General features: G+C 45.0%; 56 protein-coding genes, 4 pseudogenes, 4 riboswitches and 1 other annotated feature (1 of these 65 running past the window's edge). Of the genes and pseudogenes, 36 read left to right on the top strand and 24 right to left on the bottom strand.

Going from position 1 to position 56,806, the window contains the following annotated elements; all coding sequences use genetic code 11:
* Positions 1–307: the 3' portion of an N-acetylmuramoyl-L-alanine amidase gene (locus V756_RS0120815; protein WP_024716368.1), read on the top strand. It extends 587 nt beyond the left edge of the window; 307 of the gene's 894 nt are visible here — the last part of the coding sequence; the start codon falls outside the window, past its left edge; it ends in the stop codon at positions 305–307.
* A 27-nt stretch (positions 308–334) separates the two neighbouring features.
* Here the strand turns inward: V756_RS0120815 and spoIISC are convergent, their stop codons facing one another.
* The 6 genes from spoIISC to steT all read right to left on the bottom strand — a co-directional run bounded on the left by spoIISC (position 335) and on the right by steT (position 4,809).
* A complete protein-coding gene (gene spoIISC / locus V756_RS1000000124035; RefSeq protein ID WP_142675214.1) occupies positions 335–472 on the bottom strand; it encodes a three component toxin-antitoxin-antitoxin system antitoxin SpoIISC in 138 nt (45 codons plus the stop codon).
* 85 nt (positions 473–557) lie between these two features.
* Complete coding sequence (gene spoIISB, locus V756_RS0120810) at positions 558–728, bottom strand: three component toxin-antitoxin-antitoxin system antitoxin SpoIISB (protein ID WP_024716367.1); 171 nt, start codon at positions 726–728, stop codon at positions 558–560.
* A complete protein-coding gene (gene spoIISA, locus V756_RS0120805; protein ID WP_024716366.1) occupies positions 728–1,474 on the bottom strand; it encodes a toxin-antitoxin-antitoxin system toxin SpoIISA in 747 nt (248 codons plus the stop codon). Before spoIISA ends, spoIISB begins: the two co-directional genes overlap by 1 nt.
* A 110-nt stretch (positions 1,475–1,584) precedes the next feature.
* Positions 1,585–2,586 carry an inorganic phosphate transporter gene (locus V756_RS0120800; RefSeq protein ID WP_024716365.1) on the bottom strand — a complete coding sequence of 334 codons (1,002 nt, stop codon included), beginning with the start codon at positions 2,584–2,586 and terminating at the stop codon, positions 1,585–1,587.
* 12 nt (positions 2,587–2,598) lie between these two features.
* Entirely contained in the window at positions 2,599–3,216 is a 618-nt protein-coding gene (locus tag V756_RS0120795; protein WP_024716364.1) for a DUF47 domain-containing protein, read from the bottom strand.
* 276 nt (positions 3,217–3,492) lie between these two features.
* Positions 3,493–4,809: a serine/threonine exchanger gene (gene steT, locus V756_RS0120790; protein ID WP_024716363.1), complete on the bottom strand. Its 1,317-nt coding sequence runs from the start codon at positions 4,807–4,809 to the stop codon at positions 3,493–3,495.
* Positions 4,810–5,197: 388 nt separating this feature from the next.
* Here steT and V756_RS0120785 point away from each other — a divergent pair, with 388 nt between their 5' ends.
* Positions 5,198–6,148, top strand: coding sequence for a ring-cleaving dioxygenase (locus V756_RS0120785; protein ID WP_024716362.1), 951 nt, complete (start codon positions 5,198–5,200; stop codon positions 6,146–6,148).
* 359 nt (positions 6,149–6,507) lie between these two features.
* On the opposite strand, the gene htrA is transcribed toward V756_RS0120785, so the two are convergent.
* On the bottom strand, positions 6,508–7,860 hold the full coding sequence (htrA, locus tag V756_RS0120780) for a serine protease HtrA (protein WP_024716361.1): 1,353 nt from the start codon (positions 7,858–7,860) through the stop codon (positions 6,508–6,510).
* Between the two features lie 167 nt (positions 7,861–8,027).
* Between htrA and proG the strand changes: the two genes are divergently transcribed.
* The 10 genes from proG (at position 8,028) to V756_RS0120730 (ending at position 18,409) form a co-directional block, all read left to right on the top strand.
* Complete coding sequence (gene proG / locus V756_RS0120775) at positions 8,028–8,846, top strand: pyrroline-5-carboxylate reductase ProG (RefSeq protein ID WP_024716360.1); 819 nt, start codon at positions 8,028–8,030, stop codon at positions 8,844–8,846.
* Positions 8,847–8,973: 127 nt separating this feature from the next.
* Positions 8,974–9,798 carry a D-aminopeptidase DppA gene (dppA, locus tag V756_RS0120770; RefSeq protein ID WP_024716359.1) on the top strand — a complete coding sequence of 275 codons (825 nt, stop codon included), beginning with the start codon at positions 8,974–8,976 and terminating at the stop codon, positions 9,796–9,798.
* Between the two features lie 16 nt (positions 9,799–9,814).
* Complete coding sequence (gene dppB / locus V756_RS0120765; RefSeq protein ID WP_024716358.1) at positions 9,815–10,741, top strand: dipeptide ABC transporter permease DppB; 927 nt, start codon at positions 9,815–9,817, stop codon at positions 10,739–10,741.
* Positions 10,742–10,746: 5 nt separating this feature from the next.
* Complete coding sequence (gene dppC, locus V756_RS0120760) at positions 10,747–11,709, top strand: dipeptide ABC transporter permease DppC (protein ID WP_024716357.1); 963 nt, start codon at positions 10,747–10,749, stop codon at positions 11,707–11,709.
* Positions 11,710–11,713: 4 nt separating this feature from the next.
* The gene (locus V756_RS0120755; protein ID WP_024716356.1) at positions 11,714–12,721 is read left to right on the top strand and encodes an ABC transporter ATP-binding protein; all 1,008 of its coding nucleotides are present in this window, start codon (positions 11,714–11,716) and stop codon (positions 12,719–12,721) included.
* 2 nt (positions 12,722–12,723) lie between these two features.
* The gene (dppE, locus tag V756_RS0120750) at positions 12,724–14,373 is read left to right on the top strand and encodes a dipeptide ABC transporter substrate-binding protein DppE (RefSeq protein WP_081719953.1); all 1,650 of its coding nucleotides are present in this window, start codon (positions 12,724–12,726) and stop codon (positions 14,371–14,373) included.
* An 87-nt stretch (positions 14,374–14,460) separates the two neighbouring features.
* Entirely contained in the window at positions 14,461–15,420 is a 960-nt protein-coding gene (locus tag V756_RS0120745) for a S66 peptidase family protein (protein ID WP_024716354.1), read from the top strand.
* A complete protein-coding gene (gene ykfB, locus V756_RS0120740) occupies positions 15,417–16,517 on the top strand; it encodes an L-Ala-D/L-Glu epimerase (RefSeq protein ID WP_024716353.1) in 1,101 nt (366 codons plus the stop codon). The genes V756_RS0120745 and ykfB overlap by 4 nt, the downstream gene beginning before the upstream one ends.
* Complete coding sequence (gene eepC, locus V756_RS0120735) at positions 16,514–17,407, top strand: gamma-D-glutamyl-L-lysine dipeptidyl-peptidase (protein ID WP_024716352.1); 894 nt, start codon at positions 16,514–16,516, stop codon at positions 17,405–17,407. Before ykfB ends, eepC begins: the two co-directional genes overlap by 4 nt.
* A 12-nt stretch (positions 17,408–17,419) precedes the next feature.
* Positions 17,420–18,409, top strand: coding sequence for an ABC transporter ATP-binding protein (locus tag V756_RS0120730; protein WP_024716351.1), 990 nt, complete (start codon positions 17,420–17,422; stop codon positions 18,407–18,409).
* A gap of 35 nt (positions 18,410–18,444) precedes the next feature.
* Here V756_RS0120730 and pgl read toward each other — a convergent pair whose 3' ends face one another.
* Together pgl and V756_RS0120720 are read right to left on the bottom strand one after the other, a co-directional pair.
* Positions 18,445–19,494: a 6-phosphogluconolactonase gene (pgl, locus tag V756_RS0120725; RefSeq protein WP_024716350.1), complete on the bottom strand. Its 1,050-nt coding sequence runs from the start codon at positions 19,492–19,494 to the stop codon at positions 18,445–18,447.
* An 88-nt stretch (positions 19,495–19,582) separates the two neighbouring features.
* Entirely contained in the window at positions 19,583–20,443 is an 861-nt protein-coding gene (locus V756_RS0120720; protein ID WP_024716349.1) for a dimethylarginine dimethylaminohydrolase family protein, read from the bottom strand.
* Between the two features lie 187 nt (positions 20,444–20,630).
* Between V756_RS0120720 and V756_RS0120715 the strand changes: the two genes are divergently transcribed.
* A complete protein-coding gene (locus V756_RS0120715; protein ID WP_024716348.1) occupies positions 20,631–21,149 on the top strand; it encodes an acyl-CoA thioesterase in 519 nt (172 codons plus the stop codon).
* Positions 21,150–21,395: 246 nt separating this feature from the next.
* Entirely contained in the window at positions 21,396–22,595 is a 1,200-nt protein-coding gene (hmpA, locus tag V756_RS0120710; protein WP_024716347.1) for an NO-inducible flavohemoprotein, read from the top strand.
* A 63-nt stretch (positions 22,596–22,658) separates the two neighbouring features.
* Here hmpA and V756_RS01000000122930 read toward each other — a convergent pair.
* Positions 22,659–22,861, bottom strand: a pseudogene (locus tag V756_RS01000000122930) (hypothetical protein); the annotation flags it as partial.
* 150 nt (positions 22,862–23,011) lie between these two features.
* Here V756_RS01000000122930 and V756_RS0120700 point away from each other — a divergent pair.
* From V756_RS0120700 to V756_RS01000000122925, 9 genes and pseudogenes are all read left to right on the top strand, one after another.
* The gene (locus V756_RS0120700) at positions 23,012–23,743 is read left to right on the top strand and encodes a DUF421 domain-containing protein (RefSeq protein WP_024716346.1); all 732 of its coding nucleotides are present in this window, start codon (positions 23,012–23,014) and stop codon (positions 23,741–23,743) included.
* A 90-nt stretch (positions 23,744–23,833) separates the two neighbouring features.
* Complete coding sequence (locus V756_RS0120695; RefSeq protein ID WP_024716345.1) at positions 23,834–24,361, top strand: DinB family protein; 528 nt, start codon at positions 23,834–23,836, stop codon at positions 24,359–24,361.
* A complete protein-coding gene (locus tag V756_RS0120690) occupies positions 24,351–24,866 on the top strand; it encodes a GNAT family N-acetyltransferase (protein WP_024716344.1) in 516 nt (171 codons plus the stop codon). Before V756_RS0120695 ends, V756_RS0120690 begins: the two co-directional genes overlap by 11 nt.
* A gap of 33 nt (positions 24,867–24,899) precedes the next feature.
* Positions 24,900–25,012: riboswitch (guanidine-I (ykkC/yxkD leader) on the top strand.
* Positions 25,013–25,088: 76 nt separating this feature from the next.
* Positions 25,089–25,427: a multidrug efflux SMR transporter subunit YkkC gene (gene ykkC / locus V756_RS0120685; protein ID WP_024716343.1), complete on the top strand. Its 339-nt coding sequence runs from the start codon at positions 25,089–25,091 to the stop codon at positions 25,425–25,427.
* Positions 25,427–25,744, top strand: coding sequence for a multidrug efflux SMR transporter subunit YkkD (ykkD, locus tag V756_RS0120680; RefSeq protein WP_024716342.1), 318 nt, complete (start codon positions 25,427–25,429; stop codon positions 25,742–25,744). The genes ykkC and ykkD overlap by 1 nt, the downstream gene beginning before the upstream one ends.
* A gap of 70 nt (positions 25,745–25,814) precedes the next feature.
* Entirely contained in the window at positions 25,815–26,717 is a 903-nt protein-coding gene (purU, locus tag V756_RS0120675; RefSeq protein ID WP_024716341.1) for a formyltetrahydrofolate deformylase, read from the top strand.
* Between the two features lie 87 nt (positions 26,718–26,804).
* Positions 26,805–27,014 (top strand) — a binding site (T-box leader).
* A 52-nt stretch (positions 27,015–27,066) separates the two neighbouring features.
* Positions 27,067–28,164, top strand: coding sequence for a glutamate 5-kinase (gene proB / locus V756_RS0120670; RefSeq protein ID WP_024716340.1), 1,098 nt, complete (start codon positions 27,067–27,069; stop codon positions 28,162–28,164).
* 11 nt (positions 28,165–28,175) lie between these two features.
* Positions 28,176–29,423, top strand: a complete 1,248-nt coding sequence (proA, locus tag V756_RS0120665) for a glutamate-5-semialdehyde dehydrogenase (protein ID WP_024716339.1) — start codon at positions 28,176–28,178, stop codon at positions 29,421–29,423.
* 95 nt (positions 29,424–29,518) lie between these two features.
* Positions 29,519–29,986 (top strand): annotated as a pseudogene (locus V756_RS01000000122925) (organic hydroperoxide resistance protein).
* Here V756_RS01000000122925 and ohrR read toward each other — a convergent pair.
* Positions 29,974–30,407 (bottom strand): annotated as a pseudogene (gene ohrR, locus V756_RS01000000122920) (organic hydroperoxide resistance transcriptional regulator OhrR). The pseudogenes V756_RS01000000122925 and ohrR overlap by 13 nt on opposite strands.
* Positions 30,408–30,549: 142 nt before the next feature.
* On the opposite strand from ohrR, the gene ohrB reads away from it, so the two are divergent.
* Positions 30,550–30,960 carry an organic hydroperoxide resistance protein OhrB gene (gene ohrB, locus V756_RS0120645; RefSeq protein ID WP_024716336.1) on the top strand — a complete coding sequence of 137 codons (411 nt, stop codon included), beginning with the start codon at positions 30,550–30,552 and terminating at the stop codon, positions 30,958–30,960.
* A 125-nt stretch (positions 30,961–31,085) separates the two neighbouring features.
* Complete coding sequence (locus tag V756_RS0120640; protein WP_024716335.1) at positions 31,086–32,192, top strand: glycosyltransferase family 2 protein; 1,107 nt, start codon at positions 31,086–31,088, stop codon at positions 32,190–32,192.
* Between the two features lie 5 nt (positions 32,193–32,197).
* Here the strand turns inward: V756_RS0120640 and guaD are convergent, their stop codons facing one another.
* Positions 32,198–32,668, bottom strand: coding sequence for a guanine deaminase (guaD, locus tag V756_RS0120635; protein WP_024716334.1), 471 nt, complete (start codon positions 32,666–32,668; stop codon positions 32,198–32,200).
* Positions 32,669–32,802: 134 nt separating this feature from the next.
* Between guaD and V756_RS0120630 the strand changes: the two genes are divergently transcribed.
* Positions 32,803–33,429 (top strand): histidine phosphatase family protein, encoded by a 627-nt coding sequence (locus tag V756_RS0120630; RefSeq protein ID WP_024716333.1) that lies wholly within the window; start codon positions 32,803–32,805, stop codon positions 33,427–33,429.
* 40 nt (positions 33,430–33,469) lie between these two features.
* Here the strand turns inward: V756_RS0120630 and metE are convergent, their stop codons facing one another.
* Complete coding sequence (metE, locus tag V756_RS0120625; protein ID WP_024716332.1) at positions 33,470–35,758, bottom strand: 5-methyltetrahydropteroyltriglutamate--homocysteine S-methyltransferase; 2,289 nt, start codon at positions 35,756–35,758, stop codon at positions 33,470–33,472.
* A 127-nt stretch (positions 35,759–35,885) separates the two neighbouring features.
* Positions 35,886–36,041, bottom strand: a riboswitch (SAM riboswitch).
* Positions 36,042–36,172: 131 nt separating this feature from the next.
* Positions 36,173–37,132, bottom strand: coding sequence for a serine protease Isp (isp, locus tag V756_RS0120620; protein ID WP_024716331.1), 960 nt, complete (start codon positions 37,130–37,132; stop codon positions 36,173–36,175).
* 222 nt (positions 37,133–37,354) lie between these two features.
* Here isp and rsbRB point away from each other — a divergent pair, with 222 nt between their 5' ends.
* Entirely contained in the window at positions 37,355–38,188 is an 834-nt protein-coding gene (gene rsbRB, locus V756_RS0120615; RefSeq protein WP_024716330.1) for an RsbT co-antagonist RsbRB, read from the top strand.
* A gap of 34 nt (positions 38,189–38,222) precedes the next feature.
* On the opposite strand, the gene thiX is transcribed toward rsbRB, so the two are convergent.
* Genes thiX through thiU form a run of 4 tightly spaced genes read right to left on the bottom strand, consistent with a single transcriptional unit; the run spans position 38,223 to position 41,786 of the window.
* Positions 38,223–38,987 carry an HMP/thiamine ABC transporter permease ThiX gene (thiX, locus tag V756_RS0120610; RefSeq protein ID WP_024716329.1) on the bottom strand — a complete coding sequence of 255 codons (765 nt, stop codon included), beginning with the start codon at positions 38,985–38,987 and terminating at the stop codon, positions 38,223–38,225.
* Complete coding sequence (locus V756_RS0120605) at positions 38,962–40,596, bottom strand: ABC transporter ATP-binding protein (protein WP_024716328.1); 1,635 nt, start codon at positions 40,594–40,596, stop codon at positions 38,962–38,964. The genes thiX and V756_RS0120605 overlap by 26 nt, the downstream gene beginning before the upstream one ends.
* Positions 40,583–41,182 carry an ECF transporter S component gene (locus tag V756_RS0120600; RefSeq protein ID WP_024716327.1) on the bottom strand — a complete coding sequence of 200 codons (600 nt, stop codon included), beginning with the start codon at positions 41,180–41,182 and terminating at the stop codon, positions 40,583–40,585. The genes V756_RS0120605 and V756_RS0120600 overlap by 14 nt, the downstream gene beginning before the upstream one ends.
* A gap of 1 nt (position 41,183) precedes the next feature.
* On the bottom strand, positions 41,184–41,786 hold the full coding sequence (thiU, locus tag V756_RS0120595) for an HMP/thiamine ABC transporter substrate-binding protein ThiU (protein WP_024716326.1): 603 nt from the start codon (positions 41,784–41,786) through the stop codon (positions 41,184–41,186).
* 99 nt (positions 41,787–41,885) lie between these two features.
* Positions 41,886–41,998: riboswitch (TPP riboswitch) on the bottom strand.
* Between the two features lie 298 nt (positions 41,999–42,296).
* Here thiU and V756_RS01000000122915 point away from each other — a divergent pair.
* From V756_RS01000000122915 to mgtE, 3 genes are all read left to right on the top strand, one after another.
* Positions 42,297–42,434, top strand: coding sequence for a transcriptional regulator SplA domain-containing protein (locus tag V756_RS01000000122915; RefSeq protein WP_032682188.1), 138 nt, complete (start codon positions 42,297–42,299; stop codon positions 42,432–42,434).
* Positions 42,435–42,541: 107 nt separating this feature from the next.
* Positions 42,542–42,708: riboswitch (M-box (ykoK) riboswitch) on the top strand.
* A gap of 90 nt (positions 42,709–42,798) precedes the next feature.
* A complete protein-coding gene (locus tag V756_RS1000000124655) occupies positions 42,799–42,921 on the top strand; it encodes a hypothetical protein (protein ID WP_032682186.1) in 123 nt (40 codons plus the stop codon).
* A 17-nt stretch (positions 42,922–42,938) separates the two neighbouring features.
* Positions 42,939–44,294, top strand: coding sequence for a magnesium transporter (gene mgtE, locus V756_RS0120580; RefSeq protein WP_024716325.1), 1,356 nt, complete (start codon positions 42,939–42,941; stop codon positions 44,292–44,294).
* Between the two features lie 42 nt (positions 44,295–44,336).
* Here mgtE and V756_RS0120575 read toward each other — a convergent pair whose 3' ends face one another.
* Positions 44,337–44,669 carry a MerR family transcriptional regulator gene (locus tag V756_RS0120575; RefSeq protein WP_003232541.1) on the bottom strand — a complete coding sequence of 111 codons (333 nt, stop codon included), beginning with the start codon at positions 44,667–44,669 and terminating at the stop codon, positions 44,337–44,339.
* A 193-nt stretch (positions 44,670–44,862) separates the two neighbouring features.
* Here V756_RS0120575 and ykzB point away from each other — a divergent pair, with 193 nt between their 5' ends.
* The 3 genes from ykzB to V756_RS0120555 all read left to right on the top strand — a co-directional run bounded on the left by ykzB (position 44,863) and on the right by V756_RS0120555 (position 45,884).
* Positions 44,863–45,018, top strand: a complete 156-nt coding sequence (ykzB, locus tag V756_RS01000000122905; RefSeq protein WP_003218545.1) for a protein YkzB — start codon at positions 44,863–44,865, stop codon at positions 45,016–45,018.
* A gap of 87 nt (positions 45,019–45,105) precedes the next feature.
* The gene (locus tag V756_RS0120560) at positions 45,106–45,288 is read left to right on the top strand and encodes a hypothetical protein (RefSeq protein ID WP_024716324.1); all 183 of its coding nucleotides are present in this window, start codon (positions 45,106–45,108) and stop codon (positions 45,286–45,288) included.
* Between the two features lie 131 nt (positions 45,289–45,419).
* Positions 45,420–45,884 carry a MarR family winged helix-turn-helix transcriptional regulator gene (locus V756_RS0120555; RefSeq protein ID WP_081719939.1) on the top strand — a complete coding sequence of 155 codons (465 nt, stop codon included), beginning with the start codon at positions 45,420–45,422 and terminating at the stop codon, positions 45,882–45,884.
* A 54-nt stretch (positions 45,885–45,938) separates the two neighbouring features.
* Here V756_RS0120555 and V756_RS01000000122900 read toward each other — a convergent pair.
* Positions 45,939–47,001: pseudogene (locus V756_RS01000000122900) on the bottom strand (MGDG synthase family glycosyltransferase).
* 91 nt (positions 47,002–47,092) lie between these two features.
* Between V756_RS01000000122900 and V756_RS0120545 the strand changes: the two are divergent.
* Complete coding sequence (locus V756_RS0120545; RefSeq protein WP_024716322.1) at positions 47,093–47,641, top strand: YkoP family protein; 549 nt, start codon at positions 47,093–47,095, stop codon at positions 47,639–47,641.
* 28 nt (positions 47,642–47,669) lie between these two features.
* Here V756_RS0120545 and V756_RS0120540 read toward each other — a convergent pair whose 3' ends face one another.
* Positions 47,670–48,482, bottom strand: a complete 813-nt coding sequence (locus tag V756_RS0120540) for a metallophosphoesterase (protein WP_024716321.1) — start codon at positions 48,480–48,482, stop codon at positions 47,670–47,672.
* Positions 48,483–48,677: 195 nt separating this feature from the next.
* Between V756_RS0120540 and V756_RS0120535 the strand changes: the two genes are divergently transcribed.
* Together V756_RS0120535 and V756_RS0120530 are read left to right on the top strand one after the other, a co-directional pair.
* Positions 48,678–50,372, top strand: coding sequence for a DUF6044 family protein (locus V756_RS0120535; protein WP_024716320.1), 1,695 nt, complete (start codon positions 48,678–48,680; stop codon positions 50,370–50,372).
* Between the two features lie 12 nt (positions 50,373–50,384).
* Positions 50,385–51,398 carry a glycosyltransferase family 2 protein gene (locus V756_RS0120530; protein WP_024716319.1) on the top strand — a complete coding sequence of 338 codons (1,014 nt, stop codon included), beginning with the start codon at positions 50,385–50,387 and terminating at the stop codon, positions 51,396–51,398.
* Between the two features lie 24 nt (positions 51,399–51,422).
* On the opposite strand, the gene V756_RS0120525 is transcribed toward V756_RS0120530, so the two are convergent.
* From V756_RS0120525 to V756_RS0120515, 3 genes are all read right to left on the bottom strand, one after another.
* The gene (locus V756_RS0120525; protein WP_024716318.1) at positions 51,423–53,258 is read right to left on the bottom strand and encodes a DNA ligase D; all 1,836 of its coding nucleotides are present in this window, start codon (positions 53,256–53,258) and stop codon (positions 51,423–51,425) included.
* Positions 53,259–53,261: 3 nt separating this feature from the next.
* Positions 53,262–54,146 carry a non-homologous end joining protein Ku gene (gene ku / locus V756_RS0120520; RefSeq protein WP_024716317.1) on the bottom strand — a complete coding sequence of 295 codons (885 nt, stop codon included), beginning with the start codon at positions 54,144–54,146 and terminating at the stop codon, positions 53,262–53,264.
* An 87-nt stretch (positions 54,147–54,233) separates the two neighbouring features.
* On the bottom strand, positions 54,234–56,636 hold the full coding sequence (locus V756_RS0120515) for an EAL domain-containing protein (RefSeq protein ID WP_024716316.1): 2,403 nt from the start codon (positions 56,634–56,636) through the stop codon (positions 54,234–54,236).
* Between the last annotated feature and the right edge of the window lie 170 nt (positions 56,637–56,806).

Below are 56,806 nucleotides of genomic sequence, written 5' to 3'. Positions count from 1 at the left end.
GGTCGGTCAAGTGTTAATTGTAAGTGCTCCATCGTCCGCTGAAGAACCCGAGCTCTATCCGCTCCCTGATGGTATCATTCAATTGACAACACCATATACCTCAGGAGAACATGTTTTTCAGGTGCAACGGGCACTTGCCGCGCTGTATTTTTATCCTGATAAAGGCGCTGTCAACAATGGAATTGACGGCATTTACGGACCGAAAACAGCGGATGCCGTTGCGCGTTTTCAGTCTGTTAACGGTTTAACGGCCGATGGCATTTTCGGGCCCGCGACAAAAGCGAAGATCGCATCGCAATTAAGCTGACCAAAAATCCCGGAGTTTCTCCGGGATTTATTTTTTCTTCTTCAATTTTTTTAAAATCCCTGCACTCCGCTCCCTCACCCGAAGCGAATATCCGGAAAGTCCAAACCTTCCGTAATCAACAAACTTCACACGCCTCACCAATTTTTTCACTTTATCACCTGACAATGTCCTCTGTTTGTTTTAGTATATGTAACCCTCATCGGAAAAGGAATAAGGACAAGAGCGGTTTTCCCTTGTCCTTTTAGTGTGATCATGCTTTTTTTCGTTTATACTCGTCAATCAGCCGTTCGTTTTCTTTGAAGATTCTTGCTGTATGCGGACTGACTTGATAGCTGGCGACACTGGTAGTTGAACGTTTTTTCAGGATTTTAAACGGCTTGGCCGCGCGGGGCCCGCATCCGTTTTGAAACGCGCGATCCATTATCCTTCACCTTCCTCCTCAATTGGCAGCACCAAATCATATATACTCGTTAATGATGTGAAAAGCAAATAATCAAATTCCGTGACAATGCTGTCAGACGTCAGCTTGATGACATAGCTCTGTGTATCGATGGTAAAAGGGATGAGAACCATTTTACCGTATTGGTCGTAATAAACATCCTTTCGGTCAAGCCGTGTTTGCACGTCTGTCGGATCGTCCATGTGCTCGGTTAACCGGTCTTTATCAGCCTGCGTCGAATAGGGACAAAGGGAGGCTGTTAAGTTCATTTTATCGGCATAGGTTTTCAGCAGCTTATCAATACCTTCAGCATATGCATCTATACTTCCATAATAAACATGGATCGGTTCGTTTTTCAATAGGTATTGGTATGTTTTCAGCCGATTGAGGTACATGTGGAGCATTTCGTTGTTTTCTTCGAGAATTTCTCTTGTGTCTGTTTCCAATTCGCTGCCGGCCAGTTTTTTGACGTATGCACTTAAGAAGATGAAAGCATCGATTAAAGCGAAACTGACGGCGACAATGAGGTACCGTTCCCAGTCGGCAAACAGGGACGAGGGCTCATATGTCCAGTATATCATAGCGCCCAGAACAAACAGCAAATACCATGTTTTACGGATGGCGGACATTTTTTCCTTGACCTTCGCTTCGAAACGCCACGTGGCGTAGACGTATAAGCCTAATCCGGCCATGATGCACCAGACCATGATCTGAAAGAATAAAAGCATACATCAATCCCTCACATCTGAATTATGGTTCTGCTTATTGTATTCGAGAGATCCGGCTGGTTTTCCTGTTTCATCAAAAAAACCGCTCCTTTAACAGAAGCGGTGTGACGTTAAAATATCATATTTAAAATAAAGTAGGCGATGGCGCCAAGTGTCGCAGAAATCGGAAGCGTGATGACCCATGTAATAAGCATCCGCTTGGCTGTGCCCCAGTTTACGCCTTTTACCCTGTGTGACGCACCGACGCCTAGGATTGATGAAGAAATGACGTGGGTGGTACTGACCGGCAAATGAATAAATGTGGCGCCGAAAATAATGGCAGCACCGGTTAAGTCAGCGGAAACACCGTTTACCGGACGGATTTTCATGATCTTTCCGCCAACGGTTTTGATGATTTTCCAGCCGCCGATTGATGTTCCGAGACCCATGGCAGTCGCGCAGGCAAATTGCACCCAAGTTGGGATTTCATTAGCAGAAGTATGTAAATTTGCTGTGATGAGAGCCATTGTAATAATACCCATTGCTTTTTGCGCGTCGTTTGTGCCGTGTGTATACGATTGCAGGGCAGCTGTAAGAATCTGCACTCTGCGGAATTGCTTGTTCGTCTTCGCCAAATTGCTGTCTTTGAATATCAGCTTGACGATGGTGTATAAAATATACCCAACGACAAAAGCAAGAATCGGTGAAAGGATCAGTGCTTCAATAATTTTAATGAAGCCTTTATAATTTAACGAAGCAAACCCGGCTGCCGCTACTGCCGCACCGGCAATTGCCCCGATGATGGCATGGGATGAACTGCTTGGGATGCCATAGTACCATGTAATCAGGTTCCAGACAATCGCAGCGATTAACGCAGCTAAAATTACGACTGAACCATTTTCCAGCGTATAAGGATCCACAATGTCTTTCGTAATGGTTTTGGCAACACCTGTGAATGTCATTGCTCCGATAAAGTTCATCGCAGCCGCCATTATGATGGCATGGCGCGGTTTCAGGGCTTTTGTCGATACCGAAGTCGCAATTGCGTTCGCCGTATCATGAAACCCGTTAATGAAATCAAACGCCAGAGCACAAATGACTATTAGTATGGTTAATATTAATAGAATATCCATTTTAACCCCTCGTTACGCGTTTTTCATAATGATGGTTTCAAGATTATTGGCAACACTTTGGCAAGAGTCGGCAATCTCTTCAAGCGTTTCATAGATTTCACGATATTGAATAACTTTAATCGGATCTGTTTCATTTCCGAAAAGATTCTTTAATGATTTTCTGTGCAGGTTGTCACAGTTGTGCTCATACTCTTTAATTTTGATGGCGTGAGGCTGAATGTCCTTTAAGCGGTTTTCTGCCAGCAGCTCAATTGCAATTAAAATTTCTTTCGCACATTCTCTGATGTATCCGCTGAATTTATCGATATGCTCGTCTGATGAAGTAATAGAGAAAATCTCCATCATGGCAGAGAAATGTTCAATTCCGTCAAGCACATCATCCAGGCTGTTTGTCAGCTGAAGGATATCTTCGCGTTCAATAGGAGTGATGAATGCTTTGTTAAGCTCTTTAATCATGACATGAACATGATTGTCACCTTTTGTTTCATATTCCTTTAACGTATCTGCAAATTCTTTAAGTGTCGTTTGGTTAGTGACCTTGAAATTCACAAAATATTCTGCAGTTTCGTCTATGTTCTTTGCAATTTCTGTTAAAAGGAGTGAGAACTTATCTTTTTTTCTTCTTATCATTAAAAACCCTCCATAGTTTGAATGAGACAATGCACACATCAAATTATTATATAGCCTTTTGTCGAAAAAAAACAGGTAAAGTCGAAAAAAACACGGCTTGACTTTTTCGTGAAATCATGTCCCCTTATTTTGACCTACTTCACTTCAAAAAAACGACCCAAGTTTGCAAAAACTTTCTGCTTAACGTAAAAAGTATATCAAAAGTTGTGTTTTTCCTGTCAACTTTTATCTTCTGTTTCACTAAAAAACGGTTCCCTAAACAAGGGAACCGTTTTATCAGCTTGCTTTTCGTTTTTTCATCCAGTAATAAACAGGCAGTCCGGCAAGACCGATGAGGATGGATAATCCGCAGCTCAGTGTATCTGTAATGAGTGTGCTGCCTAACACAAAAAATGAGCCCGCGATGGCCAAAATCGGCATGAATGGGTAAAGCGGAACACTGTAGGCGCGATTTTCTCCCTTTGCTCGCTTGCGGAGGATAAAGACCGCAAAAAAGGCCATCACATAAAAAATGTAGATCATGAAAATCGAGATTTCCGAGAGCTTATCAGGGTTGCTGATCAGCATCATAATCAAAGCCAAGGCAATTTGGAAAGAAATCGCAATCCATGGTGTGCGGAACGTCGGGTGTACGTGTGACAGTTTGTCGGCAAATGGAAGCTGTTTGCGTTCCGCCATCGCAAATGACACACGCGGGAAAGAAAGGACTTTTCCATTTAAGCACCCAAAGATACTGACGATAATGCCGACACTGATCAGCTTTCCGCCGATTGAACCGAACAGCATGGTGGCAGCTGTGCTTGTCGCGTTTTCGCCAAGTGTGACGATTTCGTTCGCAGACAGGACGTGAAGCAATGCAAAGTTAATGAAAATATAGATAGCCGTTACAATTAATAATCCGCCCGTCATTGCACGCGGCAGCAGCTTTTCCGGATTTTTCATTTCTCCGCCTAGAGCGGCCAGAAGAATCCATCCGTCGTATGCAAACAATGTAGCCAAAATGGCTGCGCCGAAGTTCATATCCGAAATGCTTTCGTTCACAGCTGTGAAGATGTGCTGATCGCCTTTCCAAAGGCCAAAGATAATGATGCATGCAATCGGGATCAGCTTACCGATCGTTGTCAGCGTTTGGACAAAGCCGCCGTATTTTGTACCGATCATATTAATGACACATAAAAAGAGAACGGCTATAATGCCGATTACTTTAGAGAGTCCAGATCCCCAGCCGAAAAGATTCGCCATTAACGATCCAAAATATAAACCCAGTGCGCCAATAATGGCCGGACCGTAAATGATAATCTGCACCCAGCCGCATAAAAATCCCCAAAACTCGCCGTACACTTCTTCCAGGTACGTATAAAGCCCGCCGGTTTTTGGAATCTGCGTTCCGATTTCCGCGATTGTCAAACCGCCCGCCAGTGTTAAAATCCCGCCTAACAGCCAGGCGAAGAGCGCTGTCTTTGAATCACCTGAATAAGCAAGCACAGCGCCAGGCTTCATAAAAACCCCTGAACCAATAATCGTTCCGATAACAAGAGTAAGGGCAAACAAGAGGCCTATCTCTTTTTTTAAACCGTTGTCTTCAGTATGCATGTCCTTAACCTCCTATGATGTTGAAGCTTCATGTTGAATCATCTATTTTTTCATATTGTAAACCCTATTTTAGAAAAGTGAAATAAAATAAATTTTCTGATTTTCGATATTTTATTCTTAGATAGCTGATAAAATTGCAAAAACACCTGATTAAATAGGTTATAACCGAATGAAAATATGTATTTCGCACTATAAAGTTCGTATCTGTATATAAGGGCTTTGGCCGGTTTGGAATGCCTTATGAGAAGTCGGTGCAATAACATGCCGTCGGTGAGGCTGATGTGTTGACTTTCTCGTGTGAATAAAATACCTTGTTATTAGAACAATAAATATACAACTATGATATGATATCTCGAAATCGAGATAAAATGACCTGGAGGGACAGCATATGAAAGTCAACGGCATTCACCACGTGTCAGCATTAACGGCCGACGCACAAAAAAACTTAGATTTCTATAAGAAAGTATTAGGGTTAAAGCTCGTCAAAAAATCCGTCAATCAGGATGAACCGACAATGTATCATTTGTTTTACGGAGATGAAGTGGCAAATCCGGGAACAGAGCTGACGTTTTTTGAGATTCCGCGCATTGCGCCGTTTCATGCGGGAACAAACAGTATTTCTTCTATTGGTTTACGTGTTCCAAGCACAGAAGCCCTGCATTATTGGAAAGAACGTTTTGAAGAGCATCAGGTGGCGCATAGCGGCATCACCAAAAGAGCAGGACGCGACATATTGGCATTCCAAGATCATGAAGGACAGCGCCTTGTGCTGACTGCTGATGAGAAAGGTAACGGGTATGGCCTGCCTGTTAAACAAAGCGGCATTCCGGAAGAATTTTCGTTTCGCGGGCTAGGACCGGTTGAACTGACTGTGCCGTACGCTGATTCAACATTACACGTATTGACGAATATTCTTGGATTTACAGAAATAAGCCGTGAATCAGTCGAAGGACAAGGAACCGCCGTTATTTTGGAATCTGGAGAGGGCGGCGCGGCAACAGAAATCCATTTAATAGAAAGAAACGATCTTCCGCGTGAGCGCCAAGGCAAAGGAAGTGTTCACCATGTCGCGTTTCGGGTAAAAGATGAAGAAGAACTTGCCGGGTGGCACCAGATCATCAGCCGGGAAGGCTATAGCAATTCCGGAATCGTTGAGCGCTACTACTTCAAGGCGCTGTATTTCAGAGAGCCGAACGGCATTTTGTTCGAGCTATCAACAGACGGACCGGGCTTTATGGTTGATGAAAATCTTGATGAGCTTGGCCAAACGATTGCTCTTCCGCCGTATCTTGAGCATCGAAGAGCTGAAATTGAAGCAAAACTAAAACCAATTCAATAAATTGCAATTCATTTGCCTTCCGGCGCCGCCGGAAGGCTTATTTTTATTTTGGGTCAGATGCCGATGGGGAGAAAAGGCTTAAAACCGTTGATATATGGTCAGTTGGCATGAAATGACTTCGGCAAAAATATTGTCTTTGTTTATTCATATTTGCTTGTTACACGATTTCAAAGTGAGACAAGAAGGAGTGAAAAACACGTGGAAAAGAAAAAGCGCGAGCTGGATATCGTGCGCTTATCAAACGATCCTTGGCATCTGATTAGAATACCAGATTCCTCCTACAGAAAGTTTCATAGAGCAGTCAGGTCTTTTGTTTCATAAAAAGCCTCAGGCCATTTTGCGGCCTGAGGCTTTATGTCTTACGAGGTTTTCTCTTCTTTTTGATCGAGTTTGATTTTTTTCGTCATTTCTTTGCCGTTTCTGAGAATTTTCACTTCAACGGTATCACCGATCTTTGCATCTTTATATAAGATATTGCGCAGTTCACTGCCTGTATCGGTTTCTTTGCCTTTTAAGCTGATGATAATATCCTCTGATTTCAATCCAGCCTTTTCAGCAGGGGAGCCTGGGGCAACTTCACGGATGTACACGCCTTTATTCAGCTGGCTGCCGAACAGGCCGAGTGTGCCTTCTTGGTAGTTTTGCGGCACTTGCTCTAAATCAAGCATGCTGACACCGATATACGGGCGTTCAATTTGTCCTTTAGACAGCAATTCTTCAGCAATCGGTTTTACGTCGTTGCTTGGAATGGCGAATCCGATGCCTTCAACATTATCTTCACTGATTTTCATGCTGTTAATGCCGACAATTTTGCCGTCTGTATTTAACAATGGGCCACCGCTGTTGCCTGGGTTAATCGCTGCGTCAGTTTGAATCACATTAATGCTTGTTTGGCCGGCTGATGTTGACATTGAAACCGTTCTGTCCACACCGCTTACAATTCCTTGTGTTACTGTGCGGGACAGGTCTTTTCCGAGCGGGTCTCCTATCGCAATGACGGTCTCGCCTGTTCTGAGATCAGATGAATTGCCGAAGCTTGCCACTTTTGTTACGTGGTTATCACTGATTTGAAGGACTGCTAAATCTGTTAACGAGTCACTGCCTACCAGCTTTGCAGTCACCTCAGTGCCGTCGTATAAAGATACCTTCAGTGAAGATGCTCCTTCAACGACGTGGTTATTTGTAATGATGTAAGCCTTGCCGTTCTCTTTTTTGAAAATGACACCCGATCCTGAACCGCTTTCTGCATCTTCGCCGGAATCAGAGCTTGAACCGGATGAGTCAGAGCCGAACAAAGAGCTGTTTGGCTGAGCCTGAAGGTTTGTAATTCCGACAATCGCCGGTGAAAGGTTTTCCACCATATCTGAGATTTTAGAAGAATCCTCGTTCTTGAATGCAGATGAGCTTTTGCCAGACTCAGAGGATGTGCTTTTCGCTGTGACAGATTGCGTTTGCTGCTGGCTGGATGACTGTTTTGCAGTGTCCTGAGCATTATGGTCGCCAAGCGGTGTGAACGTGTAAATGCCAAGGGCGAGACTGCCGCCAATCACTCCGCCAAGCAGCGGTCTGAACCATCCGAACCCTCGTTTCTTCTTCTCCTGGTCATGAATGACATTGCGGGCTGAGTAGGAGGTGCTCTGATCGTTTTCTTTCGCTAAAAAGACCTCATTCTCATTTCCTTCCGTTCTGTTGTCGTCACGATAGTTATCCATCATGTTCACTCCGTTTCTCTATTTTCACTCGTTTCTTATTATGATAGGTTTATGACTTGAGTTTATCATAAACAAAAACTGTGGGATAAAAATGAAAAGATTATGGGAAATTGTGAAAAAACGCGGAAAACGGTACACTTCATATTGTATATGAAAGGACTGAGTCGATGGAACAGATTGGATTGATTGGATATGGCAGCATGGCTGATATGATCGCCAGGCAGCTGTTGAAGCATGAGCAAATAAAAGAGAATGAGCTTTTTATTGAAACAAGAACGAAGGGGGAGCGGCTGCAGGCGCTGATGTCAGATTATCCACATGTATCGGCTGATTCGCTCGAAAACTGGGCGGGAACGTGCCGTTTGATTTTGATATGTGTCCCGCCGCTTCATGTCGTCGAAACGATGCGCCGTCTGCACCCGTACGTGAACAGAAATACCCATATCGTATCCATTGCCGCCGGTGTGCCGCTGCGTCTTCTGGAGGCTGAAACGGAAGCCGGTATATCACGTGTCATTCCCGCCATTACATCCGAAGCCGAAGCAGGCATCTCACTTGTCGTTCACAGTGAAGCACTGACAGCGGATAAAAAAGAACGTCTGAATGAGTTGTTATCGGTTTTCAGCAGTGTCAGAGAAATCAAAGAATCAGATGTAGATGCCGCCAGCAATTTGACGAGCTCGGCACCAGGATTTATAGCTGCCGTTTTTGAAGAACTGGCGCGGTCTGCTGTCAGAAACAGCAGCCTCTCTAAAGAAGAAGCCTTTGATTTCCTGATTCATTCGCTATACGGAACCGGTAAACTCCTGCTCGAAAAGAATATGTCTTTTGAAGAAACGCTGAAACGTGTCGCAACGAAAGGCGGAATTACCGGAGAGGGCGCTGAGGTGATACGTGCCTCTGTGCCGGATGTTTTTGATCAGGTATTTGAAAGAACGCTGAAAAAATATGAGCAGCTTACAAAACAGGCAGAGAAACAGACATGAATCCTTGCAAGAGGATTCTTTTTTATCACTTGAACATTGTGATTTTCCCCAGTTATGTTGCATTTTTCCTCTTTTTTTAATATAATTTGTTGGAATATTCGTAATTTAGTAAAAAAGGAGGAGCGTTATGAAACTGTACATGTCAGTAGATATGGAAGGTATTTCGGGTCTTCCGGATGATACCTTTGTGGATTCCGGCAAGCGCAATTATGAACGCGGACGGCTCATTATGACTGAAGAAGCGAATTACTGTATTGCTGAAGCGTTTAACAGCGGGTGTACCGAGGTGCTGGTCAATGACAGCCATTCGAAGATGAATAATCTGATGGTTGAAAAGCTTCACCCTGAAGCAAACTTGATTTCCGGCGACGTCAAACCATTTTCAATGGTAGAGGGGCTGGATGATACGTTTACAGGCGCTTTGTTTCTTGGGTATCATGCAAGAGCCTCGACTCCGGGTGTGATGTCACACAGCATGATTTTTGGCGTCCGGCATTTTTACATAAACGATCGGCCTGTCGGTGAGCTCGGGTTAAATGCGTACGTTGCCGGTTATTATGATGTCCCCGTCATTATGGTTGCAGGAGATGACCGGGCCGCGAAGGAAGCGGAAGAGCTTATTCCGAACGTTACGACAGCAGCTGTCAAACAAACCGTTTCAAGATCCGCGGTGAAGTGCTTGTCGCCTGTGAAAGCCGGACGGCTGCTGACAGAAAAAACCGCATTTGCCCTGCAAAACAAAGATAAAGTCAAACCGCTTACGCCGCCTGACAGACCGGTTTTGAGCATTGAATTCGCCAATTACGGTCAGGCAGAATGGGCGAACCTGATGCCGGGAACTGAAATAAAGCCGCAAACCACAACCGTTCAATTTCAGGCGAAGGACATGCTTGAAGCCTATCAGGCAATGCTTGTCATGACGGAGCTTGCGATGCGGACATCATTCTGCTAAAGGGGTGTTTTAGGCTTTGGCGCGATACATGATAAAGCGTTTTTGGGCAATGGCAGCTACGATTTTGGTGATTACCACCCTGACTTTTGTTCTCATGAAGGTCATTCCCGGATCTCCTTTTAACGAGGAGAGAGGCACAAATGAAGCCGTTCAAAAAAATCTCGAAGCCTACTACCACTTAGACGATCCTCTCATTTTCCAATACATTTTCTACCTAAAATCCATCATTACATTCGATTTCGGACCTTCAATTAAAAAACCATCGGACAGCGTAAATGATATGCTGGAACGCGGATTTCCCGTTTCCTTTGAGCTGGGAATGACGGCCATTGTCATTGCTGTAATCTCTGGGCTTGTGCTGGGCGTGATTGCCGCGCTCCGCCGCAATGGTTTTTTGGACTACGCCGCGATGAGTCTTGCGGTGCTTGGCATCTCCATCCCGAATTTTATTCTGGCAACATTGCTCATTCAGCAATTTGCCGTCAATCTCAAACTATTTCCCGCTGCCACATGGACGAGCCCGATTCATATGGTGCTTCCGACCGCAGCGCTTGCCGTAGGGCCGATGGCGATCATTGCCAGGCTGACACGTTCAAGCATGGTTGAAGTTCTGACACAGGACTATATCCGCACAGCAAAAGCAAAAGGGCTTTCTCCGTTCAGCATTATTGTAAAACACGCACTCAGAAATGCACTTATGCCCGTGATTACCGTCTTAGGCACACTTGTCGCCAGCATCTTAACAGGAAGCTTTGTCATTGAAAAAATCTTTGCCATTCCCGGAATGGGAAAATATTTTGTTGAAAGCATTAATCAGCGGGACTATCCCGTGATTATGGGAACGACCGTTTTTTACAGCGTCATCTTGATCATCATGCTGTTTTTGGTTGACTTGGCCTACGGTCTTTTAGACCCGCGCATTAAACTGCATAAGAAAGGGTGAAGCGTGTGAATCTCCCTGTCCAAACGGAAGAACGCCAGCCAGAGCAGCACATTCAGGTGCCGGATGAGTGGTTTGTCTCAAATCAAGATAAGAATCGGGAAGCCGATTCGGTCAAGCGGCCGAGTTTGTCATACACACAGGATGCCTGGAGGAGACTGAAGAAAAATAAATTGGCGATGGCCGGACTTTTTATTCTTTTATTTCTTTTTGTCATGGCGGTGATCGGGCCTCTTTTATCTCCCCATAGTGTCGCGCGCCAATCGCTGACCGAACAAAATCTTCCGCCCTCAGCCGATCATTGGTTCGGCACCGATGAGCTCGGCCGGGATGTATTTACCCGAACATGGTACGGAGCGAGGATTTCGTTATTTGTCGGCGTGATGGCAGCGCTGATTGATTTTGTGATCGGTGTCATTTACGGAGGCGTTGCCGGCTATAAAGGCGGCAGAACTGACAGCATCATGATGCGGATTATCGAAGTGCTGTACGGGTTGCCGTACCTGCTTGTTGTCATATTGCTGATGGTGCTGATGGGGCCGGGGCTGGGCACCATTATTGTGGCGCTGACTGTGACTGGATGGGTCGGCATGGCGAGAATTGTAAGAGGACAAGTGCTCCAGATTAAAAATTATGAATATGTACTCGCCTCGAAAACCTTTGGCGCCAAAACCTTTCGCATCATTCGGAAAAATCTGCTGCCGAATACAATGGGAGCGATCATCGTACAAATGACATTAACCGTACCTGCCGCTATATTCGCAGAATCCTTTTTAAGCTTTCTCGGCCTCGGCATACAGGCTCCGTTTGCCAGCTGGGGTGTGATGGCGAATGACGGTCTGCCTGCGATTTTGTCTGGGCATTGGTGGCGCCTGTTTTTTCCGGCCTTTTTCATATCCCTGACCATGTACGCGTTTAATGTGCTTGGAGACGGATTGCAGGATGCGCTCGACCCTAAGCTGAGGAGGTAGCTGTATGGAAAAAGTTCTGTCAGTCAAAAATCTGCACGTGTCTTTTACGACTTATGGCGGGAGGGTTCAGGCGGTCAGAGGGGTGAGCTTTGATTTGTATAAAGGAGAAACCTTTGCGATCGTCGGCGAATCCGGCTGCGGTAAAAGCGTGACCTCCCAAAGCATTATGGGTTTGCTTCCGTCCTATTCGGCCAAGGTGACAGACGGCAGCATTCTATTTAAAGGCAAAGACCTTTGCCGTCTCTCTGACAAAGAAATGAGAAGCATAAGGGGAGCCGACATTTCTATGATTTTTCAAGACCCGATGACGGCGTTAAACCCGACGCTGACTATCGGAGACCAGCTTGGGGAAGCGCTCCTCCGCCATAAAAACATGAGCAAAAAAGCGGTGAGGGAAGAGGTGCTTTCCATGCTGTCATTGGTTGGTATTCCCGATCCCGAAGAACGGCTGAAGCAGTATCCCCACCAATTCAGCGGGGGCATGAGACAGCGGATTGTGATTGCGATGGCGCTGATCTGCGAGCCTGACATCTTAATTGCAGACGAACCGACCACCGCACTTGACGTGACCATTCAGGCACAAATTTTAGAGCTGTTTAAAGAGATTCAGAGAAAAACGAATGTGTCTGTCATTCTGATTACACATGATTTAGGGGTAGTGGCCCAGGTTGCTGACAGAGTCGCCGTCATGTATGCGGGGAAAATTGCGGAGGTTGGTACGAGAAAAGATATTTTTTATCAGCCGCAGCACCCTTATACAAAAGGGCTGCTGAACTCTGTCCCGCGGCTTGATTTGGAAGGCGCGGAGCTGATCCCGATCGACGGAACGCCGCCGGATTTATTTTCACCTCCGCCAGGCTGTCCGTTTGCCGCCCGCTGCCCGAACAGGATGATCGTGTGCGACAGGGTATACCCGGGCCAGGCGATCAGATCTGCCACGCACACTGTCAACTGCTGGCTTCAGGATCAACGGGCCGAGCATGCGGTATTGTCCGGAGATGCGAAGGATTGATCATGAAAAGGGGGAAGATGATGAAACGAGTGAAAAAGCTATGGGGAATGGGCCTTGCATTAGGCCTGTCGTTTGCGTTGATGGGATGTACAGCGAACGAACAAGCCGGAAAAGAAAGCGGTAAGGATAAAGCGAAAACAAGCGGGGAAAAGGTGCTGTATATAAATAACGAAAATGAACCGACCTCGTTCGATCCGCCAATCGGTTTTAATAATGTGTCGTGGCAGCCGTTAAATAACATCATGGAGGGGCTGACGCGTCTTGGCAAAGATCATAAGCCTGAACCGGCCATGGCTGAGAAGTGGTCTGTATCAAAAGATAAAAAGACCTACACATTTACGATACGGGAAAATGCGAAATGGACAAACGGAGATCCGGTAACAGCCGGAGACTTTGAATACGCGTGGAAAAGGATGCTTGATCCGAAAAAGGGCGCTTCATCGGCGTTTCTCGGCTATTTTATTGAAGGCGGCGAAGCGTATAACAGCGGCAAAGGGAAAAAAGACGATGTGAAGGTGACGGCAAAGGATGATCGAACCCTTGAAGTAACGCTTGAAGCGCCACAAAAATATTTTCTCAGCGTTGTATCCAATCCGGCGTATTTTCCGGTAAACGAAAAAATCGATAAAGAAAATCCAAAGTGGTTTGCTGAGGCGGATACATTTGTCGGGAACGGTCCGTTTAAGCTGACGGAATGGAAACATGATGACAGCATCACAATGGAGAAAAACGACACGTATTGGGATAAAGATACCGTGAGACTAGATAAGGTGAAATGGGCGATGGTCAGTGATCGAAATACAGATTACCAGATGTTTCAGTCTGGGGAGCTGGATACCGCTTACGTCCCTGCAGAGTTAAGCGATCAGCTGATGGATCAGGATAACGTCAATATTGTTGACCAGGCGGGTCTCTATTTTTATAGATTTAATGTCAATATGGAGCCGTTTCAAAATGAAAATATCAGAAAAGCCTTTGCGATGGCTGTGGATCAAGAGGAAATTGTAAAGTACGTCACGAAAAATAACGAAAAACCGGCGCGCGCCTTTGTATCGCCTGGGTTTACGCAGCCTGACGGCAAAGATTTCCGTGAAGCGGGCGGAGACCTGATCACGCCTAGCGAAAGCAAAGCGAAGCAGCTGCTTGAAAAGGGCATGAAGGAAGAAAACTATCATAAGCTTCCTGTGATCACGCTTACTTACAGCACAAAGCCGGAGCATAAAAAGATTGCCGAGGCGATCCAGCAAAAATTGAAAAATACCCTTGGAGTCGACGTGAAGCTGGCCAATATGGAATGGAACGTGTTTTTAGAGGACCAAAAAGCACTGAAATTCCAATTCTCTCAAAGCTCATTTTTGCCCGATTATGCGGACCCTATCAGTTTTCTGGAAGCCTTTCAAACGGGAAATTCGATGAACCGCACAGGCTGGGCCAATAAAGAATACGATCAGCTGATCAAACAGGCGAAACATGAAGCTGATGAAAAAACGCGTTTCTCTCTTATGCATCAAGCAGAAAAGCTGCTGGTCAATGAAGCGCCGATCATCCCGGTTTATTTCTATAATCAGGTCAACCTGCAAAACGAACATGTAAAAGAAATTGTCAGGCATCCCGTCGGCTATATCGATTTAAAATGGGCAGATAAAAACTGATGCCGGCGACTGAGAGAATACTGCTTCTTTATGCGAAGGAGCGGTATTTTTTCTCTTTCTTGCACGTATACGTAAGGTGCAGAGCAAATGAAAGGAGTGATTCAGTTGAATCACAAGCCGAAAGCATTGAAAAAGGGTGACACAGTTGGCGTGATCGCGCCCGCAAGCCCCCCTGATCCAAAAAAGCTGGAAACCGCGCTTTTATTTTTAGAAGAACTCGGTCTTCAGGTAAAACTGGGCAAGGCGCTGAAAAACCAGCACGGCTATTTAGCCGGACAGGATGATGAGCGGCTGGCTGATCTCCATGAGATGTTCGGAGACGAGGAGGTAAAAGCGGTGCTGTGCGCGTGCGGGGGTTTTGGGACAGGACGTATCGCCTCCAGCATTGATTTCAGTTTGATCCGCGAACATCCGAAAATCTTCTGGGGATACAGCGATATTACATTTTTACATACTGCCATCCATCAAAACACTGGCCTTGTCACCTTCCATGGCCCGATGCTCAGTACAGATATTGGCCTTGATGACGTACACCCTATGACAAAAGCATCGTATGAGCAGCTCTTCCAAGAAACAGCATTCACTTATACAGAAGAGCTCTCTGAGCTGACCGTGCTTGTTCCCGGAAAAGCGGAAGGGGCGCTTGTCGGGGGAAATCTCTCGTTACTGACATCTACGCTGGGCACGCCGTTTGAAATTGATACGAGAGGAAAGCTTCTGTTTATTGAAGATATTGACGAGGAGCCGTATCAAATCGATCGGATGCTGAATCAGCTGAAAATGGCGGGAAAACTGACAGACGCCGCCGGAATTCTTGTTTGTGATTTTCATAACTGCATCCCTGTGAAGAGGGAGAAATCCCTCTCGCTTGAGCAGGTGCTCAAAGACTATATTGTATCGGCGGGCAGGCCTGCTCTGAGAGGATTTAAAATCGGCCACTGTTCACCAAGTATCGCCATTCCGGTCGGTGCGCGGGCTGTTATGAACACGGCAGAAAAATCAGTCGTCATCGAGGCGGGCGTTTCAGAAGGGGCCCTGAAGACATGAAAATGACTCGAATCGAAACGAACCGAATCGCAGTTCCTCTGACAAAGCCGTTTAAAACCGCGCTTCGCACTGTGTATTCGGCTGAATCGGTCATTGTAAGGGTCACTTATGACAGCGGCGCAATCGGGTGGGGAGAAGCACCTCCGACAGTAGTCATCACAGGAGACAGCATGGACAGCATTGAAAGCGCCATCCACAATGTTCTGAAGCCGGCACTGCTTGGAAAAAGCCTGTCAGGCTGTGAAGCCCTTCTGCACGACATCCAGCATCTCCTTACTGGAAACCAGAGCGCGAAGGCAGCTGTGGAAATGGCGGTATACGACGGGTTTGCGCAAATGTGCGGCCTGCCGCTTTATCAAATGCTGGGCGGATACCGCGATACGCTTGAAACGGATTATACCGTCAGTGTCAACTCGCCTGAAGAGATGGCGGCGGATGCGGAGGCTTATCTCAATCAAGGGTTTCAAACGCTGAAAATAAAGGTTGGAAAAGATGATATCGCAACAGATATCGCCCGTATTCAGGAAATCAGAAAACGAGTCGGCCGAGCCGTGAAATTGCGTTTGGACGCCAATCAGGGCTGGACGCCGAAGGAAGCGATAACAGCCATTCGGAAAATGGAGGATGCAGGTTTTGGCATTGAGCTTGTCGAGCAGCCTGTCCATAAAGATGATCTCGCCGGGCTTAAAAAGGTGACGGATGCGACAGACACGCCGATTATGGCCGATGAAAGTGTTTTTACGCCGCGGCAGGCGTTCGACGTTCTTCAAACCAGGAGCGCTGACTTGATCAATATTAAATTGATGAAAGCTGGCGGCATCAGCGGAGCAGAGAAAATCAACGCCATGGCTGAGGCGTGCGGGGTGGAGTGCATGGTCGGCAGCATGATCGAAACGAAGCTGGGCATTACGGCCGCGGCGCATTTCGCGGCAAGCAAAAGAAACATTACACGCTTTGATTTTGACGCGCCGCTGATGCTGAAAACAGATGTCATCAAAGGCGGCATCACATACAGCGGCAGCACGATTGCGATGCCTGACAGACCAGGCCTCGGAATCATCGGTGCCGCACTTTTGAAAGGGGAAATAGAGCAATGATGCACACTGTCATATCAGCAGTGGCCAACATCTGGACGGCGCCTGATTCACCGCGCCCATTAGATCAAGCGATGCTCCGTCCGACCGTATCGATCAGAGATTGGCTGGAGCGCATGACGTATCATGAACGGCTTGGATTATGTACAGACAATGTCATTCAAACTCAGGTTCTCTTTGGCGAAAAGGTGCTGGTGACGGGAGAACAGGACGAATGGGTGTCTGTAGTTGTGCCAAGTCAGCCATCCCGAAAGGATCCACGCGGATATCCGGGCTGGATGAAAAAGAACCAGCTGAAAAAAACAAGTCCCATCCCTATACAAAACAACGATGTCATGATCAGCAAACCTGCTGCCTTTTTGTACAATAGTCAGGGAGAAAAGGAGATCGAATTGAGCTTTTTGACGACCCTCCCCTTCATGGCAGAAGAAAACGGATATGTTAAGGTTTCAACCGTTTTTGGAGAAAGGTTTGTGAAGCGGACTGATGCAGTGCCTGTCCGCGAACAGAAAGGAACCTCCGAAGACATCATTCAAACCGGAGCATTTTTTCTCGGGCTTCCCTACCTATGGGGAGGGATCAGCGGGTTTGGATTTGATTGCTCCGGGTTTATGTACAGTATATTTAAGGCCAATGGATACAGCATTCCCCGTGATGCGGGAGATCAGGCAAAGGCGGGGGAGAAGGTCCCGCTTGATAATATGAAAGCCGGCGATCTGCTGTTTTTTGCTTATGAGGAAGGAAAAGGAGCGGTCCATCACGTCGGTCTGTACGTCGGCGACGGAAAAATGCTTCATTCTCCAAAGACGGGAAAATCAATCGAAATCCTTACATTAAAAGAGACAATTTATGAAAAAGAACTATGCGCGGTTCGCCGCTGTTTTTCAGAATAAGGAGGGAGAGAAATGACGCCACTGCCTTTGTTAGAGGTCAGCCAGCTGAAAATGCATTTTGACGCAGGAAAAAAGCGGACAGTCAAAGCCGTCGACGGGGTCACCTTTCAGATTCATGAAGGAGAAACGTTCGGGCTTGTCGGAGAATCAGGGTGCGGGAAATCAACCTTGGGGAGAGTGCTGATGCGCCTGTACCAGCCGACAGAAGGAAGTGTGAAATACCGCGGCGCAAACCTTCACGCACTGACTGAGAAAGAGCAGTTTGCCTTCAACCGCAAGCTGCAGATGATTTTTCAAGACCCTTACGCTTCACTGAATCCGCGCATGACCGTTCGAGAAATTATTTTGGAGCCGATGGAGATTCACAACCTCTACAATACTCAGAAAGCGCGGCTTCTCGTCGTGGACGAGCTTCTTGAGGCAGTGGGGCTTCACTCCGATTTTGGCAGCCGTTATCCCCATGAATTCAGCGGCGGGCAAAGACAGAGAATCGGGATTGCGAGAGCCCTGTCGCTGAATCCTGAATGTATCGTGGCGGACGAACCGATTTCTGCTCTTGATGTCTCGGTTCAAGCGCAGGTGGTCAATCTGCTGAAGCGGCTTCAAAAAGAAAAAGGCCTTACATTTTTATTCATCGCCCATGATCTTTCGATGGTGAAGCATATCAGTGACAGGATCGGTGTCATGTACTTAGGCCACATGATGGAAATTACAGAGAGCGGCACACTGTATCGTGAACCGCTGCATCCCTATACAAAGGCGCTATTATCCTCGATTCCGATCCCAGACCCTGAATTGGAGGACAAGCGTGAGCGCATTCTCTTAAAAGGGGAGCTGCCGAGCCCGGTCAATCCGCCGAGCGGCTGTGTCTTTCGGACCCGTTGTCCGGAGGCCATGCCTGAATGCGGGGAATCCCGTCCTCAGCTTCAGGAAATCGAAGCGGGCCGATTTGTCGCTTGCCATTTATATCGGACTGCCGAGACGAAAGAAAAGGTGAGATAGACAACAAAGACTGGCTTCGGAGCCAGTCTTTGTGTTTATGCTTGATGTAAAAATTTCACACAAACCGGGAAAGGGACAGAAACAGTTGAGGATAGCACCGTCAATCGGCCGGTTTCTTTGTCTCTTTCAAACAGTACAAGGTTGCCTGTTTCTTCATTTGAAGCGACAAGGAATGCTTCCGTTGGATCAAATACAAAATCACGAGGCCAATTTCCTTCAGTCGAAACTCTTTCCACGAAAGCCAGCTCGCCTGAATATTGATTGACTTCAAATACAGCGATACTGTCATGGCCGCGGTTTGCGACGTAAACAAAACGGCCGTCCTGTGTGATATGAATTGCGCTTCCATTGCTGTTATCCGTAAAATCATCAGGGATGGCAGAGACAACCTGAATTTCTCTAAACTCGCCGGCTGTCGGATTGTATTCAAGCGCAATCACTTCATTGCTTAATTCTGTCATCACGTAAGCGTATTTTTCTTTTGGATGAAAAGCGATATGGCGAGGGCCTGCGCCGGGAGCGAAGGAATGGCTTCCAGATTCAGTCAACACGCCGTCTTTCATTTTATAGGTGTACAGTTTATCGGTTCCTAAGTCAACCGCTACAACGTAATTGTGTTCAGGTGTGAACCCTGCGTAGTGTGTATGCGGTTTTTCCTGTCTTTCGTGCGGCCCTTTTCCTGTATGAGCCGCTTCAGAAGCAGGTTCTCGCAAGCTTCCGTCTTTCTGAACCGGAAAAGCATGTACCTTCCCGCTGTGATAATTGGCAGTCAATACGAATTGGTTTTGATCATCAACGCTTACATGGCATGGGGAAGGGCCATCAATTAACTGATGATTCAGAAATGTTAATTCGCCGCTGGTGTTATCGATTTGATAGGCAGCCACTCCGCCTTGGCCATCTGCTTTTTCAATGGAATAAAGAATGGTGTTGTCTTGATTTGGCGTCACATAAGTCGGGTTGCCGAGCTTAGCGGCAAGCTTTGGCTCGCTGAGTGTTTTTTTCTCGGTATCAAGCTCGAATGAATAAATTCCTTCGCTTCCGCCTTTTGTATATGTTCCGACATATCCTATGTACTTTGTCATGCTATTACCCCCTTAAAATGATGTCACCTCTATATTAACGTATCTTGATAAAATAATCTGTTCAAAACATGAAAAAGGGGAATATTCTTCACTCGCCGCGAATCAGCGGCATCGTACAGCACCTGAAGGAGCCGCCTGATTTAATTATTTCTGACAGGTCGATTTCGATAATGTGATAGCCTCTTTTCGATAACTGTTGATTGACATGGCGGTTGCAAGGGAGGCTGATGATTGTTTTGCTTCCGATTGAAAGGACGTTGGTGCCAAGCGTAAATTGTTCGTCTTCAGGCACCTCGATGAGATCGTAACGGTTTGCCAGCATATCAGCTGCCTCCGGCTCAAGGGCTTTAGGAAAAATTAACGCTTCGCTTTCAGATATGATGTTAAATACGCAGTCCAAATGCAAAAATTTTTCATGCAGCTGCACTGGAACGATTGTATATTCAGGAAGCGCATCTTCCAGCTGGCCGATGGCTGATATGTCGGTGCGCTGGCTGATTCCGACGTAGACGGTATCACCATCAATGATAACGTCACCGCCTTCAATGCTTGTATTAAGCATGCGGGTGTAAGTAATGCCTTGGTTGTGAAAAAATTCTGTTATAACGGCTTCTTCCCCTTGGCGAATTGGCTCAGTCATGCTTGAGAGGAAGGCTTTTTCTCCAATGACAAACCCTATGTCGCGGGTGAAGACCTGTTCGGGGAGTCCGTCGCGTACGGGCAATAGAATGACTTCGATGTTGTGTAAACTGAGTGTTTCAACTAAGCGGCTATGCTGATCTGAGGCTGTTTTCACGTGAATATTGTCATCTTCAAAATGTTTTTGGGTTTCGTTTATCACATCTTTTATGGCCATATGCTCGGGTTTGCATAAAATCACTTTTTGCAGGGTGTCGTATTCCGTTCGGCATACTGTTTTGTGCTGATGTTTCGGGATGGATACGTCCATTGTTTCTCCTCCTGATCGTCTGAAGAATACATGTATTATTCCCTTAACATGAAAATCATTAAACGTATTAGAAAGAAAACCTGACCGACAAATCATTTTAAATTTTAGACAAATGGCTGAGAATATTGTTTAATAGGAGAATATGAGTGCATTAGCTAAACGATCAGACATCAAAGGGGAGAAAGGTATGGAAACACCGGATACAAAATTTTGTAAAGAGTCAAAGGTTGTCAAAACCAGCAGGGTGTTCCCGCTTGATACAAACAACCATAATACACTGTTTGGCGGAAAATTAATGAGCTACATTGATGATATCGCCTCTATTTCTGCAGCGCGCCATTGCAGACGGGACACAGTAACCGCTTCAATGGATTCAGTAGATTTTCTAAAGCCGATCGGGCAAAGGGAGTCAGTCTGTTTGGAATCTTATGTGACTTGGGTCGGCACCTCCTCCATGGAGGTGTTCGTGAAAGTCATCAAGGAGCACCTGATGACTGGCGAAAGAGAGCTTGCGGCAACATCCTTTTTGACATTTGTCGCATTAGATTCAAACGGCAAGCCGGTGTCTGTACCGAAAGTCGTGCCGGAAACAGAAGAAGAAATCATGCTGCATAATACAGCGGTTCAGCGCGCGAATGAACGAAAGAACCGCAAAAAACACAGCCAGGCGCTTGCCAATGCGCTCGGAACGGATAAGCCTTGGTAAACGCGAAACCCAAAACACATGTTGTTTTGGGTTTTTTTGTGTTTTTCATCTTTCTGATGGTGATAATTACAACGATTAGTCCATTTTTGCTAGGGTATTATATAAAAAAGCAACCATTGTCATATTAAATTGATAATTTTGTGACAACTTTATTAAAGATTCATTTTAGATATATCTTTTGTTCGTGAGATCATGTATTTTAAAGATATATTTTAAATGCATCTTTTCGAAAGGATTGTTTATACAATGTTAGATAATAAAACAATCGAAATTATTAAAAGCACAGTACCCGTATTACAACAACATGGAGAAACGATCACTGGCCGTTTTTACGATTTGATGTTCCGAGACCATCCAGAGCTTCTAAACATTTTTAATCAAACAAATCAAAAGAAGAAAACACAGCGCGCTGCACTTGCAAATGCCGTTATCGCAGCGGCGGCAAATATTGACCAGCTCGGCAACATCATTCCGGTCGTCAAACAAATCGGACACAAGCACCGCAGTATCGGAATTAAGGCTGAACATTATCCGATTGTCGGCAAATATTTGCTGATTGCGATTAAAGATGTTCTGGGAGACGCTGCGACACCTGACATTATGCAGGCATGGGAGAAAGCATACGGAGTAATCGCTGACGCATTCATCGGAATCGAAAAAGAAATGTATGAGCAGGCGGAGCATCAAGCCGGCGGCTGGAAGGAATATAAGTCATTCGTCGTTGCGAAAAAAGAGCAGGAAAGCAAAGAAATCACATCCTTCTATCTGAAACCGGAAGACGGCAAGCCGTTACCTGAATTTCAAGCAGGGCAGTATATCAGCATCAAAGTGCGGACTCCTGATTCTGAATATACCCATATCCGTCAATACAGCCTGTCAGATATGCCGGGTAAAGACTATTATCGAATTTCAGTGAAAAAAGACGGTGTCGTGTCTTCCTATTTACACGATGGAGTGCGGGAGGGTGATTCAATCGAAATCAGCGCGCCGGCAGGGGACTTTGTGTTAGATTCTTCATCGCAAAAAGATCTTGTCCTAATCAGCGCCGGGGTCGGTATTACGCCAATGATCAGCATGCTGAAAACGTCTGTTTCTAAGCAGCCTGAACGGCAGATTCTGTTCATTCATGCCGCGAAAAACAGTGCATATCATGCATTGCGTCATGAAGTAGAAGAAGCAGCAGACCATTCTTCTGTCAAAACCGCATTTGTGTATCGCGAGCCGACAGAGGAAGACCGTGCATGTGATCTTCAATTTCATGAAGGGCAGATTGACCAGCAGTTTCTTGAAAAACTGATTGCCAATACAGATGCGGATTATTATATTTGCGGTTCATCTTCATTTATTACGGCAATGCATAAACTTGTATCAGAACTCGGATCAGCGCCGGAGTCTATACATTACGAACTGTTCGGCCCGCAATTAAGCATGGCACAGTCCGTGTAACCATATGCATATTACTCTTCTCCTTTCAGAGAAGAGTTTTTTATTGTGATAGAAGCATGCGGACAACACTGATCCGCCGCTGTTTGCGCAAACGCGATTTTGCTGTTCTTGCATGGTTCTCAAGCAATCCAATCACTCTGATTAATTGCTCCATTTTCAGCTCTAAAAGCCAGCCTGTCGAACGTGTGCTGTTCCTCGTAGCCGGCGGGATGAGGAGCGGATGACAGATCATAGGGCCAATGGGTATTCGTTTGCTGATGTTTCATATTGCGCTCCAATCGATGTCACTTTCTATGGTATATGCCTGCCGTGTGCATGTTCGCCTATTTCAATATCGGATAAAGGGTATGATGCATAGAGGCTCTGCCTCGGGGCACAATAGGCTCAATATGACTAGCGGATGGAGGTAAAGATCATTGTTATGGATGGTATGGGCATTTTTACTGAAGCCAGTTATCGTATTTACAATTGCGTATATTCTGTTTCGGCTTGCCGGTAAAAAAGCTGTGTCACAAATGAACAATTTTGATCTGCTTTTGACCTTCGCAATCGGAACCATTATCAGTGAGCCGATTCTTACATCCAAGCTGCCGATGTCGATTTATTACGCCGGCGCTTTTTTGGTGCTTTATCTAGTGATGAGCAAGCTCTCTCTTTCTAATAAATGGCGATGGCTGCTGGTCGTAAGCCCAACTGTCTTAATCCGAAACGGAGACATTGACGAATACGGTTTGCGAAAAGAAAGGCTGACGGTTAATGAACTGCTCGGAAAGCTGAGGGAAAAGGGCTATGCCGATCCGGCTGACATTGATCTTGCCATCATTGAAGAAACGGGAGAAGTAAGCGTCATCCCAAAAGAGGAGGCTAGAGCGGTGCAGGTGCGGGATTTGAATATGGAAGCTGAACGGAATTTTATCCCGATTCCGCTTATACTGGATGGTGAAATCCTTGATCATAATTTGAAATACCTCCAAAAAAACCGATCATGGCTGTTTGAGAAGCTCGAGGAAAAAGGATACAGCCCCAAACTGCTGTCCTCGGTCACGCTTGGCACGATGAATGCCCGCGGCGATATATCGCTTGATTTGAATACCTCAAATGAACCGCAGCATGATCCCTATTTATATAAACCGGGTAATAACAATTAAGATGGCTCTCTGTTTTCAAAGAGAGCTTTTTCTTTTTTAAAGGGAATTTTAGTTTGGCGTCAAATGTACCTAGTTAGGGGGGAACTGAACATGAAGGACTTATTTATTAGAAACGACATGGCGCCGACGGTCAGTCTTCTGTATTCCGCAGTGGAAGAAAACAGTCTCCGTCTGGCTTCTATCGTAAGTCACATGACGCATAGTGAACTTTACTATAAGGGGCGCTGCCAAACAAAAAACAGCACAGCACAGCTTTTGCACCATATCACAAATGTTGATATCAGATGGGTCTGGCGTATCAAGGAAAACCGGATACCGGATCATATTGAACAGGTATACGGCCCGATGACAGATGAAAGCGGACGGCTGCCGGAGCCGGAGAACCAGCCCGGCTTAGATGAACTCCTGAAAAGACATCAGCATGTGGTAAATGAACTGAAATCGGTTTGTTACACCTTAACTGAGCATGATTTGCATCAGCCGCTTTCTTACGATGGTGACACCGCGACTGTCCGATGGGGCATTTGGCATATGGCGGATCATAACCGCTATCATCAAGCCCATATTGAAATCCTCAAAAAAGAATGGAAGCACGATGGGGCGAAATATGAGCGCTAATACGAAGCTTGTCACGAATCGCATTCGTTTGCGCTGTATGGAAGATCGGGATCACGCTTCTTTATTTGAGCTTTTTAACGATCCTGACGTCATGAAATATTATTCCGGATTAAAAAATAAGAGGCAAACCCGCGAGTGGATCAATTGGAACAAAAGGAATGAGAAAGGCTACGGCGTCAGTCTGTGGATCGCTGAAGATAAGCGGACAGAGGACTTTTTGGGGCAATGCGGCATCGTACCCCAGCAGGTTGAAAATCAAACAGTAATGGAAATCGGCTATATGTTTGCCCGCCGCCACTGGGGAAACGGCTATGCGCACGAAGCCGCTCGGGCATGCCTGGACTACGGCTTCAACGAGCGGCTGTTCGGCAAAATGGCGGCTTTGATTGACCCTGATAACAAAGCATCCATACGGGTTGCCGAGAAAATCGGCATGCTTTACGATAGAACGATCATAAAGTGGAATAAACCGATCGCAGTATATGAAAGAAAATCTTACAATTGAAAGGAAGAGCCACGTTATAGTATCATGATGTAAGTTAAAGTTTTCTAGGGTTCCGCATGTTCACTAGGCATGGACTGGTCCGAGAGAAAACACATACGCGTAAATAGAGGCGTGTATGCACACGGAGGGAAAAAAGCCCGGGAGAGTCAATCTCATGTGAGACGACTGTCCGGGTTTTTTTGTTTTCGGAGAATCTTAATAGATAGAAAGGAATGGCTTGCAATGAAATGGGGATTAGTCGTGCTTGCCGCCGTTTTCGAGGTTGTTTGGGTGGTAGGCTTAAAGCACGCTGACTCAGCTTTAACATGGAGCTGCACTGCTGTCGGCATCATAGTCAGCTTTTACCTTTTAATGAAGGCGACAAACAGTCTGCCTGTCGGAACCGTGTACGCCGTCTTTACCGGACTTGGCACGGCAGGCACAGTGCTGAGTGAAATCGTTCTGTTTCATGAGCCGGTTGGATGGCCGAAGCTTTTGTTAATCGGCGTGCTCTTAATCGGTGTAATCGGATTGAAGCTTGTGACACAGGATGAGACAGATGAAGAAGGAGGCGAGGCATAATGCTGCACTGGATCAGTTTATTGTGCGCGGGCTGTTTGGAGATGGCCGGCGTGGCCCTTATGAATCAATATGTGAAAGAAAAAAGCGTGAAATGGGTGCTGCTGATCGTTGTTGGTTTTGCCGCTTCCTTTTCCTTGCTGTCGTATGCCATGGAAACGATTCCTATGGGTACCGCTTATGCTGTCTGGACTGGCATTGGCACCGCCGGAGGAGCGCTTGTCGGCATCCTCTTTTACAAGGAGCCGAAAGACGCCAAACGGATCTTCTTTATCGCTTTGATTTTATGCTCCGCGGTCGGTCTAAAAATTCTGTCATAAATTGATTTTTATCAAATCTTCAGTATAATGGATAAATAGTTTAGACTTACAAAGATAAGAGGGATTATTCATGAAATCATATATGACTCAGCGGTTAAACGAATACCGTGACGGAAATGAGGATAAAGGGCGCCTTTTGGTCAGCTGTCCCGATCAGCCGGGGATCGTTTCCGCGGTTTCCGCGTTTTTATTTGAACACGGCGCCAATATTATAGAATCCAATCAATACACGACAGACCCTGAAGGCGGCCGGTTCTTCCTGAGAATCGAATTCGACTGTGCGGACATTCGTGAGAAAAAAGAAACACTTCAGCAGGCGTTTGCGTCTGTTGCGGAAACATTCAACATGACATGGAGCTTAACCTTGGCGAGCGAGCTGAAGCGTGTCGCCATATTTGTCTCAAAGGAGCTTCACTGCCTGCATGAGCTGATTTGGGAATGGCAAACCGGCAACCTTATGGCGGAAATCGCTGTTGTCATCAGCAACCACGAGGAAGCGAGAGAGCTGGTTGAAAGGCTGAACATTCCATTCCATTATATGAAAGCGAACAAAGACATCAGAGCGGAAGTTGAAAAGAACCAGCTTGAACTGCTTGAGCAATACAAGATTGACGTGATTGTTCTCGCACGCTATATGCAAATTCTAACTCCTGACTTTGTTTCGGCTCATCCGAATCGGATCATCAATATCCACCATTCATTCCTGCCTGCTTTTATCGGTGCGAATCCGTACAAACGGGCTTACGAGCGCGGCGTGAAGCTGATCGGAGCGACCTCTCATTATGTCACAAACGATCTTGATGAAGGTCCGATTATTGAACAGGATATTGAGCGTGTAGACCACCGCGACAATACGGAAGCGCTGAAAAACATCGGCAGAACCATTGAACGAAGCGTGCTTGCCCGTGCTGTAAAATGGCATTTGGAAGACCGCGTCATCGTCCATGAAAACAAAACAATCGTCTTTAACTAGACGGCAGGAGGCCCGCGTCATGCGGGCCCTTTTTGGTGACAAAAAACCTTGACAAGACTCTTTTTTCTTTGCATAATATAAAAAAATCATTGAGCGTTGAAGAGGATTAGTAAGCAGACCCTTCTGTGACAGAGAGCAAAATGAATTGCTGAAACATTTTGCCGCATGAAACCTGCCGAACCTGCCTTGGAGTCTTAGGGGGAAAACCTAGGCGCGTAACCTGGCGTTACAGGAAAGCGGAGCGCGCAAAGCGCGTTCAATCAAGGTGGTACCACGGAAACCCATTTCGTCCTTATGAATCAGGACGAAATGGGTTTTTTTATTGGAGAAGAGCCGCGGAGGAGAATAAATGAAAAAACAAAGAATAGTAGTGAAAATAGGAAGCAGTTCGCTCACGAACAGCAACGGAAGCATTGATGAGGCAAAAATCAGCGAGCATGTTCAAGCGATTTCAGTGTTGAAAAAAGCGGGGCATGAAATGATTCTGATTACCTCGGGTGCCGTAGCGGCGGGATTTTCCAGCCTCGGTTATCCGTCCCGCCCCGTTACTATTAAAGGAAAACAGGCGGCGGCCGCGGTCGGACAAACACTGTTAATGCAGCAATATATGAATCAATTCAAACAATACGCACTGACTCCGGGACAAATCCTGTTAACGAGAAATGATTTTTCGAAAAGAGAGCGGTATCGAAACGCGTATGCAACAATGATGGAATTACTAGAGCGCGACGTCATTCCGATTATCAATGAAAACGATTCTACATCTGTTGAAGAATTGACATTTGGGGATAATGACATGCTTTCTGCGTTAGTCAGCGGATTGATTCATGCGGACCAGCTCATGATCCTTACTGACATCAACGGGCTGTATGATGCCAATCCGAATGAAAATCCAGAGGCGAAACGATTTGATTATTTGCCGGAGATTACGCCTGAGTTGCTGGGATATGCGGGTTCAGCCGGATCAAAGGTCGGCACCGGCGGAATGAAATCAAAGCTGTTAGCCGCACAAACCGCGCTGTCTCTTGGAGTGAAAGTGTTTATCGGAACTGGCAGCGGAGAGCAAAAGCTTGCGGACATTTTGGCCGGCAGGGGAGATGGCACGTATATCGGAGACAAAGAACTATCCTCGGTTAACAACACGAGACAATGGATTCAGTTTCACTCGCCGATAGCAGGAGAGATCCTCATTGATGCAGGTGCCGAGGAGGCGATGATCCATAATGGAAGCAGCCTGCTGCCGGCTGGCGTTGTAGGCGTGAACGGAAGCTTTCCGAAAGGAGCGGTCGTGGAAGTCAGAGGACCGGGCGGCGTGATCGGCAAAGGCCAAACGCATTACTCCTCCGAGGAGATTATGGAGGCCAGAGGCAAGCGAAGTGATGAACTTGGTTTTGAGAAAACGTTTGAGGTTATTCATAGGGATGACTGGGTCAATTTAAAAGATTAGGAGGCGGAAAAATGAGTGAAGTTTCTATAAAAGCTAAGCTGGCGAAAGAAGCGGCAGCCGAAATGATCATGAAAACAACGGCCGAGAAAGATGAGGCGCTCAGCCACATTGCAAACGGACTCCGCAGCGAACTGGATTTTCTTTTGTCGGAGAATGCAAAAGACATTGAAAACGGAAAAGAACATGGTTTATCAGCGGATGTCATTGACCGTCTCACACTGGATGAGAAGCGAATTCGTGACATCGCGGACGCGGTCGAGCTGTTAATCGGCTTGGCGGACCCGATCGGCGAATCTCTTGAAACAATTGAAAAGGAAAACGGCCTTTTTATAGAAAAAATCCGTGTGCCGCTCGGTGTCGTTGGAATGATTTATGAGGCGAGGCCAAACGTCACTGTTGATGCGGCTACCCTTTGCCTAAAGACAGGAAACGCGGTTGTGCTGCGGGGGAGCTCCTCAGCCATTCACAGCAACAAAGCGCTCGTCAGTGTCATTCACAGGGCACTTGAGCAATCAGCGCTTCCGATTAACGCTGTGCAGCTGATTGAAGATACGAGCAGAGAAACGGCAAAAGAGCTCTTTACGTTAAATGATGGCTTAGACGTATTGATTCCGCGCGGAGGCAAGAAACTGATTGATCTCGTTGTAAAAGAATCAACGGTCCCTGTATTAGAAACCGGAGCCGGAAACTGCCACATTTTCATTGACGAAACGGCCAAACCGCAAATGGCAGGAAAGGTTGTCGTAAATGCGAAAACGCAGCGCCCGTCCGTATGCAACGCGATTGAATCATTGCTGATCCACAAGGCGTGGGCACAGCAGCACGGGAAAGACTTGCTGACTCAGCTGGAAAACGCGGGAGTTGAAATTCGCGGTGATCAATTTGTATGTGAACTTCATCCTTCAAGTAAACAAGCGACAGAAGAAGATTGGGAAACTGAATTTTTAGCGCCTGTCATCAGCGTAAAAACGGTTGAGAATGTCCAAGAAGCTGTGAAGCATATCCAGCAATACGGCACCAATCATTCTGAAGCGATTTTAACTGAAGATGACAAGCACGCGGCTTATTTTCAGACCGCTGTCGATGCTGCCGCTGTTTATCATAACGCGTCAACCCGTTTTACCGACGGTTTTGAATTTGGCTACGGAGCCGAAATCGGCATCAGCACGCAAAAGCTTCATGCGAGAGGGCCGATGGGACTTCCTGCATTAACTTCGACGAAATACATCATTAAAGGAACCGGGCAAATCCGCGAATAGCGCGGCAATGTTCGATGAAAAAGCTTATCTCCATAACGGGATAAGCTTTTTTATACGGCTTAATTGTTCGAAATATGAATAGGGGGGAATAAAACATGAGTCAGCCATTATTTACAGCATCCGTATCAGCGGTAGGAGGAAGAGAAGGAAAGGTGGTCTCATCAGACCGCGTTCTCGAATTCGATGTCGCAATGCCGGGAACACCGAGAGCAAAGAAATGAGAAAAAGCGACAAATCTGGAGCAGCTGTTTGCGGCGGGTTACGCAGCCTGCTTCGACAGCGCATTGCAGCTTGTCGCAAGAACAGAACGGGTGAAGGTAGAGACTGAGGTTACAGCGCATGTCAGCCTGTTAAAAGATGAAGCAGGTCAAGGCTGCAAACTTGGTGTGACGCTGCAAGTGAAAGGAAAAGGAGCCAGTGCATCAGAATTACAGGCACTCGTGCAAAAAGCGCACGGTGTCTGCCCGTATTCAAAAGCAACCTCCGGAAATATCGATGTTACACTTGAAGTAGCTGAATTAAGAAAAAGAGGATGCTCGCAAAGGTATCCTCAATTTTTTTGATGAAGTGTTTCCAGCAATGTATATAGAGCAGATTTTAACTGCTTCAGATCCTCTCCGGACTCCCAGAATCGTCCGCGGCATGTCAGCCGCTTTTTCTTTTAATAACGCCCCGTCCTCTGTCAGGCTGATCAACACGGACCGCTCATCTTCTTCAGTTCTTTTTCTCATGATCAAACCCTGCTGCTCCATTCGCTTTAGCATCGGAGTGAGCGTGCCCGAATCTAAATACAGCAGCTCGCCCATTTTTTTGACCGTAAGCGTTTCGTGTTCCCATAACAAAAGCAAAACCAAGGTATTGAGGGTATGTCACATTCAGCTTTTCAAGCAGCGGCTTGTATTGCTTTGTCATTTCCCGCAAACTCGCATAAAGCAAAAAACATAGCTGATTCTCCAATTTCATATGGTCAAATTCATTTTCCATCTCGTTCACCAACTCTTTCTGACATTCCATTCTATTGGATCTGAAAAACATTACTTTTCCTATTCTCGGCAAACATAGCATGTTTAAAAAGATCAAAAAGGGAAATATAACAACTAGATATAAATAAGGAGGCTGAAAACAAATGGCATTATTTACAGCGAAAGTAACCGCGCGCGGCGGACGTGCAGGACATATTACATCAGATGACGGCGTTCTTGACTTTGATATTGTGATGCCAAATGCAAAAAAAGAAGGGCAAAGCGGCACCAACCCGGAACAGCTCTTTGCGGCTGGATACGCTGCATGCTTCGGCGGCGCGCTTGAACACGTGGCCAAAGAGCAGAATATTGAAATTGATTCGGAGATTGAAGGGCAGGTCAGCCTCATGAAAGATGAGAGCGACGGCGGATTTAAAATCGGTGTCACACTTGTTGTAAATACGAAAGATCTGGATCGGGACAAGGCGCAAGAGCTTGTCAATGCTGCTCATGAATTCTGCCCTTATTCAAAGGCAACCAGAGGAAATATTGATGTAAAATTAGAATTAAAATAATGACCGGCATCCTGAGGGTTCTCAGGATGTTTTTTTGTGTCGGAAGCATGGGGGGCGGGTATGATCTTTTCAAAGTGTGAATACATGTAGTATAGGTGAATTCAGACTGGAAAAAAGGTGAGCACATGAAGAGACCAAAACTGTCAGTATGTATGATTGTAAAGAATGAAGAACGCCATATCGTCCGCTGTTTAGAGAGTGTGCAGCATATTGCTGATGAAATCATTGTGGTAGACACCGGATCGAACGATCGTACGGAAGACATTTGCAGAAGCTTTCATGCCAAGGTTTATCATCACAAATGGGAACAGGACTTTTCAAAGGCAAGAAATGCCGGTTTACAGCATGTGAAGGGAGAGTGGATATTGATCCTGGATGCTGACGAAGAACTTGATCATGACACGGGCAGCCTATTGCCTTCGCTGCTGACTGATGACAGCCTGCCATCTCTCGGTTGCATGAAGGTTGTGAACTATACAGGGAAGCAATGGGATGAAAATGAAGCATTTGAACAAAGGCAGTTTAGGCTGATCCGCAATCAGCGAAACATCACGTTTACGGGAAGGGTTTGCGAAAGACCAGAGGGGGAAGAAGCAAGCGCCGCTTTTTCGCTTCCATGTATCATTCACCATTACGGGTATTTAGAGCAGGAGGCACAGCGAAAGCATAAACGCAATATGAGCTTATTGAATGCCGCATTGCTGACATCCAGCGCTGACGCGTTTTTCCTTTATCACAAAGCCGCTGAATATGACAGAGGAAACGAACAAGATAAAGCGCTCAGGCTGTCAGTGGATTCTATCAGCAAATGTAAAAGAAAAAAACAAATTCCTCCGCCTGCTTTCTATTATTTAAAGTATAAATTATTAATTGACACAAAACGGTACGAAGAAGCGGCACGGGATATCAATGAAGCGCTGGCGCATTATCCGGATTACTGCACGCTTCACTATTATAAAGGGATCATTATGTATCAGCTTAAAAAAGTCAGAGAAGCGATCACGGCGTTCGAAGCTTGTTTGCAAGCCGATAGTGACAATTATCCGTACATACAGGTGAAGGGAGCAGCCGATTTTAGATCAAGCTGCTGGCTCGGTGTCTGCTATGCTGAATTGCACCAGCCTATGACCGCTGTTTTGTATGTGAAAAAAGCGCTGAAAGCCAATCCGAAGTGCTCACGGGCACAGCGGCTTTTCACCGAATTAACAAAGGATCAGGCCGTACACGCCTGATCCTTTTAATATGTCTTTTTCTCGGCAAAATCCCGCCATGCCTGAAAGGGGGATAAATGCTCCGTAAGGGTCACTTGATAAAAGGGGATCGTTCTTGCTTCAGCAGGTTTATCAATTTCTTGATAAATAAATGAATCATCAAACCCGGCTTCGGCAGCGTCTGTGTGCGTTGCCGCAAAGAAAACGGCACTTGGCCGGGCCCAGTAGATGGCGCCCAAGCACATTGGGCATGGCTCACAGCTCGTATACAACATGCAGTCATCCAGCTGGTATGTCCCAAGCGCTTTACAGGCGTTCCGAATAGCCGTCACTTCCGCGTGGGCAGTCGGATCATTGCTTGTTGTGACGTTGTTCTGTCCCTCGGCAATAATTGATCCATCTTTCACAATAACGGCTCCGAAAGGCCCGCCAATGCCTGTATTCACTCCTTCACGAGCGAGATCAACTGCCCGTTTTAAAAACGTTTCATGGTTCATCCTAAACCCTCCTGTCAATAGAGTGCTATTAGTATAGCGGAAAAGAATGCAAAGAACATTCTTAAAAAAGTGCAAAATAAACAAAGTATTTGGGGGATTTGCTAAGATGAGAGGAGAAACGAGGAGGGGTACTCATGCTGCATTTATATATTGCCAGACACGGACAGACCCAATGGAACGTAGAAAAACGGATGCAGGGCTGGATGGATTCTGATTTAACAGAACTTGGGCTATACAATGCCTGTGCTCTTGGGGAGCGTCTGAAGGATATTGAATTGAATCAGGTATACATCAGCCCGAGCAAGCGGACGGAAGAGACAGCAAAAAATGTATTAGGATCGCGCAGGCCTCCACTGGTGATAGATCATATGTTCAGAGAAATGTCACTGGGATCATGGGAAGGGAAAAAACAAGAGGATATTGAACGGGACGAACCAGATCTTTTTCGCGCTTATTTTCATTATCCCGAAGCTTATCGCCAGCAGGGAAGTGAAACGTTTTTTGATTTTGAAAACCGGGTAAGGCTGGCTCTCCAAACGATTTTAGACAGCCATGCTTCCGGTAATGTTCTCTTGGTTACCCATTCTGTCTTTATATTAATGCTGCTAAATATCATAAAGGGAAGACGCGTTAATGATATATGGAATTCTGCTTACATACATGATACATCATTGAGTCTTGTGGAATTTGATGAAAATGGAACAGCCGAAATAATAATAGAAGGGGACGGGAAGCATCGGAAACCGATTTCCGCTTTCTAATAGAAAAACCATCTGCCAGAGGCAGATGGCCATTTCTATATTATACAAGCTGTTTTTGCTGAGCTCTTGCTTGTTTAGCGGCTTCAACCATGTTTTTCAATGCTGCAACCGTTTCTTCCTGCTGTCTTGTTTTCAATCCGCAGTCTGGATTTACCCAGAAGCGGTCAGTCGGACAGACGGCAAGCGCATCAACGATAATGTTGTACATTTCTTCAGTTGACGGCACACGAGGGCTGTGAATGTCATATACACCAAGGCCGAGCCCTTTCAAATAAGGATGGTCTTTTAAGTAATCTAAAAATCCTCCGTGGCTTCTGCTGTGTTCGATTGTAATCACATCGGCATCAAGATCATTGATCGTATCAACAATATCTTCGAAGTTGCTGTAGCACATATGCGTATGAATCTGCGTCTCGTTTTTCACGGAAGAAGTGGTTAATCTGAATGCTTCTGCCGCCCAAGTCAAATACTCATCCCAATCGCGGGTTTTCAATGGAAGGCCTTCGCGCAGCGCCGGTTCATCGACTTGAATGATTTGAATGCCTGCATCTTCAAGCGCTTTTACTTCTTTGCGAAGGGCCAGCCCGATTTGAAAGGCGATTTCCTTTCTCGAAATATCGTTTCGAGGGAAAGACCAGTTTAAGATCGTAACCGGACCCGTCAGCATTCCTTTCACATGCTTGGAGGTCAATGACTGTGCATAGACCGTGTCTTTCACTGTCATCGGCTCAATAAACTCTACATCTCCGTAAATGACTGGCGGGCGGACACAGCGTGAGCCGTATGATTGAACCCAGGCGTATTTCGTGAAGGCAAAGCCGGCCAGTTTCTCACCGAAGTATTCGACCATGTCTGTCCGTTCAAATTCACCGTGAACAAGAACATCAAGCTCTAATTCTTCCTGAATATCAATCCATCTTTTTGTTTCTGCATTGATAAAGTGTTGATACTGTTCATCAGACCATTCGTTTTTCCGCCATTTTTGGCGTGCGCTCCGCACTTCAGCAGACTGCGGGAAGCTTCCGATCGTCGTTGTCGGCAAAAGCGGAAGGCCGAGAGATTCATTTTGCAGAGCCAAACGTTCTTCAAATGGAATCGGGCGCTTGAAGTCTTTATCGGTTAATTGCTTAAGCTCTTTCTTTTGTTCAGCGTTCGCACCTGTTGCAAACTGCTTGAGCGCCTGAATGTCAGTTTTAGCCTGCTGAATTTGTTCGCTGATTGCCGCTTTTCCTGATACTAAACCTTCTTTCAAAGCTGTCAGCTCGGCTAGTTTTTCTTTTGCATAGGATAATCCGTTCAGCAGGTCCTTCTCCAAATGCTCGTCAGGGTGCTTCGCTACCGGAACATGCAGCAGGCTGCTGGAAGGCTGAATCCACAGCTCATCAACTTTTGCAATGCTGAGGATATCGAGAACGGCATCGAGGCGTTCTTCAAGATCCGCTTTCCAAATGTTGCGTCCGTCGATCACGCCGGCTGCCAGCACTTTGTCTGTCGGAAAGCCGTGTGTTTTCAGCTGTTCGAGATTTCTGCCTTTATCGTGAACGAAGTCAAGTCCAATTCCCTGTACCGGGTAAGAGATCAGCTCCTCATAAGCATCAACAGAATCAAAATATGTCTGTAAAAGTACATTCAGTGATGAAAGCTCACTTGTTATGCTTTCAAATAATTCTTTTGCACCGCGGACATCTTCGCCAGAGGCGGTAACAAGCGCCGGTTCATCGATTTGAACCCATTTAACGCCTTCTTGTTCAAGCTCTTTCAAAAGCTGTACGTATAGCGGCACCAATCGTTCTTGGATCGCTTTTGCTTCAGACGGGTCATAGCCTTTAGCAAGCGTGACAAATGTATAAGGGCCGACAATCACAGGTTTGGTTTCAACGCCGTATTCCTGTTTGATCCGGCGATAATCTTCGAGCTGTTTGTTTCTTCTGAGGCGGAACTCAATGCTCTCATCATACTCTGGCACGATGTAATGGTAGTTTGTATTAAACCATTTTGTCATTTCACTGGATACGGCGTCTTTAGTTCCGCGGGCGATAGCGAAGTATGTATCGGTAGCGTCAGTCAAATGTCTGAATCGTTTCGGAATCCAGTTGAAGCTGACGGCTGTGTCGAGTACATGGTCATACTGTGTGAAATCAGAAACAGGCACAACATCAATCTGCTGGTCAATTTGTGTTTTTACTGCGGATAAAAACAGGTCGTCGATTTGCTTCAAAAACGTATCTTTGTCAGTGCTGCTTTTCCAATACGCTTCAAGTGCTTTTTTCCATTCCCGGTTCAGTCCGATTCTCGGAAATCCTAGATTCGATGTTTTGATGGTTGTCATTGTTTCTCCTCCTTTATATGTAAAACACTCTCGTTAACCCGCGGATACAGGCTGCTAAGAGGTTTTCTCACAACAAAAAGCCTCTTTCCCATGAGAGAAAGAGGCTTTTTTGCGTAAAACACTGCCTCTCTCATCTCTCAGACATAATCTGATGGAATTAGCACCGTGCCTTATGAGACATCAGTCTCGGCGCGAAAAGCAGTGCGCCCCATTTCACAATGGAATTACGGTCGGTTGCTGTTGGGGTCAAAAGGCCAATCCCTCGCCCAACTCTCGATAAGAGAAAATGTTATTAATTTTTTGAAAAGTTGAATCATTTGTTGGTAATCTTAACAGTAATTTAAATTCGTTGTCAATATAGAATTTGAAATTAAAATGACATCATTTGGTATATGTTATATAAGAAAAATAATTTTATAGGACCATTAAATGTGATTTCTCTGCTCTGTCTGCAAGCTCATCAAGAGAGGTTAAATAGAGGAATCCATTGCCTGCCAGCGTTTTTGCAATCTCAAGCGGAAGTGTCCTGCGGATCAGCTGTGCATAAACCTCGGATTCAGAAAGCTTTCTTTGAAATGATTCTTCTTCATAGCTTTTGATAAGAGCAAGCGCTCCGCTGACATGGGGGGCAGCCATTGAAGTGCCGGTAAGCTTACCGTACTTCTTGTTAGGGAGGGTAGACAATATATTTTCTCCCGGTGCAACAAGATCAATCTCCTTATTAGCGTTAGAAAATTCTGATAATTTTCGCGCTACGGAAACAGATCCAACCGCAATGACTTCATTATAAGCCGCAGGATAGGAAAGCTCTTCTGTGCGTTCGTCTCCGTCACCTTCATTTCCTGCTGCACAAACAACAAGCACTCCGTTTTTGACGGCGTTTTGCACCGCTTCTTTCAGCTCTGGCACATCGCTTGGTCCGCCAAGGGACATCGAGATGATATCGGCTTTTTGTTCCACAGCGTAGTTAATGCCGTTAATAATCCATTCGTACTGTCCGCTGCCGTTTTCACCGCCAAGAACCTTCACAATCAATAGGCTTGCCTCAGGCGCAACTCCGGCAATGCCGCCGTTTGAATCATTAGCAGCAATCGTTCCGGCGACATGTGTGCCGTGTCCGTTGTAGTCGGAGATCACATCGTCCTTGCCGCCGTCATCATCTGTGAAGTTCTTTCCGCCGATGATTTGGTTCTTTAAATCAGGATGGCTTGTGTCGCAGCCCGTGTCCAATACAGCAATTTTTACATTCTTGCCTTTTACCCCTTTTGCCCACATTTCTGGCGCCTTAATCACTTTAATGCCCTCAGGAAGCTCGTTTACATCCATGATCTGCTCATTCGTCACATACGGAATCAAGCGGATTTCACCATTCATAAAAAAGCCCTCCTTTTTTATGTTTTCAAGTGGATTCAAGGGTGTTGCCTCATATTATATGAAAAAAGCAACCGTTCGGACAGAGCCATTTGAAGCATTTTGAAAAAAGAGGATACAATCCAAAGAATTAGGAATTTTCAAAATATTGGATGGCTTCAGCGTGTATGACTGGGATTCGGCTTTGAGTCAAGTTATAATAGGGTTGGAGAAAGGAGCAGTGTGATGAAACTGAATGAACAATTATATGCGTTTTTTTCAGAGCATGTAGAGCAAATGGCCGAGGAATGGATAGAAACGATGGAGGATAGTGATCCAAATTCGCTTTACGCCTTACATAATGCAGCAGTGACGGAAGAATTAAAAGAGCAGGACAGGGAATTTTACCGGCATCTGAATTACATGTATGTTTTACCGGAAAAACAATTTCTCGAGGAATTTCAAGAGTGGGTCATTGAGCTGACGAATGATCAAAAGCATCTCGACACTCCAGTTCAGTACGTCATTCGGGAGTTTATGAGAAACCGTAGATTATATACGAAGTATTTTGAGCAATTCGCAGAAGAAAATGAGTCGGCGTTTGAACCGGGAGAGAAACAAAAATGGGCCGATTTGATTGTAAAAGTTTTTGATTTTACCATTTATACATTCGTCGATCACGCTGAAACGAATGCCAAACAGCAATTAAACGCTCAGAGAGAAATGATATTGGAATTAAGCTCGCCTGTCATTACACTGAGCAAATCAACAGCTCTGCTTCCGCTTGTCGGTGACATTGATACGGAGCGGGCAAAGTTTATTCTGGAAAACACGCTTCATGCTTGTGCAAAAAGACGCGTGGAGCATCTGTTGATCGATTTGTCAGGCGTTGTGGTCGTTGATACGATGGTGGCTCACCAAATTTTCAAATTGATTGAGGCGCTCAATTTGATCGGTGTCCGGTCAACTCTGTCAGGAATCAGGCCCGAAATCGCGCAAACTGCTGTACAGCTGGGGATTGATTTTTCGAACATTACAATTAAAACCAATCTTGCCCAAGCTTTAAACTATCATCAATAAGAAGAACATCCGCTATCAGTGATAGCGGATGTTTTTATGAGACAAAGCAAAGAGATAGGAGAAAAGATCCTGCGAACAGCAAGAGAACGAGGCAAAAGAACAGCCAATCGCGTTTGTTCACAGTCAGTGTCCGGTAATAAGTCCGGTTTCTGCTTCCTGTAAAACCTTTCGATTCCATCGCGAGCGCCGTCCGTTCCGCTTTTCTGATAGCGCTTGCCAAAAGCGGGATGGTATACCGCTTTAACGCGCTGATTTTTTCGATGAAGCCGCTTTCCGCTGCTCCTCCTCTAATTTGATGAGCCTGCTGGATCAGCCGGACCTCATCTTTTAAGTGCGGAAGAAAACGAAAGCCTGCAATGACGCCATAAGCAAGCTTTGGTGAGAGCTTGCACTGCTGAACAAGGCTCAGCATAAATAAAATCGGATCAGTCGTAAAAACAAACATCATCGACAAGGCGGAAAAGCACAAAATACGAAACCCGAGAGAGATGCCGACAGACACATTATCACTGTTTATCGAGAGAGGGCCGGCTTGAAACAAGAAATTATCCGGAGTTGTAGGCACCTTGCCAAAAACAGCTGCTGTCCACACGCAACCGAATGCCAAAATCAAAAACGGAATCGTAAACAAGAACCATTTTTTCAATGGGATTCTGGCAGCCGTTAGGACACCCGTAATGATGATGATATAAAAGCACGCAGGGGTGTATGGGTTGTAAATAAACGACAGCATGACGACACAGGAAAAAACGGCCGCCGCTTTCACTGTCGGATTAATGAGATGTAATGACTGCATCATCACGCACCTCCTCTTGATATGCCATCCATTCATATAAGAGGGGAAGAGTGAGCTTCGCTTTTTGGACAAGTGCTGTTTCCTCAGAAAATAACCGTGCTGGAGATCCGTCAAAGGCCAGGCTTGTATCGTGAAGCACGAGCACGCTGTCGGCATACGAAGAGACCAGCTCCATATCGTGTGTAATCATCAGGACAGCGGTTCCTTCTTGTTTGATCCGCTGAATCATGTCCATGCATTCAGCAGCCGAGCGGGCGTCCTGGCCAAAGGTTGGTTCGTCTAACAATAAAACCTTTACGTCATGCATGAGCATAGTCGCGACACTCAAACGCCTTTTTTGCCCTTGGCTGATCGCGAAGGGATGATGATCTGCCAAATGCGCAAGACCGAAACGATGCAGCAGGTGCCGCGCTTTTTTCTCAGTTTCAGCGCTTGCATTCTGGCCGAACAGCAGCTCGTCATACACGGTATCGGCGACAAACTGATGTTCCGGGTTTTGAAAAACAAATCCCATTCGTTTACGCAATTCATTTTCTTTATACGCTTGCAGCGGCTTATCATATAGAAAAATCTTGCCGCTTTTCGGCTTTATAAGACGGGCGAGGACAGATAAGAGTGTGGATTTTCCAGTGCCGTTCGGGCCGACAAGCGCCGTCAAAGAGCCTTCGCACAATGAAAAGCTGATGTCTTTGAAAATCGCCTGCTGTCCTCTTGCGAACGAAAGGCAGCTGACTTCAAGCACACTCTTCCCGGAAGGAGCTTCATTTATTTCAGGATAGCCGGCAGGAAAAGGCTCCTTGAACAATGATTCTTTTGATAAAGAAAACGGCATACGGAGCTTTTCCTGAAGATCACATCCTTTAGGAATCGCGATGCCCAATTCCTTTAAGGTCTTTGCTTCATGCTGAAATAGATCTTTCGTCCGGCCATCCAGCGCTTTTTTTCCTGATTTGTCCAGCACGATGGTTCTCTCAATCCAAGGCGTCCATTCATCAAGCTGGTGCTCAATGACGAGGAGGCTGAAGCCTTTTTCCCGCTGAAGCTCCTTCATCATGTGAACGAACTCCCGCGCTGAATAAGGATCTAAAAGGGAAGTCGGTTCATCTAGCATAATAAGCTCAGGCTCCATCGCTAAAATACAGGCGAGAGCCACTTTCTGCTTTTGTCCTCCTGACAGAGTGGATATCGTTTTTTCTTTTAAATCGGTAATACGCAATTTTTCTAAAACAGCATTGATCTTCTTCGTCATCTCTTCTTTCGGGATCTGCAAATTTTCCAGCCCAAAAGCGATTTCGTCCTCCACCGTCAGCATGCAAAACTGCTGATCAGGGTCCTGAAAGACGATCCCGGCACGCTGAGCAATGGATTCGGTACCTGTAACCGGCTTTTGAAACAGGGAGACATGTCCGGACTGTATGCCGTCGCAAGCCTCAGGGTAAAGGCCGTTTAAACAAAGGGCGAGCGAACTTTTTCCGCACCCGCTTGGGCCCAGCAATAAAGCGCATTCTCCTTTATGAAGTTCAAACGAAAGGTTTTGAAAAACCGGTTTCTCGTCTTCTTCATAAGAGAAGCTGAGTTTATCAACCTTCAGGAGTTCATTAAAGGCTTGCATGTTCTGATGCCCGCTTCCGTTTCTTTTTCAGTTCCTTTCCGAGTGCCATTCCGTTTAATACACCTGTATAAGCGAGAGAGTCGCTGACAGCCTTTCCGAGAAGCCCCGCAAGCAGTGCACCGGAAATCAGACGAATCACAAGCATAATGAGAAGATAAGTTGGTGAATAGGCTGCATAGCCGGAAACAAAGAGATCGTAGATAAAGCTGGCTGCCGAAGATCCCATTCCAGCCAGCAGTAGGACAGGCAGAGAGTATGCTTTCCAGCGTGTCGCGAGAAAAACTGCCTCAGCCCCGAGACCTTGAACGATGCCGATAACGATGACCATCGGGCCAGACGGATTTCCCAGCAGGCACTCAACGAGCGCTGCAATCATTTCAGAAACGAGCGCCGCACCCGGTTTTCGAATGATATAAGCGGCAATGACAGAAACGATAAACCAAATGCCGTAAATCGGTTCATAAGCGATTGGCCCGAACATACCGGCAAGTACGTTTCCGAAATGCGTAAATAATAAATAAACAACGGCAAAAACGATACTGATAACGGACATGATGACAATTTCTTTTACTTTCCAGCTTTTCATGTTATCCCTGCTTCCTGTTTTTTCTTGATGGACTGTTAGCCGAAAAATTCACCGTCATGGTTACGTGGTTTGTTTGCTGTTCAGCCATGCGGAAAACAGTTTCCAATGTTCTGAATACGTCATGCGCATCCCCGTCAAGCTCGCTCGCGTAATGGACACCCTGTACGAAGGTGCCCTGGGCTTTTGCGATGTCGACAGCCTTCAAAATCAATCCCATATAATCCGGCTCATTCATTGGATAAAGGGCAAATTGGCATGGCGCTTCCGCGTTCAAGCCTCGGACAGCATCTTCATTGACACGCTTATCGTCTTTGAAAAGATATGTATCTCCCTGTGTATCGCCCGGGCATCCGATGGAAAACGTGCCGTTCATAACGATGTGCTTTTCGCTGTTCGCCGCATAAAGGTAAATGGCCTTGGCAGCGTCGAAAACATGATCAATCGATCCGCGCAAGACTGTACTGATATGGTCAGTTTTCGTCCAAACCTTGGATGTATCTGTTTTTTTCAGCGCAGACTTGATCACACTGATAAAATCATCCGTCATCGGATATAAAGAGAAGCGAAAACCGGCGATTCTGCTTGTACCGCAAATATGCTCCATTTCTAAATGCCTCCTGTTTTTTTAGGATGAAATAAAAAAACTGCATATCCTAAGGGAATATGCAGTCATAGATCGATAAAGCGCACAAAAAATACACCATTCGGTCAACCTGCACTTCCCCACGCTGGTATTATCCAGATCGGGTCATAAGGGATCAAAGCGCGTTTCTCCCGCGCTTTATCTCAGCCAAAACAGCACCCCTAGTGCTTTCCGTATGCAATTTTTTATTTGACATCATCATAGATGATAAGAATCATTTTGTAAACAATGAAATGATTTTTTCATATAGGGGCAGGAGAGGATGATCACATTTGGGGAAAGGATTCATATTAATTGTGAAAAAATCGCCAGAGTGCTTTAGCTTGAATTGGAATATGAAGGTATAGCGTTACTGTTAAACAAGGTGATAAACCCTAAACTTAAGCTGTTTTTTTGTCAACAATCTGAAACCCCGCTGCATGATAAGAACCTTTCTTTTGGACAATCTAATGGGAAAAGGAGGCGAAACACATGGAAAAGAAAGAGGAGCAATACATCAATCAGGCTGAATTTGTCCCTCATCCGACGAAGGAAGGAGAGTATGCCTTATTTCTTCACGAATCATATCATTTGCTCTCGGAAGATGATGAGACACAAACAACAGAATAAGGGCTTAGGCCCTTGTTTTGTTCCGTAATTGTAATGAAAGCGTATTTATTACTTTTTTGAGTTGACACAGCTTGTTTTTTTCTGTAATCTCAGTGTGTCAATTCAATTAGGAACTTCGTTAGGTGAGGCTCCTGTATGGAGATACGCTGCTGCCCAAAAATGTCCAAAGACGCCAATGGGTCAACAGAAATCATCGACATAAGGTGATTTTTAATGCAGCTGGATGTTTGATCCTATGCCATACAGTGCTAAAGCTCTACGATTGAAGGCGCCCGCACGCTTTTTTGCCGTGCTTCTTTCTCCTTCAATCCCGAAGGCTTTTTTTATGCCCTTAAAATGAAGTTTACAAAAGGAGGTGCGGAGTATGGATTCTCCCCATTCGAGTCAATCTGAAGAAGTACCCATATACTATGACAGCAAGACAATTGATTACACGATGAGGAGACAATCTGCCGCACCTTCTGGCGAGGCCGGCATGTCTCCGTAGAGGAGGTACGAGTCCCGATGGTTCAAAACATGACCTATGACGAACTCATTTTACGCATCATTATTTTATTGCGAGACGGAAAAATCAGGGATTTCAGAAGCGTTATTGATGAGCTGCAGCCCTATGATATGGCGTTTATTTTTAAAGAAATGCCGGAAAAACACCACGCCCGCTATTTATCTTATTTAACTGTAGATGATATTACTGATATGATCGGGGAGCTGGAACGCGAATTTCAGCTTGTCGTCTTAAATAAAGTCGGGAAAACAAGAGCAACACTGGCGATGAACAAAATGGACAACGATGATCTCGCTCAATTGCTTGAAGAAATGGACGAAGAACTGAAAGAACAGCTTTTGTCCAGCATGGAAGCGTCAGAGTCAAAAGCTGTGCAGCTTTTGATGAATTATCCGGCTGACTCAGCGGGACGCATGATGACAAACCGGTATGTGTGGATTCCTCAGCATTATACGGTTAAAGACGCGGTCGTCAAACTGAAAAGCTTTGCTGAAATCGCTGAATCGATCAACTACTTATATGTGATCAATGAAAGCAAACAGCTGGTGGGTGTCCTTTCCTACCGTGATTTAATTCTTGGCGAACCTGAAGAAAAGGTGCAGGATTTAATGTTTACCCGCGTTATTTCAGCAGGCGCTCTTCAGGATCAGGAAGAGGTTGCCCGTCTGATAGAACGTTACGATTTCTTGGCGATTCCGATTGTGGAAGAAAACAATGTGCTTGTCGGCATTGTAACGGTCGATGATATTATCGACGTCGTCATTCGGGAAGCTGATGAGGATTATGAGAAATTTGCCGCTTCCGGTAAAGACATCACTTTTGACACAAAGGCTTATGTCGCTGCATACCGGCGTCTGCCATGGCTGATTTTACTCTTGTTTATCGGACTGATTTCCGGAAGCATTATCAGTTATTTTGAAGATGCGCTGCAGCAGGTTGTCGCGCTGGCGTTTTTCATGCCGATGGTGTCAGGGATGACAGGAAATACAGGAACGCAATCTCTCGCGGTTGTTATCCGAGGCTTGTCTAAAGAAGAAATGAACAAAAAAACGATTGTACGCCTGATCCTCCGGGAGTTTAGAACAAGTATATATATCGGAGCGGTTTGTTCTGTTCTGATTGCGATTATCGCCATCTTATGGCAGGGGAACGCGCTTTTAGGATTTGTTGTCTCCTCGTCATTGCTCTTTACGTTAATTATCGGCACGATGTCAGGAACGATTATCCCTATTATTTTGCACAAACTGAAAGTAGACCCGGCAATCGCTTCAGGACCGCTGATTACAACGCTAAACGATATTTTGTCTTTATTAATTTATTTCGGCATTGCCACTGCATTCATACACTCATTATAAATGACAAAAGTCCGTCTCAATTGCGAGCCGGACTTTTGTCATTTACCTGTTTTTGTACCGAAAGTGAGCATTAAGCTGCCCCTCCAGCATTTTTTTCCGCACTTGCGGATCGTTTTTCAACATCTGTTCTTTTTTGCGCATATCCTTTAAAATCTCTGCCGTCTGTACGCCATCTTCACGTTTATTGGCAATATCCATCAGCCTCTCCACATCGGCAAAAGAATATTTTCTCGTGCCCCTTGAGGACCGCTGCGGATAAATGAGCTTCCGTTCCTCATAATACCTGATCTGTCTTACGGACAATCCTGTCAATTCACTCACAATTCCGATTGAAATCACTTTTTTGTCTTTATAAGAATGATCTTCTGTGGTCATTTTTCCACCCCTGGCTGTCTTTTGATAATAGTATATAAAAAACAAAGAGAAAAAACCTGACGCTTGTCATATTTTCTAACATCAAATAGAAGATTTTTGAAAAAACACGGCAGAAAAATTAACAAGAATAATGCATCACACATAAGCGCGTTTTATCCTTTATGTAACGAATAACTGAGGAGGAAGGATAATCATGGAGGAAGAAAAAGCAGTCTCACTGGCTAAGGAAATTATAGAATTGGATATCAAACGTGATGAAATGCTGGAGACGTTTATGCAGCTTGCCGGAGAACATGCTTTTCAACTATTAAGATCGGTGCAAAACGGACTGTACCGAAAATCTTCGTAAACATAAATTCTTTACATTAGATTCATACCACGTTCATGAAAATGAAGTATCTTGTGTATAGGATACCTCAAAATGAAGGAGGGCGCTATGAGTAATTTATTGAAATCCGCTTTAGAAAAAGAACGAAGCCATTATGCTGAAAAACTCTTTCAAATCGGAGTTTATAATAAAGAAGTCATGAACAAAATGACGATTTCCGAACTGCGAAAAGAATACGCGTATTTCTTCCGCAGCATTGTAAATGACAAAAAATATCCTTATACAAGATAATGTATAAGGTTTTTTTGCTTTCAGAAGGAATCTCTCGAATTATAGCGAATACGTATAGTAAGGGACTGAACTCTTATTATATGTAAGGGTTTTCATTATTTTTTTATAAAAATCCTATATACGAGGTAGATATGATGAGATTATCGTTTAACGAAGAAGAAGTTGAGCGTGCGATGAATTTGTACAAAGTTTTTGCGAGGGCTTTCAAAAGTGTGTCTGAACATAGTATCCGTGACAGCAAAGAACACGGCTTTAATCCCACTGAATTTGCTGTACTGGAACTCCTGTACACAAGAGGCCCGCAAAAATTGCAGCAGATTGGATCGAGACTTCTGCTTGTGAGCGGAAACGTCACATATGTGATTGACAAATTAGAAAGAAACGGGTTTTTAGTAAGGGAGCAGGACCCGAAAGATAAACGCTCCGTTTACGCCCATTTAACTGACAAGGGAAATGAGTATTTGGATAAAATTTATCCGATTCATGCACTGCGGATTGCGAGAGCATTTTCAGGCCTTTCGCCTGATGAACAGGATCAGCTGATTGTTCTGCTGAAAAAAGCAGGCATTCACAGCCAGCATTTGCTGTTTCGTTAACCATTCTGCACTCTCTGTTTCAGGAGAGTGTTTTTTTATGTCATATGATTGTTTTTAAAGCATAATTTTCCGATTAGATATTTCGGCAAGATATCCATTGACATGTTTTTCATATTCTTTCACCTGTTCATTTGATTGAAAAAACGCCGCAATATGTTCTTCTGCTTTCTGCATGTCCCAGTTTCTCATATCTGTGACAAGCCCCCGTTCCTTTAGAAGGTTCAAATTCATTTCCTCCTGTCCCGGCAGCGCATTATAAATAAATATCGGAAGCCGTTTCTGCAAGCATTCGCTGATGGTCACGCCTCCGGGTTTTGTCATGATGCCTGACGCCTGCTCGTATAAACGGTTCATCTCTGCTTTGCTGTGAAGATAGGGGATCGCCTCAATACAAGGGTGGCGCAAACTTTTGACGTAGCAGTAGAGCTTTTCGTTCCGGCCGCATAATATTTTGTATAAGATGTTTCCGCCTGGCGACAGGTACCGAATCCATTTTAAAATACCCCCGACCCCCATACTGCCGCCTGTGATGATGATGGTATACGGCGGATGATGCTGACAGGCGTCTGCTGGTGCCGTTTCAAACATCCGGTGAACGGGAATGCCGGTCAAGTATATATGTTTCTGGCTGATTCCTTCAGACACGGGCTGCCTCTTGACATCTATGATTGGAACAAAATGATAATCAATGTTTTCCCGCCCCCATAATTGATTCACAAAAAAATCAGTGTATACATTCACAACCGTCATATTCGGATATTCCGGCTTGAGCCGATTGAGCAGATAAGAAGGCAGCGCATGTATCGGGCTGTTTTTCTTGGAGAATATGCCTCATTTGTTGCGTGAACAGCCATTCGTACATGGTATAGCGCTTGTCATTCTCATATTTTCCGCAGGCGAGGAGCTTGTAAATACCGCTGTACGTTTTCGGGACATATTGAATCCACTTTAAATATGCTTCGGAGGACAGTTTTTCTAACCGTCTATACGCATGTGAAAAGATATCAATCTTCTCGGCAGCGAGACCTTGAGACTTCAATTCAGCCTGGAGGGCATCGGCGGCATGATGATGCCCTGTAGAAATGCTTAAGAAAGTGAAAATGAGAATGTCTTTCATGCCAGTCCTCCTTAAAAAATATGGCAACTATATTTTGAGGAGAACAATCGCAAAATATTAGGGTGTTTTTGATCATGAGGAAGGTGAAGAGATGAAAGCCTGTTTCCTTTCCATTTGGAGAGCGGTTGACCCGATTTATTTCTTTTTTTCAAGATTGACCCAGCTTGACAAAGATCGCAGCGTCTTTCGAGTCAGGCTGACGAAGTACAAAGGACATCATGTCGTGCTGAGCGATGGAACGCATATAAGAAAAAATGATGTGCTCGTTAAAATCCATTTGCATAACATCAAGCTGATCAGTGAGCTTCAAAGCATTGAAAGCGCAGTGAGAAAGGGGATTATTATATACCAAAAAGTATATCAATCGATGCCAATGCTCTTGGAGTACATCAACAATCATAAAAAAAGTGAAAAAATCAGAGGAATCATTGGTATTACAATGCTTGACAAAGGAGTGGAAAGACTTGGCTTTGATGTGGTCACCCCGGTCAATCCTTTTTACCGACGCTTTAAAAAAATTTCCCATGTGCCGATTTTATATCTTACTTCAAAGCCAGTGAACTTACGCCATTTACCGAATTCATCCTATTTGTTTATATCAAAAGAAAAGCTTCAGAAAATCTATCAAAAAAAAGACTGATGCCATGGCCAGCACAGTCTTTTTTAGATTAAATTTGATGAAATGTCACTTCAGGCCGGCTTCCGACACGGATATTTACTCCGGTTTGTCCCAAGCCCTCACTGATATAAAACGGTTTATCGTAATGATAGTGAAGGCCTTTAATCATGTTCATGCGCACGAGCTTGCCCATTTTCACCAAATGATACGGTTTAGGCCAGTGAATTTGTCCGCCGTGAAAATGGCCTGAAAGCAGGTAATCATAATGAACATCCTTCATATCCAGAATAATGTTTGGGTCATGTGTTAATACAAGATCGTAGCCGTTTTCTAGATGTTTGTAAGAGTCGGTAATATTACTACGGTTCGTGCTGTAATCATCAATGCCGATAATATTGACAGGCCCTGCAGCCGTCTCAATTCGAACATGTTCATTTTGCAGCGCAATACAGCCGTTTTCCTCTAGAACATGTTTTAATCTCTGAAAGTCCATTTCTTTCAATACATAATCGTGGTTGCCAAACACCGCATACATTCCATATGCAGGCTTTAGTTGCTGCAATGCGTTTAAGTAACCCGCCAGCTTCGGGATATTACGTTTTCGATCCAGAAAATCCCCGGTAAGCGCGATGATGTCCACAGGCTGATTTTTTGTTAAACGATACAGCTCTTCAGGTGAAACAGAAATGTTTTCTAAGTGGAGATCTGATAAATGAAGGATATTTAATTTTTTTCTGGCTGGAAGACCGTCTTTTTGATCAATTGAGATGGTGTTGACCTTTACATCTTTTGTATTGCGGTTCGCTTTATATATAAATGGCACACATACGAGTATGGCCAATGAAAGTAAGATTGTAAACAAAATATATCCCCTCCCTCCTATCAGTATAGTAAGTGATCGAGCCTTATGGATAGCGGGAATTAATGGGTAAGAGACAGGTTGAAAAACGGATTGTTTTTGATGAATGATTTGGAAAGGAAAAGGGATAATAAAATTTGACACATGAGGCAGAACATGCCGGATATGGTGTCAGAATAACAGATGGATGTGTAAGCGATGTTACGATTGATGAGACAATATAAAAAAGAAACATTTTATCTATGGATCGCATTATTTCTTCTTTTGCTGTATGTTTCCCCGCTTTTTATTTTAAAGGAAGATGCGCATATTCGCGTCCACGATAATTTAGATTCCAATATCGCTTGGTACAAGGTTTTGGCAGATAGCGGAGAAATCGTCGGCAAGGTTGACGCGGCTATTCCGCAAATCATTAACGGACTGCCGCGGGATGCCTTTGGCACCGAGTGGAGCGGAATTGTTTGGCTCCACGCTTTGTTTTCTTCCATGACCGCCTATGCATTAAGCCAGACAATTACAAGAGTTGTCGCTTTTTTTGGAATGTACATGCTGCTAAAGACACATGTGATTCCGGAGCCGAAAGCGGCTTTTATCCGCATTGGCGTATCACTGGCATTTGCCTTAACACCTTTTTGGCCTTCGGGGATGCTTAGTACGCTTGGATACCCTTTGGCATTATGGGCTTTTCTGAATATCCGTAAAGGGGATATCTCATGGAGAGAGTGGCTGACGCTCGGTTTGCTTCCTTTATATTCAAGCTTTGTCTTAGGCTTCTTCTTTTTCTTGGCGGGAATGGCGTGCCTTTGGCTGTATGATGCCATTACAAAAAAGAGATGGAACCTGATCTTTTTAGGCAGTATTGCATTTATGACGAGCATTTATCTTTTCGTTGAATATCGGCTTGTCTATTCGATGCTGTTTGAGCACGCACCGATGCATCGGATCGAATTTGTTTCATCTCGGCATGACGTTTGGCATTCTCTTCGTCTATCCGTAAAAAACTTTGTCTATGGCCATAATCATGTGATGACCGCTCATACCGCAGTCATTTTGCCGATCCTGCTTCTCGTATTTGCGGCTGTGCTTTTCAAGCGAAAACGGACAAAGCCGGAAAGTGTTTATCTGTTTTTATGTGTGCTTAATTATGGGCTGTCATTATGGTATGCGTTTTGGTTCAACAAAATATGGGCGGTGCCCAAGCAGAAATTTGCTTTTTTAGCTGAATTTAATTTTGCCCGTTTTCATTTTCTGCGGCCGCTAGTCATATACGTGAGCTTTGCGCTTGCTTTATATCTCATTTGGCGGATGGGGAGAGGGTGGAAATGGCTCGTATATGCTGCAGTCGCTGCACAACTGATGGTGCTGGCGCCTTTTAATGAAGAATATACGTACGGCGTTCATTACAACGCGCCGACATTCAGGGAGTTTTATGCATCCGAGCAATTCAACGAGATTAAGAAATTCATCGGACGTCCGCAAGATTCGTACAGGGTGGCAAGCATCGGACTGCATCCGTCAATTGCCCAATATAACGGATTTTACACGTTAGACACGTATAATAATCTGTACCCGCTCTCATATAAATATGAATTTAGGAAAATCATCGAAAAAGAGCTAGAAAAAAATGCCAGTCTGAAACAATACTTTGATGAATGGGGCAGCCGCTGCTACCTTTTCGTCGATGAACTCGGTAAACGATATAATTTCAAAAAGAACTCGAAGAAAACGATTAACAACCTTCAATTAAATACAGATGTATTTAAAAAAATGGGCGGACGCTATATTTTCTCATCAGTTCCGATTAAGAATGCTGATCAAAACGATCTCGCACTCGTGAAGACATTTGACCATAAAGATTCCGCCTGGCGCATTTATTTATATGAAACAAGATAAGGAGGATATTGATTGAAACAGTCGCAGCCCGTATTAACCATCGTCGTTCCGTGTTTCAATGAGGAGGAAGTGTTTCAAGAGACCAGCCGTCAGCTGACAGAGGTTGTAGACGGCTTAATTGCAGAAACATTAATCGCTGAAGACAGTAAAATCCTGTTTGTCGATGATGGCAGCAAAGACCGCACCTGGGCTTTGATTGCCATGGAAAGCATAAGAAACAAGAAGGTAACCGGCTTAAAATTAGCCTGTAATGTCGGCCACCAAAAAGCGCTTTTAGCCGGACTGCATAAAGCGAAAAACAGATCAGACTGCGTCATTTCCATAGATGCCGATCTTCAGGATGACATTTCTGTGATCCGGGATTTTATTTTAAAATATCATGAAGGCTGCGAGATTGTTTACGGGGTGCGACGCAGCAGAAAAACCGACACCTTTTTTAAACGCACGACCGCTTTAGGGTTTTATCGGCTCATGAATAAGCTTGGGATTACATTAATTTATAACCATGCTGATTTTCGTTTAATGAATAAAAGATCTCTTGAAGAGCTCGCGCGCTATCCGGAAGCGAATCTGTTTTTAAGAGGAATCGTTCCCATGATCGGCTTTAGATCAGCCGAAGTCTTGTATGACCGTAAGGAACGCTTTGCCGGCAAAACGAAATATCCGCTGAAAAAAATGCTGTCATTTGCTTTTAACGGGATTACATCATTCAGTGTCGCGCCGATTCGTTTCTTTACGCTTCTAGGTTTTGTTTTATTTTTCCTCAGCGCTGTGGCGGGGATCGGCGCGTTTATTCAAAAGCTGCTCGGCCATACAAATGCAGGCTGGGCGTCGCTTATCATTTCCATTTGGTTTTTGGGCGGGCTGCAATTAATGGGAATCGGGATCATTGGAGAATATATCGGGACGATTTTTTCCGAAGTGAAAAGGCGCCCTAAATATGCGATTGATATCGATTTGTATAATGAGCCGCTAAGCCCGCTCCAGCGCCAGGAAAAAGAACGGTTAGAAAAAAAGTACAGTTAAACGGAAAAGAGCTGACGTCATTAGTCAGCTCTTTTTCTTCAACTGATGCAAGATGGCGCTAAGAGGCTCGTCTTGCGGGTTGCGGTAAAAATCAAAAAATGGACAGCCTTGCTTTTTAATCCGATCGATGACGGTATCGATTGTAAACATGGCGGGTGTTAAGGATGTTTGTACCTCGTGCCAATAGAGCGGTGCAGCGACAGTGCCAAGCTCGTTTCCTCTTGTCGAATAGGGACAGATAATTGTTTTTCCTTCAGCATGCTGCAAATAATCAAGATACAATTTACCGTGCCTGTTTTTGATCAAGCGTTCCGTTGTAAATAACTCGGGAAATGCATGAGTGCAGTACTCAGCGATCAGCTGTGTAAACTGGCGTGTTTCTCCATACGTAAAGGCCTCGGGGGACAAGGGAATGTACAGCTGGATTCCCTTGTTGCCGGAAAGCTTCGGATACGATGCAATGCCAAAGGAGTCAAACAGCCGCTTCAGTTCATTCGCAGCCTGCACGGCCATGAGAAAGTCATCACGTGAAGGCGGGTCCAAATCAATGACAATTTCAGCCGGACGGCTGCTTTTAATGGTTTGAAAGGGAACATGGAACTCCAAAGCAAGCTGGTTGGCAAGCCACAATAGTGTAGACATATCCTCGCAGACGATATGTTCATGGCTTCCGTCATAGAAAGATTGAACAAAATCCGGCGCGTAGTCCGGCTTATTTTTTTGAAAAAACGATTCGCTCCTTGACCCATGAGGATAGCGGATGACGGTGACAGCACGGTTGTTCAGAAAGGGGAACAAATAGTCACTGGCTTCAATCATATACTGAATAAAATCTTCTTTTGTTTTTTTGTTCTTTTCAAATATGATTTTATCCAGGCTAGTGAACTGCAGCTTTGGATGAACCGGTTTTGAGTGGCGTATGACTTGTGCATACGTGCATTCGGTCCAGTTCATTTGGAACTCGAAACCGACAAACGACACCTCTCTTAATGTGCCTTGGAGAATCGTTAAATATTGAACGATTGCACAAATTGATGGTTCAAGCGTAAATTCGCCTGAAGGTGTTTGATGTCCGTGCTGTTCCATAATATTGCGTATCGCGATTTTTTCCTCATCGCGCATTCCGTGCGAGACAGAGGCAATCGGTGTCATGACACCGTTTTTCAACACAGACACCGTCAGAAATCCATTGTTGGGGTTGAACCCTGTTATACAAACATAAGCCTGTTTAAAATTTTTATATTTGAGCCAATCGGGCGACCGTTTCTTTTCGAGCCATTTGCTGGTTGTTTTCTTTGCTACAATCCCTTCTCCGTCATATTTCATGATCATCTTCCATAGCGAATCAAAATGATCACGACTGGGGATATATTGAATGGTTTCCTTTGCGTAAGGGTCGGGAGACGCAGGAAGATTTGCCGCGGATATGAGATCGTACAGCGTTTTTTTTCGGTCCAGATACGAAAGAGACGATATATCTGCTCCGTTTCGCTCTAACAGGTCAAAGGTCAGAAAGCAGCACGGCCGCGCGTTTGCCGATTCTTGAATCTTGTCCGGTCTTTTCAAACGCCCGCGCACTTGAAGGTGTTCAAAATCTCCGCGGTAAGGGTTCACCAAACATACGATTTCGCCATCGAGTGTCAGCGGAAGATCTTTTTCCATGTGCTGAAAGGCTGTTTTGGCGAATTGCGTGATTTCAGGGAAGGTGCTGTTAAGCTCCAAGCCATTTCTGCTGGTTAACGTCACACCCGCTGAATGGATGCGGAGAATACAGCGGTACCCGTCATATTTTACTTCATACTGCCATTCATTTCCTATTGGCGGTGACGAAGTAAGGACGGGCTGCATGGTAAACGCCATGGGCTATGACGTGCCGGAGGCTTTTTGTCTTGTCGTTTTTCGTTTTTTATCTCCGGCTCCTTTCGATTCAGCGGCTTGTGCCGGTGCTGCTGCCGGGGTTTCCCGGTTCGGCCTTCTGGTGCGGTCGATACTGGCTTGCAGGGCGCTGACCAGGTCGATGACATCTTCACGAGGAGGCGCTTTGTCAGGAGTGACGGCTGTTTCTTTATTTTCAAGCTTGTCGTTGACTCTTTGGAGCAGGGCGTGACGGTACGTGTCTTCATATTTTTCCGGCTCAAACTCAGTCGTCAGCTCATCTATTAATGTGATAGCGGTTTGCAGTTCCTTTTCGTTTACATTTGTTTGATCTGGTACACCCGGGACATGGGCAGCGCTTCTGACTTCATCCGGATAATGGATGGACTCCATCACAATGCAATTTTCATAAACGCGGAGAATGGCTAGCTGCTGCTTCGATCTGATCGTCATATTGGCGATGCCGATCTTTCCGGTTGAACGCAGTGCCTCACGCAGCAAAGTATAAGCTTTCGTGCCGTTATCTCCCGGTCCGACAAAGTAGGAGCGGTTAAAATAAATCGGGTCAATTTCCTGCAGCTGAACAAAATCAACAATTTCAACCGCTTTCTCTTCATGCTCCTGCTTTAAACTTTTTAAATCTTCGTCCGTCAGCACCACATATTTTCCTTTTACATATTCATATCCCTTCACAATTTCATCAGGACTGAGTGTTTGTTCGCAATTCGTGCAAATTTTTTCGTATTTGATCGGCGCGTGATCCTCTTTATGAAGGCTGCGCAGCTTAATGTCTTTATCTTCCGTGGCCGCATATAGCTTGATGGGGATATTAACTAATCCGAAACTGATCGATCCCTTCCACATTGTATGCATATTGATAAACCCCTTTTTTTCTTTAGTGTGGAGAGAAGGAGTATAATTCATGTGTAGTAACTTATGGGTGAAAAAACAGCCGTGCTGTTAATGCGGCGGCTGTTTCAGAAAGGATTGTTCGAGTTGTTCCGGCGGTATCGGTTTGCTGAAAAAGAAGCCCTGTAAATAATCACAGCCTTTTTCGTAAAGCAGCTGTCTTTGAGCTGAATTTTCCACACCTTCTGCAATCACCTGCAAAGACAGCTGATGGCCCATAGCAATTATCGCCCCGGTAATTTGCTCTGCTTTCGGATGGGTCTGAATATCGTCGATAAATGATTTGTCGATTTTTAGTCTGTGAATCGGAAAGTCCTTCAAATAGCTAAGAGAGCTGTGCCCTGTTCCAAAATCATCAATACTGATTCTGATTCCTAATTCCGTTAAGGATGACAAAACCCTCTTGGAGTGATCAAGATTGTCCATTGTCATGCTTTCTGTCACTTCTGCTTCAAGAAGCTGCGGAGGAAGCTGGTACTTTTCAAGCGCATCCTTGATCAGGGGGATCAGATCTTTGGATTGAAACTGTCTGGCGGAAATATTAATGGCGACAGAAAGGTTATACCCTTTGTCATACCAAGCTCTTGCCTGCTTGCATGCTTCATCTATAATCCACTTTCCGATATCAATAATGAGACCTGTTTCTTCAGCAACACTGATGAATTCTCCGGGCGGACACAGCTGTCCGTCGGGTGTGACAAGGCGTATCAGCGCTTCAACACCTGTCATTTTTTGGCTTTTGGTGCTGAATTGGGGCTGATAATGCAGAACAAATCGATCGTTTTCGATTGCTTCTCTAAGTGCCATTTCTTGGTTAAGCTTGACGGTTTCTTTGTTGCCGATTGAAAAGGAATAGTATCTGTATTTGCTTTTGTTTCGTTCTTTAGCGGCATACATCGCCATATCCGCTTTTTTCATCAATTCAAGACCATCCGTCCCATCTTTCGGGGAAATCGCAATCCCGATGCTGACAGATGTGACAAGTGTATGATCCTGTACTTTGAAAGGATTTTTGAATTTTTGGATAATTTTTCTTGCTAATGCATCGGCTTCGCCTGTTCCGCTGTTGGAGTCCGTTAATATAATAATAAATTCATCACCGCCAAGACGGGCGATAAATCCATTATCAGGGACAACAGATAACAGGCGTTTCGCCGCCAGCTGAAGCAGCTGATCGCCGACATTATGTCCTAATGCATCGTTAATCACTTTAAATCGGTTTAGATCCAGAAAGAATACAACAGTGTGATAATGTAAGGCATGCTCGCATTTCATCACCTCTGTTAAGTGAGAAATGGCGTGCCTTCTGTTAGGTAAATCTGTCAGTGAGTCGTAATGAGCCATTCTATGGATTTCTTTTTCTGCTCTGTACTGCTTCGTCATGTCTTTGCAAATAACATAAATGCTGTCCAGCTTTTGATTGACCTCAACAGGGATAAGCGTCATATTTAAGTGAAACTGGCCTTTTTCAGTGATAAGATCGTTATCGCTGTTAATGGCTTGCTTCTCTTTTTTGACTTGCTCAAATAGACGCTGAATCTTATGAGATGTATAGTTTCTCCAATCCTGCATGCTAAAGCCGAATTTTGTGATCATATCCTCGCCGGCATGGTTGGATGAAATAATCTCTCCTTCTAATGACAGAATGAAGATTGCATCTATATTGTGGACGATTAAAGATTGAAACCTCTGTTCGTTATCCTTTATGTGTTCGCTCTGTTTAATAAACTTCCGATCAGCATGGGAACTGAATAATAATAGCGTTTGTATACAGAAAATGATTAAAGTGACAAAAATAGACCAATGAAACGTATGGACCTCCATATGACTTTCTGATGGCGCCATGTCCTCGTGGAAAGATGCTGCCAACATCCCTGTGTAGTGCATGCCTGAAATTCCTGCACCCATTATAATCGAACTGATGACTTTATAGAGCATAAGATGATCGGAATGTTTTTTCAAAGCCAAGTCAAAGAATATTTTTAACGAGACGAAAGATGCCACGATCGCAATGATAATGGATACCGTAAATAGAAACGGTTCATATATAATCATTACCCGGGAAATGGCAGACATTCCGAGATAGTGCATAGATGCTATGGATGCGCCAAGCACAACTGATCCGATAAGCAGTCTGTAATATGTAAGAATGTGCCGGCTGACTAAATATAAAGATACAAAAGATCCAGAAACAGCTGCTCCGATGGATGCAATTAAAGGCATGAATTCATATTGCATCGGCATTTCCATATCCGCGGCCATCATTCCCACAAAATGCATGGACCAAATACCGAATCCCATAATGAGTGAGCCGCCTATCAGCCAAATCTTGCTTTTTAAACCAGTATTAATCGTGACTTTCCATGACAGTTCAAGGGAAATGTACGATGCGGCGCAGGCAATAAGAATAGATAAACATATGAGCGTCGTATGATATGTAACGTGTATTTCCAAATGGAGATTCCCCCCGTGTCGTGTGTTCCAGTCTTGTTGACTCTCTTTATTATCGGATGCTTAACTGCAGAGTTTCAGCCTTTAAGATCATAGAGAAACGGTGAGATCTATTTTTAGTTCAGCTGACCGTGAAAAATGTGTTAAAATCATGTTGATGTTTGCTGATAAAT

Source organism: Bacillus tequilensis KCTC 13622 (assembly GCF_000507145.1).
GTDB classification, from domain to species: Bacteria; Bacillota; Bacilli; order Bacillales; family Bacillaceae; genus Bacillus; species Bacillus tequilensis.
This window is presented reverse-complemented; position numbering and strand designations above follow the sequence as displayed.

What these genes read in the sequence shown, in the direction of transcription:
- thiX (WP_024716329.1), bottom strand. Translation starts at nt 38,987, where the DNA reads ATGATGCAGTCATTACATCTCATTAATCCGACAGTGAAAGCGGCGGCC.
- ohrB (WP_024716336.1), top strand. Translation starts at nt 30,550, where the DNA reads ATGGCATTATTTACAGCGAAAGTAACCGCGCGCGGCGGACGTGCAGGA.
- V756_RS0120535 (WP_024716320.1), top strand. Translation starts at nt 48,678, where the DNA reads ATGTTACGATTGATGAGACAATATAAAAAAGAAACATTTTATCTATGG.
- isp (WP_024716331.1), bottom strand. Translation starts at nt 37,132, where the DNA reads ATGAATGGTGAAATCCGCTTGATTCCGTATGTGACGAATGAGCAGATC.
- V756_RS0120715 (WP_024716348.1), top strand. Translation starts at nt 20,631, where the DNA reads ATGGAAACACCGGATACAAAATTTTGTAAAGAGTCAAAGGTTGTCAAA.
- ykkD (WP_024716342.1), top strand. Translation starts at nt 25,427, where the DNA reads ATGCTGCACTGGATCAGTTTATTGTGCGCGGGCTGTTTGGAGATGGCC.
- V756_RS0120630 (WP_024716333.1), top strand. Translation starts at nt 32,803, where the DNA reads ATGCTGCATTTATATATTGCCAGACACGGACAGACCCAATGGAACGTA.
- V756_RS1000000124655 (WP_032682186.1), top strand. Translation starts at nt 42,799, where the DNA reads ATGGATTCTCCCCATTCGAGTCAATCTGAAGAAGTACCCATATACTAT.
- spoIISB (WP_024716367.1), bottom strand. Translation starts at nt 728, where the DNA reads ATGGATCGCGCGTTTCAAAACGGATGCGGGCCCCGCGCGGCCAAGCCG.
- spoIISA (WP_024716366.1), bottom strand. Translation starts at nt 1,474, where the DNA reads ATGCTTTTATTCTTTCAGATCATGGTCTGGTGCATCATGGCCGGATTA.
- V756_RS0120555 (WP_081719939.1), top strand. Translation starts at nt 45,420, where the DNA reads ATGATGAGATTATCGTTTAACGAAGAAGAAGTTGAGCGTGCGATGAAT.
- ykfB (WP_024716353.1), top strand. Translation starts at nt 15,417, where the DNA reads ATGAAAATGACTCGAATCGAAACGAACCGAATCGCAGTTCCTCTGACA.
- proA (WP_024716339.1), top strand. Translation starts at nt 28,176, where the DNA reads ATGAGTGAAGTTTCTATAAAAGCTAAGCTGGCGAAAGAAGCGGCAGCC.
- metE (WP_024716332.1), bottom strand. Translation starts at nt 35,758, where the DNA reads ATGACAACCATCAAAACATCGAATCTAGGATTTCCGAGAATCGGACTG.
- V756_RS0120720 (WP_024716349.1), bottom strand. Translation starts at nt 20,443, where the DNA reads ATGGACGTATCCATCCCGAAACATCAGCACAAAACAGTATGCCGAACG.
- V756_RS0120795 (WP_024716364.1), bottom strand. Translation starts at nt 3,216, where the DNA reads ATGATAAGAAGAAAAAAAGATAAGTTCTCACTCCTTTTAACAGAAATT.
- rsbRB (WP_024716330.1), top strand. Translation starts at nt 37,355, where the DNA reads ATGAAACTGAATGAACAATTATATGCGTTTTTTTCAGAGCATGTAGAG.
- V756_RS0120605 (WP_024716328.1), bottom strand. Translation starts at nt 40,596, where the DNA reads ATGCAAGCCTTTAATGAACTCCTGAAGGTTGATAAACTCAGCTTCTCT.
- hmpA (WP_024716347.1), top strand. Translation starts at nt 21,396, where the DNA reads ATGTTAGATAATAAAACAATCGAAATTATTAAAAGCACAGTACCCGTA.
- V756_RS0120695 (WP_024716345.1), top strand. Translation starts at nt 23,834, where the DNA reads ATGAAGGACTTATTTATTAGAAACGACATGGCGCCGACGGTCAGTCTT.
- V756_RS0120600 (WP_024716327.1), bottom strand. Translation starts at nt 41,182, where the DNA reads ATGAAAAGCTGGAAAGTAAAAGAAATTGTCATCATGTCCGTTATCAGT.
- V756_RS0120730 (WP_024716351.1), top strand. Translation starts at nt 17,420, where the DNA reads ATGACGCCACTGCCTTTGTTAGAGGTCAGCCAGCTGAAAATGCATTTT.
- pgl (WP_024716350.1), bottom strand. Translation starts at nt 19,494, where the DNA reads ATGACAAAGTACATAGGATATGTCGGAACATATACAAAAGGCGGAAGC.
- V756_RS0120640 (WP_024716335.1), top strand. Translation starts at nt 31,086, where the DNA reads ATGAAGAGACCAAAACTGTCAGTATGTATGATTGTAAAGAATGAAGAA.
- V756_RS0120745 (WP_024716354.1), top strand. Translation starts at nt 14,461, where the DNA reads ATGAAAGGAGTGATTCAGTTGAATCACAAGCCGAAAGCATTGAAAAAG.
- mgtE (WP_024716325.1), top strand. Translation starts at nt 42,939, where the DNA reads ATGGTTCAAAACATGACCTATGACGAACTCATTTTACGCATCATTATT.
- proB (WP_024716340.1), top strand. Translation starts at nt 27,067, where the DNA reads ATGAAAAAACAAAGAATAGTAGTGAAAATAGGAAGCAGTTCGCTCACG.
- V756_RS0120525 (WP_024716318.1), bottom strand. Translation starts at nt 53,258, where the DNA reads ATGGCGTTTACCATGCAGCCCGTCCTTACTTCGTCACCGCCAATAGGA.
- eepC (WP_024716352.1), top strand. Translation starts at nt 16,514, where the DNA reads ATGATGCACACTGTCATATCAGCAGTGGCCAACATCTGGACGGCGCCT.
- proG (WP_024716360.1), top strand. Translation starts at nt 8,028, where the DNA reads ATGGAACAGATTGGATTGATTGGATATGGCAGCATGGCTGATATGATC.
- V756_RS0120785 (WP_024716362.1), top strand. Translation starts at nt 5,198, where the DNA reads ATGAAAGTCAACGGCATTCACCACGTGTCAGCATTAACGGCCGACGCA.
- ykkC (WP_024716343.1), top strand. Translation starts at nt 25,089, where the DNA reads ATGAAATGGGGATTAGTCGTGCTTGCCGCCGTTTTCGAGGTTGTTTGG.
- V756_RS0120575 (WP_003232541.1), bottom strand. Translation starts at nt 44,669, where the DNA reads ATGACCACAGAAGATCATTCTTATAAAGACAAAAAAGTGATTTCAATC.
- dppE (WP_081719953.1), top strand. Translation starts at nt 12,724, where the DNA reads ATGAAAAGGGGGAAGATGATGAAACGAGTGAAAAAGCTATGGGGAATG.
- purU (WP_024716341.1), top strand. Translation starts at nt 25,815, where the DNA reads ATGAAATCATATATGACTCAGCGGTTAAACGAATACCGTGACGGAAAT.
- htrA (WP_024716361.1), bottom strand. Translation starts at nt 7,860, where the DNA reads ATGGATAACTATCGTGACGACAACAGAACGGAAGGAAATGAGAATGAG.
- V756_RS0120690 (WP_024716344.1), top strand. Translation starts at nt 24,351, where the DNA reads ATGAGCGCTAATACGAAGCTTGTCACGAATCGCATTCGTTTGCGCTGT.
- V756_RS0120560 (WP_024716324.1), top strand. Translation starts at nt 45,106, where the DNA reads ATGAGTAATTTATTGAAATCCGCTTTAGAAAAAGAACGAAGCCATTAT.
- dppA (WP_024716359.1), top strand. Translation starts at nt 8,974, where the DNA reads ATGAAACTGTACATGTCAGTAGATATGGAAGGTATTTCGGGTCTTCCG.
- thiU (WP_024716326.1), bottom strand. Translation starts at nt 41,786, where the DNA reads ATGGAGCATATTTGCGGTACAAGCAGAATCGCCGGTTTTCGCTTCTCT.
- ykzB (WP_003218545.1), top strand. Translation starts at nt 44,863, where the DNA reads ATGGAGGAAGAAAAAGCAGTCTCACTGGCTAAGGAAATTATAGAATTG.
- steT (WP_024716363.1), bottom strand. Translation starts at nt 4,809, where the DNA reads ATGCATACTGAAGACAACGGTTTAAAAAAAGAGATAGGCCTCTTGTTT.
- guaD (WP_024716334.1), bottom strand. Translation starts at nt 32,668, where the DNA reads ATGAACCATGAAACGTTTTTAAAACGGGCAGTTGATCTCGCTCGTGAA.
- ku (WP_024716317.1), bottom strand. Translation starts at nt 54,146, where the DNA reads ATGCATACAATGTGGAAGGGATCGATCAGTTTCGGATTAGTTAATATC.
- V756_RS01000000122915 (WP_032682188.1), top strand. Translation starts at nt 42,297, where the DNA reads ATGGAAAAGAAAGAGGAGCAATACATCAATCAGGCTGAATTTGTCCCT.
- V756_RS0120800 (WP_024716365.1), bottom strand. Translation starts at nt 2,586, where the DNA reads ATGGATATTCTATTAATATTAACCATACTAATAGTCATTTGTGCTCTG.
- V756_RS0120755 (WP_024716356.1), top strand. Translation starts at nt 11,714, where the DNA reads ATGGAAAAAGTTCTGTCAGTCAAAAATCTGCACGTGTCTTTTACGACT.
- V756_RS0120545 (WP_024716322.1), top strand. Translation starts at nt 47,093, where the DNA reads ATGAAAGCCTGTTTCCTTTCCATTTGGAGAGCGGTTGACCCGATTTAT.